Annotated in this window: 51 protein-coding genes, 1 other RNA gene and 1 pseudogene (1 of these 53 running past the window's edge); 27 read left to right on the forward strand and 26 right to left on the reverse strand. The window is 59.5% G+C overall.

The genetic code is table 11. From position 1 onward, the window contains the following. Positions 1-93 precede the first annotated feature (93 nt). From recC to ACI77H_RS27965, 7 genes are all read left to right on the forward strand, one after another. The gene (recC, locus tag ACI77H_RS27935; RefSeq protein ID WP_407015011.1) at positions 94-3,546 is read left to right on the forward strand and encodes an exodeoxyribonuclease V subunit gamma; all 3,453 of its coding nucleotides are present in this window, start codon (positions 94-96) and stop codon (positions 3,544-3,546) included. After that, the gene (recB, locus tag ACI77H_RS27940) at positions 3,543-7,235 is read left to right on the forward strand and encodes an exodeoxyribonuclease V subunit beta (protein ID WP_407015013.1); all 3,693 of its coding nucleotides are present in this window, start codon (positions 3,543-3,545) and stop codon (positions 7,233-7,235) included. Before recC ends, recB begins: the two co-directional genes overlap by 4 nt. Beyond that, a complete protein-coding gene (gene recD / locus ACI77H_RS27945) occupies positions 7,232-9,340 on the forward strand; it encodes an exodeoxyribonuclease V subunit alpha (RefSeq protein ID WP_407015015.1) in 2,109 nt (702 codons plus the stop codon). Before recB ends, recD begins: the two co-directional genes overlap by 4 nt. A 120-nt stretch (positions 9,341-9,460) precedes the next feature. Then, a complete protein-coding gene (locus tag ACI77H_RS27950; RefSeq protein ID WP_407015016.1) occupies positions 9,461-10,036 on the forward strand; it encodes a YfiR family protein in 576 nt (191 codons plus the stop codon). Further along, positions 10,033-11,301: a diguanylate cyclase domain-containing protein gene (locus ACI77H_RS27955; protein WP_407015017.1), complete on the forward strand. Its 1,269-nt coding sequence runs from the start codon at positions 10,033-10,035 to the stop codon at positions 11,299-11,301. Before ACI77H_RS27950 ends, ACI77H_RS27955 begins: the two co-directional genes overlap by 4 nt. Beyond that, on the forward strand, positions 11,301-11,801 hold the full coding sequence (locus ACI77H_RS27960; protein WP_407015019.1) for an OmpA family protein: 501 nt from the start codon (positions 11,301-11,303) through the stop codon (positions 11,799-11,801). The genes ACI77H_RS27955 and ACI77H_RS27960 overlap by 1 nt, the downstream gene beginning before the upstream one ends. A gap of 79 nt (positions 11,802-11,880) precedes the next feature. Next, positions 11,881-12,594 carry a CatB-related O-acetyltransferase gene (locus ACI77H_RS27965; protein WP_407015020.1) on the forward strand — a complete coding sequence of 238 codons (714 nt, stop codon included), beginning with the start codon at positions 11,881-11,883 and terminating at the stop codon, positions 12,592-12,594. 15 nt (positions 12,595-12,609) lie between these two features. On the opposite strand, the gene ACI77H_RS27970 is transcribed toward ACI77H_RS27965, so the two are convergent. After that, positions 12,610-13,557, reverse strand: coding sequence for a LysR family transcriptional regulator (locus tag ACI77H_RS27970; protein ID WP_407015022.1), 948 nt, complete (start codon positions 13,555-13,557; stop codon positions 12,610-12,612). Between the two features lie 150 nt (positions 13,558-13,707). Here ACI77H_RS27970 and ACI77H_RS27975 point away from each other — a divergent pair, with 150 nt between their 5' ends. After that, positions 13,708-15,234 (forward strand): CoA-acylating methylmalonate-semialdehyde dehydrogenase, encoded by a 1,527-nt coding sequence (locus ACI77H_RS27975; protein ID WP_407015024.1) that lies wholly within the window; start codon positions 13,708-13,710, stop codon positions 15,232-15,234. Between the two features lie 10 nt (positions 15,235-15,244). Next, positions 15,245-16,132 carry a 3-hydroxyisobutyrate dehydrogenase gene (gene mmsB, locus ACI77H_RS27980; RefSeq protein WP_008040816.1) on the forward strand — a complete coding sequence of 296 codons (888 nt, stop codon included), beginning with the start codon at positions 15,245-15,247 and terminating at the stop codon, positions 16,130-16,132. A gap of 94 nt (positions 16,133-16,226) precedes the next feature. On the opposite strand, the gene ACI77H_RS27985 is transcribed toward mmsB, so the two are convergent. From ACI77H_RS27985 to ACI77H_RS27995, 3 genes are all read right to left on the reverse strand, one after another. After that, positions 16,227-16,571, reverse strand: a complete 345-nt coding sequence (locus ACI77H_RS27985) for a cupin domain-containing protein (protein ID WP_008024653.1) — start codon at positions 16,569-16,571, stop codon at positions 16,227-16,229. 163 nt (positions 16,572-16,734) lie between these two features. Beyond that, positions 16,735-18,138: an amino acid permease gene (locus ACI77H_RS27990; protein ID WP_150634445.1), complete on the reverse strand. Its 1,404-nt coding sequence runs from the start codon at positions 18,136-18,138 to the stop codon at positions 16,735-16,737. Positions 18,139-18,241: 103 nt separating this feature from the next. Then, on the reverse strand, positions 18,242-19,126 hold the full coding sequence (locus ACI77H_RS27995) for a LysR substrate-binding domain-containing protein (RefSeq protein ID WP_407015026.1): 885 nt from the start codon (positions 19,124-19,126) through the stop codon (positions 18,242-18,244). Positions 19,127-19,357: 231 nt separating this feature from the next. Between ACI77H_RS27995 and ACI77H_RS28000 the strand changes: the two genes are divergently transcribed. Next, positions 19,358-20,122: a sulfite exporter TauE/SafE family protein gene (locus ACI77H_RS28000; protein WP_407015027.1), complete on the forward strand. Its 765-nt coding sequence runs from the start codon at positions 19,358-19,360 to the stop codon at positions 20,120-20,122. On the opposite strand, the gene ACI77H_RS28005 is transcribed toward ACI77H_RS28000, so the two are convergent. Then, positions 20,112-20,426: a putative quinol monooxygenase gene (locus tag ACI77H_RS28005; protein ID WP_407015028.1), complete on the reverse strand. Its 315-nt coding sequence runs from the start codon at positions 20,424-20,426 to the stop codon at positions 20,112-20,114. The genes ACI77H_RS28000 and ACI77H_RS28005 overlap by 11 nt on opposite strands. A gap of 162 nt (positions 20,427-20,588) precedes the next feature. On the opposite strand from ACI77H_RS28005, the gene ACI77H_RS28010 reads away from it, so the two are divergent. From ACI77H_RS28010 to ACI77H_RS28045, 8 genes are all read left to right on the forward strand, one after another. Next, positions 20,589-21,179 carry an NAD(P)H-dependent oxidoreductase gene (locus tag ACI77H_RS28010; RefSeq protein ID WP_407015029.1) on the forward strand — a complete coding sequence of 197 codons (591 nt, stop codon included), beginning with the start codon at positions 20,589-20,591 and terminating at the stop codon, positions 21,177-21,179. 147 nt (positions 21,180-21,326) lie between these two features. Further along, positions 21,327-22,238 carry a LysR family transcriptional regulator gene (locus tag ACI77H_RS28015; RefSeq protein WP_407015030.1) on the forward strand — a complete coding sequence of 304 codons (912 nt, stop codon included), beginning with the start codon at positions 21,327-21,329 and terminating at the stop codon, positions 22,236-22,238. Positions 22,239-22,341: 103 nt separating this feature from the next. Continuing rightward, entirely contained in the window at positions 22,342-23,235 is an 894-nt protein-coding gene (locus tag ACI77H_RS28020) for an NAD-dependent epimerase/dehydratase family protein (RefSeq protein WP_407015031.1), read from the forward strand. Positions 23,236-23,452: 217 nt separating this feature from the next. After that, positions 23,453-24,898: a SulP family inorganic anion transporter gene (locus ACI77H_RS28025; RefSeq protein WP_407015032.1), complete on the forward strand. Its 1,446-nt coding sequence runs from the start codon at positions 23,453-23,455 to the stop codon at positions 24,896-24,898. A 185-nt stretch (positions 24,899-25,083) separates the two neighbouring features. Further along, positions 25,084-26,433, forward strand: a complete 1,350-nt coding sequence (locus ACI77H_RS28030; RefSeq protein WP_407011451.1) for a gluconate:H+ symporter — start codon at positions 25,084-25,086, stop codon at positions 26,431-26,433. 15 nt (positions 26,434-26,448) lie between these two features. Beyond that, complete coding sequence (locus tag ACI77H_RS28035) at positions 26,449-27,309, forward strand: MurR/RpiR family transcriptional regulator (protein ID WP_407015033.1); 861 nt, start codon at positions 26,449-26,451, stop codon at positions 27,307-27,309. Between the two features lies 1 nt (position 27,310). After that, entirely contained in the window at positions 27,311-28,768 is a 1,458-nt protein-coding gene (locus ACI77H_RS28040) for an amidohydrolase family protein (RefSeq protein WP_407015034.1), read from the forward strand. A gap of 119 nt (positions 28,769-28,887) precedes the next feature. Continuing rightward, the gene (locus ACI77H_RS28045) at positions 28,888-29,256 is read left to right on the forward strand and encodes a glyoxalase superfamily protein (protein ID WP_407015035.1); all 369 of its coding nucleotides are present in this window, start codon (positions 28,888-28,890) and stop codon (positions 29,254-29,256) included. A gap of 214 nt (positions 29,257-29,470) precedes the next feature. On the opposite strand, the gene ACI77H_RS28050 is transcribed toward ACI77H_RS28045, so the two are convergent. Together ACI77H_RS28050 and ACI77H_RS28055 are read right to left on the reverse strand one after the other, a co-directional pair. Further along, on the reverse strand, positions 29,471-30,334 hold the full coding sequence (locus tag ACI77H_RS28050) for a methyl-accepting chemotaxis protein (protein ID WP_407015114.1): 864 nt from the start codon (positions 30,332-30,334) through the stop codon (positions 29,471-29,473). A 42-nt stretch (positions 30,335-30,376) separates the two neighbouring features. Continuing rightward, a pseudogene (locus ACI77H_RS28055) lies at positions 30,377-31,708 on the reverse strand (methyl-accepting chemotaxis protein); the annotation flags it as partial. Between ACI77H_RS28055 and ACI77H_RS28060 the strand changes: the two are divergent. Further along, a complete protein-coding gene (locus tag ACI77H_RS28060) occupies positions 31,646-32,317 on the forward strand; it encodes a histidine phosphatase family protein (RefSeq protein ID WP_407015036.1) in 672 nt (223 codons plus the stop codon). The pseudogene ACI77H_RS28055 and the gene ACI77H_RS28060 overlap by 63 nt on opposite strands. Further along, positions 32,314-33,168, forward strand: a complete 855-nt coding sequence (locus ACI77H_RS28065; RefSeq protein ID WP_407015037.1) for a phosphatase PAP2 family protein — start codon at positions 32,314-32,316, stop codon at positions 33,166-33,168. The genes ACI77H_RS28060 and ACI77H_RS28065 overlap by 4 nt, the downstream gene beginning before the upstream one ends. Before the next feature lie 52 nt (positions 33,169-33,220). Here the strand turns inward: ACI77H_RS28065 and ACI77H_RS28070 are convergent, their stop codons facing one another. The 7 genes from ACI77H_RS28070 to ACI77H_RS28100 form a co-directional block, all read right to left on the reverse strand. Next, complete coding sequence (locus tag ACI77H_RS28070; RefSeq protein WP_407015038.1) at positions 33,221-33,481, reverse strand: DUF6124 family protein; 261 nt, start codon at positions 33,479-33,481, stop codon at positions 33,221-33,223. 376 nt (positions 33,482-33,857) lie between these two features. Next, complete coding sequence (locus ACI77H_RS28075) at positions 33,858-35,297, reverse strand: ArnT family glycosyltransferase (protein ID WP_407015039.1); 1,440 nt, start codon at positions 35,295-35,297, stop codon at positions 33,858-33,860. Positions 35,298-35,375: 78 nt separating this feature from the next. Continuing rightward, positions 35,376-36,398, reverse strand: coding sequence for a sensor histidine kinase (locus tag ACI77H_RS28080; protein WP_407015040.1), 1,023 nt, complete (start codon positions 36,396-36,398; stop codon positions 35,376-35,378). Between the two features lie 10 nt (positions 36,399-36,408). Beyond that, positions 36,409-37,869 carry an RAD55 family ATPase gene (locus ACI77H_RS28085; RefSeq protein WP_407015042.1) on the reverse strand — a complete coding sequence of 487 codons (1,461 nt, stop codon included), beginning with the start codon at positions 37,867-37,869 and terminating at the stop codon, positions 36,409-36,411. After that, on the reverse strand, positions 37,866-38,072 hold the full coding sequence (locus ACI77H_RS28090; protein ID WP_407015043.1) for a hypothetical protein: 207 nt from the start codon (positions 38,070-38,072) through the stop codon (positions 37,866-37,868). The genes ACI77H_RS28085 and ACI77H_RS28090 overlap by 4 nt, the downstream gene beginning before the upstream one ends. A 476-nt stretch (positions 38,073-38,548) precedes the next feature. Continuing rightward, positions 38,549-39,136 carry a hypothetical protein gene (locus tag ACI77H_RS28095; RefSeq protein WP_407015122.1) on the reverse strand — a complete coding sequence of 196 codons (588 nt, stop codon included), beginning with the start codon at positions 39,134-39,136 and terminating at the stop codon, positions 38,549-38,551. 81 nt (positions 39,137-39,217) lie between these two features. Continuing rightward, the gene (locus tag ACI77H_RS28100) at positions 39,218-39,763 is read right to left on the reverse strand and encodes a hypothetical protein (RefSeq protein WP_407015044.1); all 546 of its coding nucleotides are present in this window, start codon (positions 39,761-39,763) and stop codon (positions 39,218-39,220) included. A gap of 399 nt (positions 39,764-40,162) precedes the next feature. On the opposite strand from ACI77H_RS28100, the gene ACI77H_RS28105 reads away from it, so the two are divergent. Together ACI77H_RS28105 and ACI77H_RS28110 are read left to right on the forward strand one after the other, a co-directional pair. After that, on the forward strand, positions 40,163-41,101 hold the full coding sequence (locus tag ACI77H_RS28105) for an enoyl-CoA hydratase/isomerase family protein (RefSeq protein ID WP_407015045.1): 939 nt from the start codon (positions 40,163-40,165) through the stop codon (positions 41,099-41,101). Between the two features lie 32 nt (positions 41,102-41,133). Further along, positions 41,134-41,556 carry an organic hydroperoxide resistance protein gene (locus ACI77H_RS28110; protein WP_407015046.1) on the forward strand — a complete coding sequence of 141 codons (423 nt, stop codon included), beginning with the start codon at positions 41,134-41,136 and terminating at the stop codon, positions 41,554-41,556. Between the two features lie 126 nt (positions 41,557-41,682). Here the strand turns inward: ACI77H_RS28110 and ssrA are convergent. The 9 genes from ssrA to ACI77H_RS28155 form a co-directional block, all read right to left on the reverse strand. Beyond that, positions 41,683-42,076, reverse strand: a transfer-messenger RNA (tmRNA) gene (gene ssrA / locus ACI77H_RS28115). Positions 42,077-42,171: 95 nt separating this feature from the next. Further along, positions 42,172-42,450 carry a hypothetical protein gene (locus ACI77H_RS28120; protein WP_407015047.1) on the reverse strand — a complete coding sequence of 93 codons (279 nt, stop codon included), beginning with the start codon at positions 42,448-42,450 and terminating at the stop codon, positions 42,172-42,174. A 92-nt stretch (positions 42,451-42,542) separates the two neighbouring features. Then, positions 42,543-42,716, reverse strand: coding sequence for a hypothetical protein (locus ACI77H_RS28125; protein ID WP_407015048.1), 174 nt, complete (start codon positions 42,714-42,716; stop codon positions 42,543-42,545). 151 nt (positions 42,717-42,867) lie between these two features. Then, the gene (locus ACI77H_RS28130) at positions 42,868-43,140 is read right to left on the reverse strand and encodes a hypothetical protein (protein WP_407015049.1); all 273 of its coding nucleotides are present in this window, start codon (positions 43,138-43,140) and stop codon (positions 42,868-42,870) included. 201 nt (positions 43,141-43,341) lie between these two features. Continuing rightward, positions 43,342-46,152: an FAD-binding and (Fe-S)-binding domain-containing protein gene (locus tag ACI77H_RS28135; protein WP_407015050.1), complete on the reverse strand. Its 2,811-nt coding sequence runs from the start codon at positions 46,150-46,152 to the stop codon at positions 43,342-43,344. Then, on the reverse strand, positions 46,149-46,820 hold the full coding sequence (locus tag ACI77H_RS28140; RefSeq protein ID WP_407015052.1) for a lactate utilization protein C: 672 nt from the start codon (positions 46,818-46,820) through the stop codon (positions 46,149-46,151). Before ACI77H_RS28140 ends, ACI77H_RS28135 begins: the two co-directional genes overlap by 4 nt. Further along, positions 46,820-48,274 carry a LutB/LldF family L-lactate oxidation iron-sulfur protein gene (locus ACI77H_RS28145; protein WP_407015053.1) on the reverse strand — a complete coding sequence of 485 codons (1,455 nt, stop codon included), beginning with the start codon at positions 48,272-48,274 and terminating at the stop codon, positions 46,820-46,822. The genes ACI77H_RS28140 and ACI77H_RS28145 overlap by 1 nt, the downstream gene beginning before the upstream one ends. Further along, positions 48,271-49,095: a (Fe-S)-binding protein gene (locus ACI77H_RS28150; protein WP_407015055.1), complete on the reverse strand. Its 825-nt coding sequence runs from the start codon at positions 49,093-49,095 to the stop codon at positions 48,271-48,273. Before ACI77H_RS28150 ends, ACI77H_RS28145 begins: the two co-directional genes overlap by 4 nt. A 151-nt stretch (positions 49,096-49,246) precedes the next feature. After that, positions 49,247-50,941, reverse strand: a complete 1,695-nt coding sequence (locus tag ACI77H_RS28155) for a lactate permease LctP family transporter (RefSeq protein WP_407015057.1) — start codon at positions 50,939-50,941, stop codon at positions 49,247-49,249. Between the two features lie 262 nt (positions 50,942-51,203). Here ACI77H_RS28155 and ACI77H_RS28160 point away from each other — a divergent pair, with 262 nt between their 5' ends. Then, on the forward strand, positions 51,204-51,971 hold the full coding sequence (locus tag ACI77H_RS28160; RefSeq protein ID WP_407015059.1) for a GntR family transcriptional regulator: 768 nt from the start codon (positions 51,204-51,206) through the stop codon (positions 51,969-51,971). Between the two features lie 125 nt (positions 51,972-52,096). Here ACI77H_RS28160 and smpB read toward each other — a convergent pair whose 3' ends face one another. Next, positions 52,097-52,579 (reverse strand): SsrA-binding protein SmpB, encoded by a 483-nt coding sequence (gene smpB, locus ACI77H_RS28165; RefSeq protein ID WP_131060797.1) that lies wholly within the window; start codon positions 52,577-52,579, stop codon positions 52,097-52,099. Between the two features lie 118 nt (positions 52,580-52,697). Here smpB and ACI77H_RS28170 point away from each other — a divergent pair, with 118 nt between their 5' ends. Genes ACI77H_RS28170 through ACI77H_RS28180 form a run of 3 tightly spaced genes read left to right on the forward strand, consistent with a single transcriptional unit; the run spans position 52,698 to position 54,850 of the window. Then, positions 52,698-54,101, forward strand: coding sequence for a sodium-dependent transporter (locus tag ACI77H_RS28170; protein WP_407015060.1), 1,404 nt, complete (start codon positions 52,698-52,700; stop codon positions 54,099-54,101). Between the two features lie 7 nt (positions 54,102-54,108). Beyond that, entirely contained in the window at positions 54,109-54,543 is a 435-nt protein-coding gene (locus ACI77H_RS28175; RefSeq protein ID WP_407015061.1) for a type II toxin-antitoxin system RatA family toxin, read from the forward strand. Further along, a complete protein-coding gene (locus ACI77H_RS28180) occupies positions 54,536-54,850 on the forward strand; it encodes an RnfH family protein (RefSeq protein ID WP_407015063.1) in 315 nt (104 codons plus the stop codon). Before ACI77H_RS28175 ends, ACI77H_RS28180 begins: the two co-directional genes overlap by 8 nt. A gap of 61 nt (positions 54,851-54,911) precedes the next feature. On the opposite strand, the gene ACI77H_RS28185 is transcribed toward ACI77H_RS28180, so the two are convergent. Next, complete coding sequence (locus tag ACI77H_RS28185) at positions 54,912-55,439, reverse strand: outer membrane protein assembly factor BamE (RefSeq protein ID WP_150633548.1); 528 nt, start codon at positions 55,437-55,439, stop codon at positions 54,912-54,914. A 97-nt stretch (positions 55,440-55,536) separates the two neighbouring features. Here ACI77H_RS28185 and fur point away from each other — a divergent pair, with 97 nt between their 5' ends. After that, positions 55,537-55,941: a ferric iron uptake transcriptional regulator gene (gene fur / locus ACI77H_RS28190; RefSeq protein ID WP_003197684.1), complete on the forward strand. Its 405-nt coding sequence runs from the start codon at positions 55,537-55,539 to the stop codon at positions 55,939-55,941. Between the two features lie 75 nt (positions 55,942-56,016). Here the strand turns inward: fur and recN are convergent, their stop codons facing one another. Next, positions 56,017-56,747, reverse strand: the 3' portion of a protein-coding gene (gene recN, locus ACI77H_RS28195) for a DNA repair protein RecN (protein ID WP_407015065.1). The gene runs 943 nt beyond the window's last position; 731 of the gene's 1,674 nt are visible here — the last part of the coding sequence; the start codon falls outside the window, past its right edge; the stop codon is at positions 56,017-56,019.

Genomic DNA, 56,747 nt, shown 5'->3' on the forward strand with positions numbered 1-56,747 from the left:
CGTACAGCATTACCGGACAGCTCCCGGCTGCCACAGTCTCCCGACAATGCTAAGGTTCGGCCCTAGCTTTTGTATTTTTCCAAGGAAGCCTTTATGCCGGACGCGACGTCCCTCAGTGCTGGTTTTATGGTGGTTCACGGTAACCGCCTGGACGAGTTGCGCAGCTTGGTGGTCAGCTGGATGCGGCGATACCCGCTGGCTCCCTTGGAAAATGAAATTGCTCTGGTGCAGAGTAATGGCATCGCCCAGTGGCTAAAGCTGGCACTGGCGGAAGACCCGGAAGAGGACGATATGGGCGGTTGCGGAATCGCCGCAGCCATCGACGTGCAGTTGCCGGGCAGCTTCATGTGGCAGCTCTATCGCATGGTGCTTGGCCGGGACGAAATTCCCGCCAAGTCTTTACTCGATAAAGCCCCGCTGACCTGGCGTCTCATGCGACTGCTTCCGCAGTTGATAGACAAGCCGCACTTCGAGCCTCTGCAACGCTTTCTCACCAATGACACTGACTTGCGCAAACGCTATCAATTGGCCGAACGACTTGCTGACCTGTTCGACCAATATCAGGTGTACCGAGCCGACTGGCTTGAAGACTGGGCTGAAGGTCGGCATCAGTTGCGCAACGGTCGCGGCGAATCGAAACCCTTGACCCCGGCCAATTGCTGGCAAGCGGAATTGTGGCGTGCGTTGTTGCTGGATGTGGGGGAACAAGGCATGGCGCAAAGTCGTGCCGGCGTCCATCAGCGGTTTATCGAGCGCATCAACAACCTCGATGTGGCGCCCGCTGGATTACCGTCCCGAGTTATCGTTTTCGGGATTTCTTCTCTTCCCGCCCAGGCTCTGGAAGCACTTGCCGGGTTAGCTCGTTTCAGCCAGGTTTTGCTCTGTGTACACAACCCATGTCGTCACCATTGGGCGGACATCGTCGCCGATAAAGACCTGTTACGGCATCAATACAAGCGTCAGGCCCGCAAGAGCGGTATGCCGGTCGTGCTGGATCCGCAAACTCTGCATCAGCATGCCCATCCACTGCTGGCTGCCTGGGGGAAGCAGGGGCGGGACTACATCAACCTGCTCGACAGCTACGACGATCCCAACAGCTATCGCTCGGCGTTTCGTGACGGGCGCATCGACCTGTTCAGTGACAGCCAGCCACAGAGCCTGCTGAACCAACTCCAGGACGACATCCTCGAATTGCGTCCTCTGAATGAAACGCGCGAACGCTGGCCGGCAGTAGATCCAGATGCAGATCAATCGATCCGTTTTCACATTGCCCACAGTGCCCAACGAGAAGTAGAGATACTCCACGATCAGTTGCTCGCACGCTTTAGTGCTGACTCTGACTTAAGACCGCGCGACGTTATCGTGATGGTCCCGGACATCGACAGTTATGCGCCACATATTCGCGCTGTATTCGGCCAGCTTGAACGCCATGACCCACGCTTCATACCGTTCACGCTCGCCGATCAAGGCCAGCGCGGTCGTGACCCACTGCTGATTGCTGTCGAACACCTGCTAAAACTGCCCGACAGTCGTTTCCCCGTTAGCGAGATCCTCGATCTGCTGGACGTTCCTGCGTTGCGTGCTCGCTTTGGTGTAGAAGAGCGAGACCTGCCGACCCTGCATCGCTGGATCGAAGGCGCTGGCATCCGCTGGGGCATGAGCGCCGAGCAACGAGCGGGGCTTGGATTGCCGCAGGAACTGGAGCAAAACAGTTGGCGTTTCGGTTTACGGCGGATGTTGCTGGGGTATGCAGTCGGCAGCGCCAGTGCCTGCCAAGGTATCGAGCCCTACGACGAGATTGGTGGTCTGGATGCCGCGCTGATAGGGCCTTTGGTAGCGCTCCTGGATGCACTTGAAATTGCTCACCAGGAACTCACGCGCCCTGCGCCGCCCAAGCAATGGGGGATACGGCTGCAAGCGTTGGTGCAGTTGTTTTTCCAGGCCAGTAATGAGCATGACGACTACTTGCTCGCTCAACTCGAAGAGTTGCGTGAAACCTGGCTTGAGACCTGTGAGTCGGTCGGTTTGCACGATGAGTTGCCGTTGACCGTGGTTCGTGAAGCCTGGCTTGCCGGTCTCGATCAGGGGCGTTTGTCCCAGCGTTTTCTCGCCGGTGCGGTGAACTTCTGCACCTTGATGCCCATGCGCGCGATCCCGTTCAAGCTGGTCTGTCTGCTGGGCATGAATGATGGTGATTATCCGCGTGCGCAACCGCCACTGGACTTCGACCTGATGGGCAGCGATTACCGACCGGGTGATCGCTCCCGGCGCGAAGACGATCGCTATCTGTTGTTGGAAGCGCTGCTGTCAGCACGTAATCAGCTCTACATCAGTTGGGTTGGCCGCAGCATTCGCGATAACAGCGAACGCCCGGCTTCTGTGCTGATTGGCCAACTCCGCGACCATCTGGCCAGTGGATGGCGACTGCACAATGCCGATGAGAACTTGCTGGAGGCAATGACTCAAGAGCACCCGTTACAGCCTTTCAGTGCCCGCTATTTCCATGAAGGCGATGATTTGTTCAGCTACTCCAGCGAATGGCAGGTGCTTCATCAAGCTATTGAGTCGGTAACCGATAACGGCATTCTCGCCCCCTATGTCCAGGAGGAGCCGCTAAGCCTCGGCCAACTGCAGGATTTTCTGCGCAACCCGGTGCGGCACTTCTTCAGCCAGCGGCTGAAGGTATTCTTTGAAGCGGCTGAAGTGCCCTTGGCCGATGAAGAGCCATTTGTCCTCGACGCACTGCAACGTTACAGCCTCAGCGACAGTTTGCTCGGCGCCGCGCTGGAGCATCTGGATCAGTCCGACCAGGCTCTGGCGGCACAGGCTAAACGTCTGCAAAACAGCGGCCTGTTGCCCATGGCGGGTTTCGGCGAATGCCTGCAGCGGGAATTGATCGAGCCATTGCCGGATCTGCTGCAGCGTTATCAACAGCTTTTGGCCTTATGGCCGACACCGCTCACCAGCGCTTTGCCTGTGAGTCTTGAACTGCAGGGCCTGCGGCTTGAAGGCTGGCTCAGCGGTCTGCATCAGCGAGCTGACGGTGGTTTACTGTCGATTACCACGATTCCCAACAGCATCGGCTCGATCAAGTCTCGCAAATGGCATCGTCTGACGCGGTCATGGATCAATCATTTGGTTGCCTGCGCCAGTGGAATGGCCATGACCACTGCGCTGGTGGCCAGTGACGACAGCCTGCTGCTCGGTCCTATGGAGGAAGACGTCGCATTGCGGACCTTGAGTGACTTGCTGATGGCCTGGCAAACAGGCATGTGCCAACCTCTACCCATTGCAGTCAAAACCGCATTTGCCTGGTTAGCCCAGACTGATCCTGCCAAAGCCGACGCCGCCGCTCGCAAAGCCTATGAAGGCGACGGTCTGACCACCGACGGCGAACGCCGCGAAAGTCCTGCGCTCGCCCGTCAGTTCGCTGACTATGACGCATTGATTGCCGATGAGACCTTCGCCGATTGGTGCAACGCCTTGTACAAGCCGATGCTGGATGCTTCCTGGCGCTCATTGACCAGCGAGGAGGCACGCTCATGACCTCCCAGACACCGTTGGCCCTGGCGTTTCCACTGCGCGGCAGTCAATTGATCGAGGCCAGTGCCGGGACCGGCAAGACCTTCACTATCTCCGCGTTGTACCTGCGGCTGGTCCTGGGCCACGGCGGGGAGTCGAGCGGTTTTGGGCGTGAGCTGTTACCGCCGCAAATCCTCGTTGTGACCTTCACAGACGCCGCGACCAAAGAGCTGCGCGAACGCATTCGAACGCGTCTTGCCGAAGCCGCACGGTTTTTTCGCGATGAAACACCGTCGCCAGATGCCCTGATTGCAGAATTGCGCGAACAGTACCTTCCCGAGCAGTGGCCCGGATGCGCAAACCGTCTGGACATCGCCGCCCAGTGGATGGACGAAGCGGCTGTCTCGACCATCCACAGTTGGTGTCAGCGCATGTTGCGCGAACACGCGTTCGACAGTGGCAGCCTGTTTACCCAGACCCTGGAAACCGATCACAGTGATTTGCTCGGCGAGGTTCTGCGCGACTACTGGCGATTGTTTTGTTACCCGATGCAAGGCGATGCGCTGAATTGGGTGCGCGGTAATTGGGGCGGTCCGGCGGCCCTGTTACCGCGAGTTCGTGGCTTGTTCGCCAGTGAGCGCAACAGCGCTGAAGGTAAAGAGCCTGTTGAACTGATCACTGAGTGTCTGCAGGAGCGACGTGCTGCGTTGCTCGAGCTCAAAATGCCTTGGCGTCAATGGGCGGACGAGTTACTTGCCATCTGTCATGAGGGCGTCGCGAGTAAAAGCGTCGACGGTCGAAAGATGCAGGCACGCTATTTCGAACCCTGGTTCGAAAAGATAAAAACCTGGGCCGCAGATGAATTACTCGAGCAGTTGGATATTGGCACCGGTTTCACTCGCCTGACGCCTGAGGGCATGGCTGAGGCCTGGAAAAAAGGCGAAGTGCCCAATCACCCGGGACTGGATGCAATGCCTGCTCTCAAGGCCAGTCTCGATGGTTTGCCGACCCCTGATGCGGCAGTCCTGCAACACGCTGCTCAGTGGGTGGGCGCGCGGTTCGAGGAAGAAAAGCGTCGCCGCGCGGAAATGGGTTTCGATGACATGCTGCTGCGCCTCGATGCCGCATTGCAAGCCGAGGGCGGTGAACGTTTGGCAACCCTGATCCGCGAGCAATTCCCGGTAGCGTTGATCGACGAATTCCAGGATACCGACCCGGTTCAATACCAGATCTTCGAAAGCATCTATCGTATCGAGGACAATAATCCTGAATGCGGCCTGTTCCTGATCGGCGACCCGAAGCAGGCGATCTATGCCTTCCGTGGCGCCGACATCTATACCTACCTGCGTGCCCGCCAGGCCACCACTGGCCGACTGCATACCTTGGGCACCAACTTCCGTTCCAGCCATGGCATGGTCGATGCGGTGAACCATGTGTTCGAGCGCGCCGAGTCGCGGGAAGTGGGGCGGGGCGCATTTCTGTTCCGTGAAAAAAATGGCGAAAACCCCGTTCCGTTCCTGCCGGTCGCCTCCCAGGGACGCGAAGAAGTGCTTCATGTTGATGGTCAGGTTGTACCGGCTCTGAATATCTGGCATCTGTCCGCCGATCAACCATTGTCTGGCGCCGTTTACCGACAGCAATTAGCCGCCGCTTGCGCCAGCGAAATCACCGCTTTGCTCAATGGCGGACAACTTGGCCGGGCGGGTTTCATCCAGGACGGCAAGGATTTCAAAGGCTTGCTGCCAGCGGATATTGCAATCCTGGTGCGCGACGGCAAAGAGGCCCAGGCCGTGCGCGCCGAACTCACGGCCCGGGGCGTGCGCAGCGTGTATCTGTCGGACAAGGACTCGGTGTTTGCCGCACAGGAAGCCCATGACCTGCTGACCTGGCTCAAGGCCTGCGCCGAGCCGGATGTCGAGCGTCCGCTGCGAGCGGCGTTAGCCTGCATCACGCTGAATTTGTCGCTGGCTGAACTGGAACGCTTGAATCAGGACGAGTTGGCGTGGGAAGCGCGGGTCATGCAGTTCCGCGGTTATCGCGAACTCTGGCGCAAACAGGGCGTGTTGCCGATGCTGCGTCGCTTGCTACATGACTTCCAGCTACCTCAGGCACTGATCGCGCGAAGCGACGGCGAGCGTGTGCTGACCAACTTGCTGCATCTGTCCGAACTGCTGCAACAGGCGGCTGCCGAACTCGATGGCGAGCAAGCGCTGATCCGACATTTATCCGAACACCTGGCGTTGTCCGGTCAGGCTGGGGAAGAACAGATCCTGCGTTTGGAGAGCGACGAGCAACTGGTCAAGGTCGTGACCATTCACAAGTCCAAAGGGCTTGAGTATCCGTTGGTGTTCCTGCCGTTCGTGTGTTCGGCGAAGCCGGTCGACGGCAGCCGTTTGCCACTGCATTACCACGACGCGACAGGCAGGGCTCAAGTGACTTTGAAGCTAACGCCCGAGTTGATCGCACTGGCCGATGATGAGCGACTGGCCGAGGATCTGCGTTTGCTTTATGTGGCCCTGACCCGTGCACAACATGCCTGTTGGCTCGGTGTTACGGACCTAAAGCGCGGCAATCACAACAGCTCGGTACTTCACCTTTCGGCACTGGGTTATTTGCTGGGCGGTGGCGCCCCATTGACCGAATCGGCGGGTTTGAGGCGTTGGCTTGAAGACTTGCAGCAGGACTGTGCGGCGCTGAGCTGCGGCGAAATGCCTGAAGCGATCGTCGAGCATTACCACCCGCCGCAGAACGATGCGACATTGCTTGCTCCGCTGATCCCCAAGCGCAAGGCCAGCGAAAACTGGTGGATTGCCTCCTACAGCGCCCTGCGCATCGGCGACAGCCTGAGCGTGGGCAGTGACGAGGCCCCGGAAAACCCGCAAGCGCAAAAGCTGTTTGACGACGAGCGCCTTGATCCGGAAGCGCCGCGAGAAGTGGTTGCCGGCGGTGCCGATATCCATCGCTTTCCTCGTGGTCCGAATCCCGGCACCTTTCTCCATGGTTTGCTGGAATGGGCTGGCAACGAAGGTTTTGCCGCCACGCCGCAAGTTGTGGAAGACGCCATTGCCCGTCGTTGCAACCGTCGTGGCTGGGAAGGCTGGATCACCACGCTGAGCGATTGGCTGCAGCACCTGCTCAAGTCCCCGTTGTACATCGGTGCTGGACAGGCACCCGTGATATTCGAGCAATTGAGCCAGTACCGCGTCGAGATGGAATTCTGGTTCGCCAGCCATAAAGTCGATGTGCTCAAACTTGATGAACTGGTCCGCCAATACACCCACAACGGCGTTGCCCGTGTTGCCGCCGAACCTGTGCTGCTCAACGGCATGTTCAAAGGCTTCATCGATCTGACGTTCGAGCATGACGGTCGTTACTACGTCGCCGATTACAAATCCAACTGGCTGGGCGTCGATGACATGGCCTATACCGAGCAAGCCATGGAACAGTCGATTCTGGACAATCGTTACGACCTGCAATACGTGCTGTACCTGCTGGCCCTGCATCGCCAGCTCAAGGCACGCCTTGCCGATTACGATTACGACCGGCATGTCGGTGGTGCGCTGTATCTGTTCCTGCGTGGCACCCGCGCATCCAGTCAGGGCGTGTATTTCGCCCGTCCCCCAAGAGCACTGATCGAGCGTCTGGACCGGCTGTTCCAAGGCAAGCCAGAACCCAAGGCCGAACCCGCCTGGGAACAGGGAGTACTGCTATGAGTCGCACCTTCGCCGATTTGTTGCCGACGCCATTGGCCGCGGAAAGTCTGGCAAGTCTGGCGCCGCTGAGTCGTGCCGATGACTTGTTGCTGCTGCTCACGCGCTGGGTCGAACGGGGCTGGTTGCGCGCACTGGACAAGGCCTTCGTAGCGTTCTTGCACGAACTGGCTCCCGACGATGATCCTCTGGTGCTGCTGGCTGCGGCATTGACCAGCCACCAACTGGGTCACGGACACGTCTGTCTGGATCTGTTCGAGACCCTGAAAGAACCGGACTTCGCGTTGTCCTTGCCACCGGAAGGCGATCTGCAAAGTGGCGCGATGCTGCTGCCATCGCAATTGCTTGAAGCGCTGGACGGCGCCCATTGGTGCAAGGTGCTGGCCGCCAGCAATCTGGTCGCGTTGGCAGCCGATAGTAGTGACGCGGCCCAACAACGGCCGATGGTACTTTCAGGAAAACGCCTGTATCTGCGACGCTACTGGACCTATGAGCGGCGTATCGATGACGCGCTGCGCCAACGCCTGGCCGAACATGAAACCACGCCGAATGATCTGTCCCAACGCCTTACCGGTCTGTTCGGTCCGGCCAGGCCTGGCGAGGTGATCGACTGGCAGAAGCTCGCGTGTGCCTTGGCGACCCGCAGTGCCTTCAGCATCGTCACCGGCGGCCCGGGAACGGGCAAGACCACCACGGTCGTGCGCTTGCTGGCATTACTTCAGGCACCGGCGGTGGAGGCTGGCAAACCGCTGCGCATCCGTCTCGCTGCCCCCACCGGGAAAGCTGCGGCACGGTTGACGGAATCGATCAGCCAACAAGTCCGGACGCTGGAAGTCGCCGAAGCCGTACGAGATAAAATTCCATCAGACGTTACCACCGTGCACCGTCTCCTCGGCAGTCGGCCCGGTACGCGACATTTTCGGCATCACGCCGGTAATCGTTTACCGCTGGATGTGCTGGTGGTGGATGAAGCCTCGATGATCGACCTGGAGATGATGGCCAATCTTCTCGACGCGATGCCGGCCCATGCCCGCCTGATTCTGTTGGGTGACAAGGACCAACTGGCTTCGGTGGAAGCCGGTGCCGTGCTGGGGGATCTGTGCCGCGACGCCGAGGCCGGTTGGTACAGCCCGCAGACGCGTCAGTGGCTGGAAACGGTCAGTGGTGAAAACCTTGCAGCCAGTGGGTTGCACGAAGACACACACGGGGCTCATCCACTGGCCCAGCAGGTGGTGATGCTGCGCCACTCGCGTCGGTTCGGCGAGGGCAGCGGCATTGGCCAACTGGCGCGCTGGGTCAACCGGCAACAACCCGAAGAAGCTCGCCAATTGCTGGCGGCTCGAAGCCACGGCGATGTATTTTCCCTGCCCCTCAAGGGTGAACAGGACCGGGCGCTGGAGCGCTTGTTGCTCGAAGGCCATGGTGATGGGCCGCAAGGCTACCGGCATTACCTCAGTCTGCTGCGCGACCTGCGGCCACCGCTCGACAGCTCGCTCGATGATTCACGCTGGACCGATTGGGCGCGTCAGGTGTTGCAAGCCTTCGATGCCTTCCAGCTGCTGTGCGCCGTTCGCAAAGGGCCATGGGGTGTCGAGGGCTTGAATCAGCGCGTGACCGACGCGTTGCTCAAGGCCCGATTGATCGACAGCAATCAGCAGTGGTACGAAGGCCGGCCAGTGCTGATGACCCGCAACGACTATGGCTTGGGTTTGATGAACGGCGACATCGGCATTGCCCTCAAGCTGCCGGAGCGCGATGGCCCCGAGGCGGGTCGTCAGGTCTTGCGCGTGGCTTTCCCGCGCAATGATGGCCAGGGTGGCGTGCGCTTTGTGCTGCCGAGCCGGCTCAATGACGTCGAGACCGTGTACGCCATGACCGTGCACAAATCCCAGGGCTCCGAGTTTGCTCATACGGCATTGATTCTGCCGGACGCCCTGAACCCGGTTCTGACCAAGGAGCTGATCTATACCGGCATTACCCGGGCCAAGGACTGGTTCACGTTGATCGAGCCACGGACCGGGGTGTTTGAAGAGGCGGTGCGGCGCAAGGTCAAGCGGTTGAGCGGGTTGATGCTGGAGTTGGAAGAAGCTGTCGAGCCGAGCCAATAAATGGCGGCGGCGCCGGACGTTGGTAACTGTCCAAAGTGCCGTCGTACGTGGCCTCGCGGGCGTTTCGACGCTGTGCTATCGTTGCGGCACCCTCCCGTTACGATCGAAGAGAATCCCTGCATGAAGGTGGCTGTCTGGACGACAGAGTGCGTCGCTGGCTTCAAGCAAGCCATACTTGCAGGCGTTCTCTGTTTGCTCAGCGGCTTCGTTTTCGCTCAACCACAAACCCCATCAGTCATGGCGGACCAGCGCGCCAAATCGGTCACGCAGGTGGTACTCGGGATACTCAGTTATGCCCGTTGGCCTGTTGAGCCCACACAACTTCGTTTGTGCATCGTCGGTCCCACCGAATACACCGATGACTTGGTCAAGGGCACCACCCAGGCCACTGGCCGACCTGTTACCGTGCGCCGCCTGCTGGCCGACAATCCATCCATTGTCGGAGAGTGCGACGCGGTTTATCTCGGCAAATTGACCGGCGAAGAACGCAGCCGACTGTTCACTTCGCTGACCGGGCATCCGGTGTTGAGCATCAGCGAAAGCGACGATCAATGCACCGTCGGCAGTCTGTTCTGTTTGCGTGTCGGCGATGAACAAGTGTCCTTCGAGGTCAACCTCGATTCCGTCGCCCGCAGCGGCGTGCGAATTCACCCAAATGTGCTGCAACTGTCCCGCCGCAAGCCGGCGGCGCCATGAAGCTATTCAAACCCGGCAGTCGCCCGACCCTGCGTTCGGTCATCGGTCGCGGTCATTTGATCGTCGCGCTGGTCGGCGTGGCCATGGCCAGCATCTCGCTGACATTGCTCGGCGTCCTGGCGTTGCGGGTCTATGCCGACCACAACCTGCACCTGATCGCGCGCTCCATCAACTACACCGTGGAAGCGGCCGTGGTGTTCAACGATAAAGCCGCCGCCACCGAAGCGCTGGCGTGGATCGCTTCCACCGAAGAAGTGGCGGATGCCCAAGTGCTGGACGGACAAGGCAAGTTGTTGGCACGCTGGCAGCGGCCCGAAACCGGATTGTTCTCCGATCTCGAAATGCAGATGGCCAAAGCCTTTCTGGAAAAGCCCATCAGCATGCCGATCATCCACCAAGGTCAGGACATCGGTAGCATCCTGTTGATCGGTCACGGTGGCAGCCTGATGCGCTTCTTGCTCAGCGGTCTGGTGGGCATCGTTCTGTGCACCGCGGTCAGTGCCTGGGTGGCGCTTTATCTGGCTCGCCGACAATTGCGCGGGATCACCGGCCCGCTGCGCAGTCTGGCTTCCGTGGCGCATGCCGCGCGCAGCGAACGAGCCTTCGACCGGCGAGTGCCACCCGCCGACATCGCCGAACTCGATAACCTGGGCAATGACTTCAATGCCCTGCTCGATGAACTCGAATCCTGGCAGACTCACCTGCAAAGCGAGAATGAAACCCTCGCCCACCAGGCCAGTCATGACAGCCTCACCGGGTTGCCGAACCGGGCGTTTTTCGAAGGTCGATTGATTCGTGCACTGCGCAACGCCAACAAGCTCAACGAGCGAGTAGCGGTGCTGTTTCTCGACAGTGACCGGTTCAAGCAAATCAACGACACCTTCGGTCACGCTGCCGGCGACGCAGTGTTGGTCGCCGTCGCCAATCGGGTTCGTGCGCAACTGCGCGATGAGGATCTGGTGGCGCGTCTGGGCGGGGACGAGTTTGCTGTCCTGCTGACACCGTTGCACAAGACCGAAGACGCCGAGCGGATCGCCGATAAAATCATCGCGAGCATGAAAGTGCCGATTCCGTTGCCGGGCCATACTCAGGTTTTGACTTCCCTGAGTATCGGCATTGCCGTGTACCCGGATCATGGTGCTACACCGGGGGCTCTGCTCAATGCCGCCGACGCGGCCATGTACCAGGCCAAACGTTTTTCCAGAGGCGCACAGCACACGTCAGGGTCGGAGCACCCTGTCGCCGATGTTCAAACCAGGAGCTGATGTTCGTGTTCTCATTCAATCTGCGATTTCTCACGATCCCCTTGTTCATCGCCTTGCTGGCACTGAGCGGTTGCCAGACGGCGCCACAAAAAGGTTTGAATCCGGCACAGGTCGCAATGCTTAAACAGCAGGGTTTCGAGTTGACCGACGAAGGGTGGGCGTTTGGCTTGTCCGGCAAAGTGTTGTTTGGCAGTGATGTCGAAAGCCTGAACCCGCAGAGCACCGAGATCGTCGAGCGCATTGGCAAGGCGTTGCAGGGGGTTGGCATTGATCGGGTACGGGTCGATGGTCACACCGACGCGTCGGGCAAAGAGACCTACAACGAACAGCTGTCCCTGCGCCGCGCGAACAGCGTCGGCAAAGTCCTGACCTCGGTCGGCATGAAAGAGCAGAATATTCAGCTACGGGGCCTTGGCAGCAGTGAGCCCGTTGCCTCCAACGACAACGCGACCGGCCGAACCGAGAACCGTCGGGTGTCGATCGTGGTGAGCGCCGATTGATCGGCGGCATGACCTTTTTAATTATTCTTTTTGGGGGGCTTCATACCCCCGTAGATGAACGGAACGCGACGACTGCCACATGGAAAAAATAATAAATTACTGCCGCAACCACTTCTGGAAAAAATGGCTTCGCAGACATAAATGCAAGGTTGCTGGCGGGGTGTCATCGCTTAACGCCAAAACCACGTTGCTGGTCGAAGAAAATGTTTCGCTCGGTAATGTGGTGATTGGAGCCAAACGATTGAGCATTGGTGCTCACACTTATATTCGCAGTGGTTGCGTGCTGTCCGCGGTTTCCTCAATCGGACGGTTTTGTTCGATTGGCAACGACTGCTACATCGGACAAGACAAAAATACCCACCCCTCCGACTGGGTCAGTTCGCATCCCTTCCAATTTACCCATACAAAACTGTCCTTCGAACCGGAGATCGTTGATGTAACCATCGGCGACGATGTCTGGATCGGGCATGGCGCCATGATCATGGAGGGTGTCACCGTGGGCACGGGTGCCATTATCGCCACCCGCGCACTGGTTGCTCACGATGTGCCGCCCTATGCGGTAGTCGCCGGGATTCCGGCCAAAGTCATCAAGTATCGGCACCCGCCAGAGGTTGTGGCGCAGTTACTGGAGAGCAAATGGTGGGAATGTAATGTCGATTTTCTTCTGAGCTTGCGCCTGGACGATCCCCGTACTTCCGTGCCGATGATTATCGAGTCACACAAGGCCAACCAGGTTGTTTACAAGCGGCTGGAAGTCACTCGCAAGGGCTGCCAATTGGCTAGCCCACTTTGACCTTCTGCTCAGCGCTCAGTCCGTAAACCGTAGCTCCCGCGTCTCGCCCAGCAACAACGGGCGATTCAGCTCCGTCACCTCGCGGATGTAATCCCACAACAGGGTAATCCGCTTGAGCTTCCTCAGGTCTTCGCGGCAGTACATCCAGAACTGTCGGGTGATATTGACTTCCTCCGGCAGCACCGGCAGTAACCGTGGGTCCTGAGCCGCGAGGAAGCACGGCAGTATCGCCAGCGAGCGTCCTTGCTGCGCCGCCACGAACTGCGCAATCACGCTGGTGCTGCGCAAATTGGCGCTGGCGCCAGGCAGCACGTTTGCCAGGTACAACAGCTCCGAGCTGAAGGCCAGGTCGTCGACATAACTGATAAATGAATGCTTGCCCAAGTCTGCCGAGCGGCGGATCGGTGGGTGTTTGTCCAGATAGTCCTGGGTCGCGTATAGCTGCAATTTGTAGTCGCAGAGTTTGCAGCAGACGTACGGGCCATGCTCCGGGCGCTCTAGGGCGATGACGATGTCCGCCTCGCGTTTGGACAAGCTGATGAAGTGCGGCAGGGGCAGGATGTCCACCGAGATTGCCGGGTAGGCGTCGACGAAATGGCTCAGCTGCGGGGTAATGAAAAAGCTGCCGAACCCTTCCGTGCAACCCATTCGCACATGACCGGACAACGCCACGCCGGAGCCGGAAACCTGTTCGCACGCCATGTGCAGCGTGCTTTCGATCGACTCGGCGTAACCCAGTAAACGCTGACCTTCCGCCGTCAGGACAAAACCGCTGGTCCGGGACTTCTCGAACAGCAACGTGCCCAATGCCGCTTCCAGCGAACTGATGCGCCGCGACACGGTGGTGTAGTCCACCGCCAGGCGCTTGGCCGCGGTGCTGGCCTTGCGGGTGCGGGCGACCTCGAGGAAAAACTTGAGGTCATCCCAGTTCAGCGAACCTAAAGACGTGATGTTTTTTTGCATAATGGACCGGCTTTTATGTGCGTTCTTATTAGAAGTTTGCACATCTATACTCGAAAAACAGTCCGATCACCAATTCGCGACACACGCCTCATCTCAAGGCGATTCTTGCGCCTTGGCTCCCTGCATAAAAATAAGTATTCGGAGACCCACATGAACGTATCGCTCACGCCTGACAAAACCACCGTCCAGACGGCCAAGCTGCTGATCAACGGCGAGTGGGTCGAGTCCCAGACCACCGAATGGCACGACATCGTCAACCCGGCGACCCAACAGGTGTTGGCCAGGGTCCCGTTTGCCACCGCACAAGAAGTCGACGCCGCGATCAGCGCCGCCCACCGCGCCTTCCAGACCTGGAAGCTGACGCCGATCGGCGCGCGGATGCGCATCATGCTCAAGCTCCAGGCGTTGATTCGCGAACACTCCAAGCGCATCGCCGTGGTCCTGAGTGCCGAGCAAGGCAAAACCATCGCCGACGCTGAAGGCGATATTTTCCGAGGCCTGGAAGTCGTCGAGCACGCGTGCTCCATCGGCACGCTGCAAATGGGCGAGTTCGCCGAGAACGTCGCGGGCGGCGTCGATACCTACACCCTGCGCCAGCCAATCGGCGTGTGCGCCGGCATCACCCCGTTCAACTTCCCGGCGATGATTCCGCTGTGGATGTTCCCGATGGCCATCGCTTGCGGCAACACCTTCGTGCTCAAGCCGTCTGAACAGGACCCGCTGTCGACGCTGCTGCTGGTGGAGCTGGCGATTGAAGCCGGTGTTCCGGCGGGCGTGCTCAACGTGGTTCACGGCGGCAAGGACGTGGTGGACGCCCTCTGCACTCATAAAGACATCAAGGCTGTGTCCTTCGTCGGTTCGACCGCCGTCGGCACCCACGTCTACGACCTGGCCGGCAAACACGGCAAGCGCGTGCAATCGATGATGGGCGCCAAGAACCACGCCGTGGTGCTGCCGGATGCCAACCGCGAGCAAACCCTGAATGCTTTGGTCGGTGCCGGTTTCGGTGCGGCCGGTCAGCGTTGCATGGCCACCTCGGTGGTGGTGTTGGTGGGCGCGGCCAAGCAATGGCTGCCGGACCTCAAGGCGCTGGCGCAGAAACTCAAAGTGAACGCGGGCAGTGAGGCGGGCACCGATGTTGGCCCAGTGATTTCGAAAAAGGCCAAGGCGCGGATTCTCGATCTGATCGAAAGCGGCATCAAGGAAGGCGCCAAGCTTGAACTGGATGGTCGCGAGATCACGGTTCCTGGCTACGAGCAGGGCAACTTTGTCGGCCCGACCCTGTTCTCCGGCGTGACCACCGAGATGCAGATCTACACCCAGGAAATCTTCGGCCCGGTGCTGGTGGTGCTGGAAGTGAATACGCTCGACGAGGCGATTGCCCTGGTCAACGCCAACCCGTTCGGTAACGGCACCGGCCTGTTCACCCAGAGCGGTGCGGCGGCACGCAAATTCCAGAGCGAAATCGATGTCGGCCAGGTCGGCATCAACATTCCGATTCCAGTGCCGGTCCCGTTCTTCAGCTTCACCGGTTCGCGCGGTTCCAAACTCGGCGACCTCGGCCCGTATGGCAAGCAAGTGGTGCAGTTCTACACTCAGACCAAGACCGTCACCAGTCGCTGGTTCGATGACGACAGCGTCAACGACGGTGTGAACACCACCATCAACTTGCGTTAAGGAGCCGGACATGAAAATCGCTTTTATCGGTCTCGGCAACATGGGCGCGCCGATGGCGCGCAACCTGATCAAGGCGGGTCACGCGCTGCGACTGGTTGATTTGAACAAAACCGTTCTGGCCGAGCTGGAGCAATTGGGCGGCAGCATCAGCGCCACGGCCCGTGAAGCCGCTCAAGGCGCAGAACTGGTGATCACCATGCTGCCCGCCGCTGTGCACGTGCGCAGTGTGTGGCTGGGTGAAGACGGCGTACTGGCGGGGATCGCCAAAGGCGTGCCGGCCGTGGATTGCAGCACCATCGATCCGCAAACGGCGCGTGATGTGGCGGCTGCGGCAGCCAAACAAGGCGTGGCCATGGCCGATGCGCCGGTGTCTGGCGGGACAGGCGGCGCAGCGGCCGGGACGCTGACCTTCATGGTCGGCGCCACCCCCGAACTGTTTGCCACCCTGCAACCGGTGCTCGCGCAGATGGGGCGCAACATCGTCCATTGCGGCGAAGTCGGCACCGGACAAATCGCCAAGATCTGCAACAACCTGCTGCTGGCGATTTCCATGGTCGGCGTCAGCGAAGCCATGGCGCTGGGTGATGCGCTGGGGATCGACACTGGTGTGCTGGCCGGGATCATCAACAGTTCCACCGGGCGTTGCTGGAGTTCGGAGATGTACAACCCGTGGCCGGGCATCGTCGAAACGGCGCCGGCATCACGCGGATACACCGGTGGGTTTGGTGCCGAGCTGATGCTCAAGGATCTGGGACTTGCCACGGAAGCGGCACGTCAGGCGCACCAACCGGTGGTGCTTGGTGCGGTGGCCCAGCAGTTGTATCAGGCGATGAGCCAGCGCGGGGAAGGAGGCAAGGACTTCTCGGCGATCATCAACAGCTATCGCAAACCGCAATAAAACCTGTGGGAGCGAGCCGGCTCCCACAGACACTGCATGTAGGCATCGACATTGACCGGGACATCACGTCGGGTGATCTCCCGGTTTTTTTGCATCAGGCAAACACGAAATACTTGCGCACGGTTTCAACCACTTCCCATGTGCCTTTCATCCCCGGTTCGATGACGAAAATATCGCCCGCGCGCAGATGGATCGGCTCTTTGCCTTCCGGGGTGATGATGCAGTAGCCCTCGCGGAAATCGCAGTATTCCCACTTCACGTATTCCACATACCACTTGCCCGGCGTGCAGATCCAGGTGCCCATGATCTTGCTGCCGTCTTCGCTGGTGTAGGCGTTGAGGTTGACGGTGTGCGGGTCGCCTTCGAGTTTTTCCCATTTGCAGGCATCAAGGACCGGCAGGGGGTGAGTGTCGCGAAGAACGGTAATCGGTGCGGACATGATGACTCCGAGCGTGAGGGATAACTGAAGTCGCACCGTATAGGGCTTGGTGGGGCATCAGTTGTCTGTGCTCGACATCGAGGTATCCAGAAACGCTGGTTCCACTGCGCGCTCAATAAAACGCCCCGGTATTCATCGAATGCCGGGGCGTTTTTTTACGCGGTTACTGAGTCACTGACAGCTTTCGATGCCTGGCCATGCGCAACCGGTAGCACCCGTAGATGACCAATACCCACACCGGCATGGCGTACACCGAGGCGCGCACGGGTGGAATCATCCAGATGACGCAGATGATCACGGCCATGAACGCCAGGCACAGATAATTGGTGTACGGCGACCAGAACGCCTTGAAGCCAGGCACGACGCCGCGCTGAACCATGGCCTTGCGAAACTTCAGGTGCGTCAGGCTGATCAGCGCCCAGTTGATCATCAGCGAGGCAACCACCAGCGCAAACAACAGCTCAAGCGCTTCGTGCGGCGCGACGTAGTTGACCAGCACCGCCAGCATGGTGATCAGCGCCGACACGCCCAGTGCCAGCAACGGAACGCCTTGCTTGTTCAATTTCATCAGCACTTTTGGGGCGTCGCCTTGTTCCGCCAGGCCGTAGAGCATGCGGCTGTTGCAGTAGACGCCGCTGTTGTAGACCGAGAGCGCGGCGGTGAGTACCACGAAGTTGAGGATCTGCGCGGCGGTGTCGCTGCCGATCAGGGCGAAAATCTGCACGAACGGGCTGCCGCTGTAGGCATCGCCCGAAGCGCCCAGTGTTTGCAGCAGTTGGTCCCACGGGTACAGCGACAGCAACACGGTGAGTGCGCCGACGTAGAAGATCAGCACCCGATAAACCACTTGGTTGATGGCTTTGGGAATGACCTTGCGCGGCTCGCTGGCTTCTGCGGCGGTGATGCCGACCAGTTCCAGGCCGCCAAAGGAGAACATGATGAACGCCATCGCCATCAGCAGACCGCTGTAACCATTGGGAAAGAATCCGCCGTGGCTCCACAGGTTGCTCACCGATGCTTGCGGGCCGCCAGTGCCACTGAACAGCATGTAGCAGCCGAGGAGGATCATGCCGATGATGGCCACGACCTTGATGATCGCGAACCAGAACTCCATCTCGCCGAAGACTTTGACGTTCAGCGTGTTGATCAAGTTGACCAGCACAAAGAACACCGCCGCGCTGACCCAGGTCGGCACCTCCGGCCACCAGAACTGCACGTACTTGCCTACGGCGGTCAGCTCGGCCATGCCCACCAGCACATACAGGACCCAGTAGTTCCAGCCGGACAAGAAACCGGCAAAACCGCCCCAATAGTTGTGAGCGAAGTGGCTGAAAGAGCCGGCCACGGGTTCCTCGACAATCATCTCGCCCAGTTGGCGCATGATCAGGAATGCGATGAAACCGGCAATCGCATAGCCGAGGATCATCGACGGTCCGGCGGATTTGAGCACTCCGGCAGAGCCCAGGAACAGCCCCGTACCAATGGCTCCACCCAACGCGATCAGTTGAATGTGCCGATTTTTCAACCCCCGCTTGAGCGTTGCCTGTTGCAAGATTTCATCCGCCATCTGGTTCCCTTTTGGTTGTTGTGGTCAGGCCTGATTGGAAAGGGCAGATATTACTCTGCACGGTCCTCGTCATACAGGTGCCAGTTGGGCCAAACACTGGTTTTCAAGGCGCGCGCAACGCGTCGAGCAAGGCTCTGGCATAACCGGGCAGGCCAGTGAATGAGCAGGCGCACAACAACAGTTTGCGCTGTGCCCAGTCTTCCTTCAGGGCGAAGCGCTTGAACGATTGATCGACAGCCCGGCGCTGGATCGCCGCCAGCGGCACAATCGCCAGCCCGGCGCCGCGAGCGACCATGCGCATCACGCCGTCGAAGCCTTCTGCACGGATGCGGATTTGCAAGCGCATCCCCGCGTGCAGCGCCTGTTCTTCGAGGTACACCGCCAGCGCGCTATTGGCGTTCAGGCCCACGTAATCGTGATGCAGGGTGTCGCTGAAGTTGGGTGTCGCGCCGTTCGCCAGGGGATGGTCGGGCGGCATGATCAGCACAAGCGGATCATCGCGAAAGGGCAGGGTTTCGAGGGCGTGGGTGTCCACGGCGTCGGAGACGATGCCAAGGTCGGCCGCGCCCTGGCGCAGGGCGTGAGTGATACGGGCGCTGGGCAATTCCTGCAGGTCAATGTCGAGGTTGGGATAACGGCAGAGGAAGTCCGCCAGCACTTCCGGCAGGTACTCGGTGATTGCCGTGGTGTTGCACAGTAAACGCACTTGACCTTTGACGCCCTTGGCGTATTCAGCCAGGTCCTGTTGCAGGCGGTCGGCGTGTTGCAGCAGCAGTCGGGCGTGTTGCGCCAGGGCATTTCCGGCAGGGGTTGGGGTGACGCCGCGACGACCGCGCTCCAGAAAGTCGATGCCGAGCGAAGCCTCCATCGCACGGATTCGTGCGCTTGCCGCCGCCAGGGATAAATGACTGCGCACGGCACCGGCGGTGATGTTGCCGGTGTCGAGGATGTTCAGGTAGAGGCGCAGGTCGGTCAGGTCGAAGTGCATCGGTACAGCCTCGGCAGGTGTGTTGTCGGGGCGGACGCCATCGCGGGCAAGCCCGCTCCCACAGTTATCGTGCTGGCCACAAAATGGGCGAACGACTCAAAACCTGTAGGAGCTGGCTTGCCAGCGATGGCGTCAGGCGGCGCAACAGATTTTTTAGCCTCTATAAAAACAAGAGGCACCCTCAGTATATGGCAGATTTCCAATCGACCCGTCCGGGCTCACCATAGCCCCATGAATACACTCGCCGCGTTCTACCAAAACCTTGGCCTGGCCCTTTCCCTCATGGTCATCGCCACCTTCCTCCTGGCCGGCATGATCAAAGGCGTCATCGGCCTCGGCCTGCCAACCATCGCCATGGGCCTGCTCGGTCTGGCTATGGCGCCGTCGCAGGCTGCGGCGCTGCTGATCATTCCAGCGACCCTGACCAACGTCTGGCAATTGGCCTTCGGCGGGCATTTGCGCGGGCTGGTCAAACGCCTGTGGCCGATGCTGCTGGCGATCTTCATCGGCACCGGTGCCGGTACGGTGTGGATCGGCATGGCCGGTGGTCATTGGGTGGTGCGAGGGTTGGGCGCGGCGTTGCTGCTCTACGCGCTGAGCGGGTTGTTCCTGCCGACCTTGCGTGTCGGCGCTCAGACTGAGCGCTGGCTCGGGCCGCTGTGCGGCGTGCTGACCGGCGTCATCACCTCGGCCACCGGCGTCTTTGTGATTCCGGCGGTGCCGTACCTGCAAGCACTGGGTTTGAACAAGGATGAACTGGTGCAGGCGCTGGGCCTATCGTTCACCGTGTCGACCCTCGCCCTCGCCGCCGGCCTGTTGTGGCGCGGGGCGCTGGGCGGTGGCGAGTTGAGCGCGTCATTGCTGGCGCTGATCCCGGCAGTGCTCGGCATGTTGCTCGGGCAATGGCTGCGTCAGCGGATCAGCGCCGTGCTGTTCAAACGCGTGTTCTTCATCGGCCTCGGTGTGCTCGGCGGCCACCTGCTGATCAGCGGGTAGCGGACGACGGGCTGAGCATCTCGACGGCGCGGATATCGAAATCACCTTCCAGGTATTCCTCGCGTTGTTTGAGGAACTGCTGCATGTGCGGCAGGTTCGAGTGCACGTCGAGGTGCGCCTGGGATTGCCAGATCTCGAAGAAGATAAACAGCGTCGGGTCCTGTTTGTCGCGGAGCATGTGGTACTCGATGCAGCCGGGTTCGGCGCGGCTCGCTTCCACATAGCCACGGAAAAACGCTTCGAAGGCGTCGGATTTTTCCGGGCGGGTCTTGGCGTGCAGGATGAAGCCTTGTATTTCACTCATCAGAAGTCTCCTCAAGTTCAGAATCGGCGCAAGTTTATGGCAACAATCGCCTGTTGATTCGTGCGTATGAGTCAAATGAATTTTGCGAATTCAGGGCTTATTCCACGCGAGGTCGGTCGCTAACCTGCCGCCATCAATTTTCTGACCTTTCCGAGATTTCTCATGAAAAAAGTCCTGTTGCTCAATGGCGGCAAAAAGTTTGCGCACTCCGATGGCCGCTACAACACCACCCTGCACGAAGCCGCGTTGAGCGTGCTGGACCGTGGCGGCGTTGACGTGAAAACCACCTTCATCGACGAGGGGTACGACGTTGCTGAAGAGGTCGCCAAATTCCTTTGGGCCGACGTGATCATTTACCAGATGCCGGGCTGGTGGATGGGCGCGCCGTGGACCGTGAAGAAGTACATCGACGAAGTCTTCACCGAAGGCCACGGCAGCCTCTACGCCAGTGACGGCCGCACCCGTTCCGATGCCTCGCAAAAGTACGGCAGCGGTGGTCTGGTCCAGGGCAAGCAATACCTGTTGTCGCTGACCTGGAACGCGCCGCAACAAGCCTTCGACGACCCGACCGATTTCTTCGAAGGCAAGGGCGTGGACGCGGTGTACTTCCCGTTCCACAAGGCCAACGAGTTCCTCGGCATGACCGGGTTGCCGACGTTCCTGGCCGTTGACGTGATGAAGCGCCCGAACATCGAAGTCGACGTGGCGCGTTATGAGCAGCATTTGACCGAGGTGTTTGGCCTCAAGGCTTGAGGCTCGGCTACTATCGATACTTCCCGCAAGAACCTGTAGGAGCCCGGCTTGCCGGCGATGGCGATCTTGAGTACGCCATCGCCGGCAAGCCGGGCTCCTGCGACAAGCGATTTAAGCGCGGCAATGAATTATCGAGAAGGGGCATTCGTGAAAGCCAGATCCGATGAGTTGCAGATTTTCGTCTGCGTGATTGAGTGCGGGTCGATTTCCGCTGCGGCCGAGCAGGTCGGGCAGACGCCTTCGGCAGTCAGCCGCACACTGTCGCGGCTGGAGGCCAAGCTCGACACCACACTGATCAACCGCACCACGCGGCGCATGGACCTGACCGAGGAGGGCAAGTATTTCTTCGAGCACGCCAAACTGATTCTCGATCAAATGGCGGAGCTTGAAGAGCGTCTCAGTTCACGTCAGCAAACCCCGTCCGGGCGTCTGCGGATCAACGCCGCGTCACCGTTCATGCTGCACGCCATCGTGCCGTACATCGACGAATTCCGCCGGCTCTACCCGGACATCCAGCTCGAACTCAACAGCAACGACCTGATCATCGACCTGCTCGAACAAAGCACCGACATCGCCATTCGCATCGGCGCCCTGGCCGACTCGACCCTGCACGCCCGTTCACTGGGTTGCAGCCCGCTGCACATCGTCGCCAGCCCGGCTTACCTCGAGCAACACGGCACACCGCGGGTGGTCGAGGAACTGACCGGGCACGCGCTGCTGGGCTTCACGAATAACGAAGGCCTCAACCAATGGCCGCTGCGTTATGTGCATGGCGACCGTTGGCCGATTCAGGCGTCGATCAGCGCATCCAGCGGCGAGACGGTCAGGCAGCTGGCGCTGGAAGGGCAGGGCATTGCCAGTCTGTCGCATTTCATGACCATCGAAGACATCCGCGCCGGGCGCCTGAAGGTGCTGCTGGCGGATTTCAACAGCGGTTATCGCCAGCCGATCAACGCGGTCTATTACCGCAACTCGCAACTGGCCCTGCGGATTCAGTGCTTCCTGGACTTTATCCAGGGCAAATTGGCGGCGTACGCGAATGCGGATTTCGAGGGTTGATTCGTGACTCGTGCGCAAGAGTGAATTGGGTCAACGGGGATTTTTCAGCGCTGATGACTGCTTGATACTCGTTGCATCACTTATTCACGCAGGGAGTTTCTCCATGAACGTATTCGTTACCGGCGCTGCTGGTTTCATCGGCGGCTCCATCGCCACCGGCCTGATTCGCGCAGGCCACAAGGTCACCGGCCTGGTGCGCAGCAGTGAACAAGCCAATGAACTGAACGCGTTGGGCACCACTGCGGTGATCGGCACTCTTGACGACAGCGCACTACTGGCCGAACAGGCCCGCGCTGCCGACGCCGTGATCAACGCCGCCAGCAGCGACCATCGCGGCGCGGTGGAAGCCTTGCTCAATGCCTTGCGCGGCTCCAACAAAGTATTCCTGCACACCAGCGGTTCGAGCATCGTCGGCGATGCGTCGGGCGGCAAGTTCAGCGATGTCATCTATCACGAAGACACGCTGCCGGAACCTACTGTCGACAAAGCGGCCCGCGTGGCCATTGACAACCTGATCCTCGCGGCGGCGAACGACGGGGTGAACTCGGCGGTCATCTGCAACACGCTGATCTACGGCCACAGCCTGGGCGTCAAGCGCGACAGCGTGCAGTTGCCGCGCCTGCTGAAACAGGCACGCAAAAGTGGCGTGGTGCGCCATGTCGGCACCGGCCAGAACATCTGGTCCAACGTGCACATCGAAGACGTGGTGTCTTTGTACCTGCTGGCGCTGAGCAAAAACGCACCGGGTACGTTCTACTTCGTTGAAAGCGGGGAAGCGTCGTTCATCGACATGACCACGGCGATTGCCCAGGCGTTGAATCTCGGTGAGCCGCAAGACTGGCCGCTGAAAGAGGCCGAAGCCGAGTGGGGCTATGAAATGGCCAACTATGGTTTGGGTTCCAACAGCCGGGTGCGCGGCAAGCATGCGCGGGAATTGCTGGGCTGGGCGCCGAAGCGGACGTCGGTGGTTGAGTGGATTCGGGACGAGATGGTTTGAGTTCGCTTTAGACCGGGTCATCGTTCATCGTCGGAATGCCGCCCAGACCAAGCCCGCTCCCACAGGTTTTATGTCGTTCAAATAATTGGCGGACGACACAATCCCTGTGGGAGCGGGCTTGCCCGCGAAGGCGTTTCTGGAGTCTCGACAACTGGCCGGGCCGCCCTCAATTCCGTACCATCTGCCCCCTCTTTCCCAGTTGTGTCCAGTCCTCCCCATGAAAGCCAAACGTCTGCGCGCCGATATCCTGGCCGGACTCACCACTTCCTTCGCCCTGCTTCCCGAATGCATCGCCTTCGCGCTGGTCGCCCACCTCAACCCGTTGATGGGCCTGTACGGCGCGTTCATCATTTGCACCCTGACCGCGCTGTTCGGCGGGCGGCCGGGCATGGTCTCGGGCGCGGCCGGCTCAATGGCCGTGGTGATCGTCGCGCTGGTGGTGCAGCACGGTGTGCAGTACTTGCTCGCGACGGTGTTGCTGGGTGGGTTGATCATGCTGGCGTTCGGGTTGCTGAAGCTCGGCAAACTGGTGCGGATGGTGCCGCATCCGGTGATGCTTGGCTTCGTCAACGGTTTGGCAATCATCATCGCGCTGGCGCAACTGGAACACTTCAAGAGCGGTGACAACTGGCTCAGCGGCACGCCGTTGTATGTGATGAGCGGGTTGGTGGCGCTGACGATGGCGATTGTCTATCTGCTGCCGCGCCTGACCCGCACCGTGCCGCCCGCGCTGGTGGCGATTCTGGGCGTCGGGCTGGCGGTGTATCTGCTCGGCTTGCCGACTCGCACGCTGGGTGACATGGCGCACATCGCCGGTGGCTTGCCGACGTTTGCCTTGCCGAACCTTCCCTGGACGCTGGACACCCTGCGGATCATCGCTCCCTACGCGATATTGATGGCGCTGGTCGGCTTGCTGGAAACCCTGCTGACCCTGAACCTCACCGACGAAATCACCGAGAGCCGTGGCTTCCCGGATCGCGAATGCGTGGCGCTGGGCGCGGCCAACATGGTCTCCGGTGTATTTGGCGGCATGGGCGGTTGCGCGATGATCGGCCAGACCGTGATCAACCTCAGCTCCGGTGGTCGTGGTCGGCTGTCGGGCGTGGTGGCCGGCGTGCTGATTCTGCTGTTCATTTTGTTTTTGTCGCCGCTGATCGAGCGCATTCCGCTGGCCGCATTGGTTGGCGTGATGTTTGTGGTGTCGCAACAGACGTTTGCCTGGGCTTCGTTGCGGGTGGTTAACAAGGTGCCGCTGAACGACGTGTTGGTGATCGTCGCCGTAACGGTCATCACGGTGTTCACCGATCTGGCCACTGCGGTGCTCTGCGGGATCATCATTGCCGCGCTGAACTTCGCCTGGCAGCAGGCCCGCGAGTTGTATGCCGACAGTCACCTCGAAGCCGACGGCAGCAAGCTTTACCTGCTGCATGGCACGTTGTTCTTTGCCTCGACGACACCGTTTCTCAACCAGTTCGACCCGGCCAATGACCCGTCCGTGGTGACGATTGATTGCCGTCACCTGAGCTTCGTCGACTACTCGGCCATCGCCGCGCTCAAGACCCTGCGCGAACGCTACGCCAAGTCAGGCAAGCACCTGCGTGTGTTGCATTTGTCCGAGCGTTGCAAGAAGTTGCTCAAGCGTGCGCGGGTGAGTCACGACTGAGTGACACCGGGCAGGCGCGATGAAAATCCGCTTGCCCGATTTTCATATTCACCGACCTCGCATACCTCTGCGCGACAACCCTTACCCCTGTACGAAAATTACTTTCACCTCGTTTGAGTTTCACGCTTCGAAATGTTTTAAGAGTTTCACAAAACTTTCGACGTGACCCTTTCGAGGAGTACCGCATGACCCTGTCCTTCGGCTATTGGCTGCTGGTGTATGCCGCCATCGCCATCATTGCGCTGATCGTTCTGATCGCCCGTTACCGACTCAATCCCTTCATCGTCATCACGTTGGTGTCCATCGGCCTGGCGCTGCTGGCCGGCATGCCGCCGTCCGGGGTGGTCGGCGCCTACGAGGCTGGCGTCGGCAAGACCCTGGGGCATATCGCGCTGGTGGTGGCGCTGGGGACGATGCTCGGCAAGATGATGGCCGAGTCCGGCGGCGCCGAGCAGGTGGCGCGGACCTTGATCGACCGGTTCGGCGAGAAGAACGCGCACTGGGCGATGGTCTGCATTGCCTTTCTGGTCGGGCTGCCGCTGTTCTTCGAAGTCGGTTTCGTGTTGCTGGTGCCGATCGCGTTTACCGTGGCGCGCCGGGTCGGCGTGTCGATCCTGATGGTCGGTTTGCCGATGGTCGCCGGGCTCTCGGTGGTGCACGCCCTGGTGCCGCCGCACCCGGCGGCGATGCTGGCGGTGCAGGTGTATGGGGCGTCGGTCGGGCAGACGTTGATGTACGCGATTCTGATCGGCATTCCGACCGCGATCATCGCCGGCCCGCTGTACGCCAAATTCATCGTGCCGCGCATTCAACTGCCGGCGGAAAATCCGCTGGAACGGCAGTTCCTCGACCGCGAACCGCGCGACAGCCTGCCGGGTTTCGGCATCACCATGGCGACCATTCTGTTGCCGGTGGTGTTGATGCTGATCGGCGGCTGGGCCAACCTGATTGCCACGCCGGGCAGCGGTTTCAACCAGTTTTTGCTGTTCATCGGCAACTCGGTGATCGCGCTGTTGCTGGCGACCTTGCTGAGCTTCTGGACCCTCGGCATCGCCCAGGGCTTCAACCGCGAATCGATCCTCAAATTCACCAACGAATGCCTGGCGCCGACCGCCAGCATCACCTTGCTGGTGGGCGCCGGCGGCGGCTTGAACCGGATTCTGGTGGACGCCGGGGTCACCGACCAGATCGTCAGCCTGGCCCATGAATTTCACTTGTCGCCGCTGATCATGGGCTGGCTGTTCGCCGCGTTGATGCGCATCGCCACCGGGTCGGCCACCGTGGCCATGACCACCGCCTCCGGCATCGTCGCGCCGGTGGCCATTGGTCTGGGGTATCCGCATCCGGAGTTGCTGGTGCTGGCGACCGGCGCGGGGTCGGTTATCTTTTCCCACGTCAACGACGGCGGCTTCTGGTTGATCAAGGAATACTTCAACATGACCGTCGCCCAGACGTTCAAGACCTGGACCGTGCTGGAGACCATTATTTCGCTGGTCGCCTTCGCGTTGACCGTGGGTCTTTCTTACCTGATTTAACCGGAGCCGCCTGCCATGGACATCCTCTACCAGATCCGCGCCCGTCAGGATTCCTTCAGCGCCGGCGAAGGACGCATCGCACGGCTGATGCTCGACGACGTAGGATTTGCCTCTGCCGCCAGCCTCGATGAGCTGGCGCTGAGAGCGGAAGTCAGTACCGCCACGCTGTCGCGTTTCGCCCGCACGGTGGGTTGCCGCGACTTGCGCGATTTGCGTCTGCAACTGGCCCAGGCCAGCGGCGTCGGCAGTCGTTTTCTCGACCCGGCGGGCACGCCCGATCAGTCGGCGTTCTACGGGCAGATTGTCGGTGATATCGAGTCGACGTTGCGTCAGCACCTGTCGGCGTTCGACGAGTCGCGCTTCGCCGACGCGGTGAAACTGTTGGGCAAGGCGCGGATGATTCACGCCTTCGGCATGGGCGGTTGCTCGACCTTGTGCAGCGATGAACTGCAAGTGCGCCTGGTGCGCTTCGGCTACCCGATTTCGGTGTGTCATGACCCGGTGATGATGCGGGTCACCGCGGCCAGTCTCGGCGCCGAAAACGCAGTTATCGTGTGTTCGTTGACCGGCATCACTCCCGAATTGCTCGAAGCCGTCGAACTGGCGCGCAACTACGGCGCACGGATTGTCGCCATCACCCGGGCCGACTCGCCGTTGGCGCAATTGGCTGACGTGCTGCTGCCGCTGCAAGGCGTCGAAACCTCGTTCATCTACAAACCTACAGCGGCGCGCTACGGCATGTTGCTGGCCATCGACGTGCTCGCTACCGAGCTGGCGCTGGCCAATCCTGAAGACAATCAAGAACGTTTGCGGCGGATCAAACTCGCCCTCGACGATTACCGCGGCGGCGACGATCACTTGCCGCTGGGAGACTGACATGCTGTACGACACGCTGATTCGCAACGCCCTGATCATCGACGGCAGCAACGCCCCCGGTTACCCCGCTGACGTGGCGATTCTGCACGGCCGCATCGAGCGCATCGGCGACCTGCACGACGCCACCGCCAACGAAGAAATCGACGCCGCGGGCCGAGTGCTGGCACCGGGTTTCATCGACGTGCACACCCACGACGACACGGTGGTGATCCGCCAGCCGCAGATGCTGCCCAAGCTCAGCCAGGGCGTGACCACGGTGATTGTCGGCAATTGCGGGATCAGCGCTTCGCCGGTGAGTTTGAAGGGCGATCCGCCAGACCCGATGAACCTGCTCGGCACCTCGGCGGCCTTCGTTTATCCGACCTTCCGCGATTACCGTGCGGCGGTCGAAGCGGCGAACACCACGCTGAACGTCGCCGCTCTGGTCGGCCACACCGCGTTGCGCAGCAACCACCTCGACGACCTGTTCCGCACCGCCACCGCCTATGAAATCAGCGCGATGCGTGAGCAACTGCGCGAAAGCCTTGAGGCCGGCGCGTTGGGTTTGTCCACCGGCCTGGCATACGCCAGCGCTTACTCGGCGTCCACCGATGAAGTGATGCAACTGACCGAAGAACTGACCGCGTTCGGTGCGGTGTACACCACCCATTTGCGCAGCGAATTCGAGCCTGTGCTGGAGGCCATGGACGAGGCGTTCCTGATCGGCCGCCACGCGAACTCCCCGGTGATCATTTCCCACCTCAAATGTGCCGGCGCCGGTAACTGGGGCCGTAGTCCGCAACTGCTGGCGTCGCTTGAAGAGGCCGCGAAAACCCATCCGGTGGGCTGCGATTGCTATCCCTACGCGGCGAGCTCTTCGACCTTGGACCTCAAGCAAGTCACCGACGCCCATCGCATCACCATCACTTGGTCCACGCCACACCCGGAACTCGGTGGCCGCGACCTGATGGACATCGCCGCTGAATGGGGCGTGCCGTTACTCGAAGCCGCTCGCCGCCTGCAACCGGCGGGCGCGGTGTACTACGGAATGGACGAGGCGGACGTAAGAAGAATCCTCGCGCATCCGTTGTCGATGGTCGGCTCCGACGGCTTGCCGGAAGACCCGTTTCCACACCCACGCTTGTGGGGCGCTTTCCCACGCGTGCTCGGCCATTTCAGTCGTGATGTCGGGCTGTTTCCGCTGCACACCGCGGTACACAAAATGACCGGGTTGTCCGCGGCGCGATTCGGCTTGAAGCAGCGCGGCGAAATCCGTGAAGGGCACTGGGCGGACCTGGTGTTGTTCGATCCTGCGACCATTCGCGATGTCGCCGATTTCAATGACCCGCAACGCGCGGCGGAAGGCATCGACGGGGTGTGGGTCAACGGTGTGTTGAGTTACAGCGAAGGGCAGGCGAACGGCAGAAGGGAAGGGCGGTTTCTGGCGCGGGAAGGGGATTTGCGTGGCGGGTTTCAGTAACGATTCCGAGTGCTGCGTCACAGTGATAGCACATCGCAACTAAAGAAAGCCATCGCCAAGCCGAAGCGCTGACACTAGCCCGGCTACACTCTGGGCCTTTCCAGTCTGGGAGCAACTTCATGAGCTTCGGCAAAACCACCCCGATACTGCGGATTTTCGACGAACAGAAGGCCGTGGAGTTCTACGTTGACTTCCTCGGTTTCAAGATCGACTGGCAGCACCGTTTCGAGCCGAATTTTCCGCTGTACCTGCAAGTCTCCCGTGGCGAATGCGTGCTGCATTTGTCAGAGCATCACGGCGACAGCACGCCGGGCTCGGCATTGCGCATCGAGACGGATGAGCTGGAGGCGTTTCAGCAGCAATTGCTGGCCAAGGAATACAAATTCTCGCACCCGCAGATTCAGGCCATGCCGTGGGGCAGCCAGGACATGACCATTGCCGACCCGTTCGGCAATCGGTTGGTGTATACCAATGCGATCAGTGTGTAAGGCGGCGGGGTCGAGTTAGATCTGCCTTGGCGCCACGTAGAGCGGTGAATACCAGGACAGGCGGATCCGAATTATCTGTTGCTTGTTCGAAAGCCATCGCGGGCAAGCCCGCTCCCACAGAGTTTCATGTGTGCCGCAGAATGTGGCATCGACACAAAACCTGTGGGAGCGGGCTTGCCCGCGATGGGGTCAGAGATTCAACGCTGACCGAACGTCAAACCCGGAAATGGCTCACCATCATCTGCAACTGATTGCCCAACCGCGCCAGTTCAACACTGGATTTAGCGGTTTCGTCGCTGGCGGCGGCGGTCTGTTCGGACACGTCGCGCACGTTGATGATGCTGCGGCTGATCTCTTCGGCCACGGCGCTTTGCTGTTCGGCGGCGGCAGCGATCTGCTGGTTCATCGACTGGATGTTGGACACCGTGCGGGTGATGTTTTCCAGCGACACGCCAGCCTTGCGGGTCAGGGCGACGCTGCTGTCGGTGAGGACGCGGCTGTTGTTCATCACGGCGGACACTTGTTGCGTGCCGTTCTGCAAACCGGCCACCAGGCCTTCGATTTCCTCGGTGGATTTTTGTGTGCGCTGGGCCAGGCCGCGGACTTCGTCGGCGACCACGGCAAAACCACGACCGGCTTCACCGGCACGCGCTGCTTCGATCGCGGCGTTGAGCGCCAGCAGGTTGGTCTGTTCGGCCACGGCTTTGATCACGTCCATGACGCTGCCGATCTTGTCGCTTTCCTGTTGCAGTACGCTCATGGCTTCGGTGGAGCGCACCACTTCGCTGGCCAGACGTTCGATCTGGGCGATGGCTTCGGTGACCACTTTGTCGCCTTCGCGGGCTTCGCCGTCGGCGGCGGCTGCGGCTTGCGAGGCTTCTTCGGCGTTGCGCGCGACTTCCTGCACCGTGGCGGTCATTTCGTGCATGGCGGTGGCGACTTGATCGGTCTCGATCTTCTGGCTGTTAACGCCGGCGCTGGTCTGCCCGGTCACGGCGGACAATTCTTCGGCGGCGCTGGCGATCTGAGTGACGCCGTCGCGGATACCGCTGATCAAGTCACGCAGGGTCAAGCCCATGCGTGCGATGCCTTGCTGCAACACACCGAGTTCATCGCGGCGAGTGACTTTGACGTCCTGGGACAGGTCGCCGCTGGCGATGCGTTCGACCACGGCCAGCGTGTCGCGCAGCGGGCCGGTGATCTGACGGGTGATGATGACGGCGGCAATGATCCCGACCAACAACGCCAGCAAGGTGCTGATCAGTTGCAGGGTGCGCGCCTGGTCGCTTTCGGCGTCGCGGCGGTCGAGCTGGATCTGATACAGCTGATCACTCAGGGTCACGATGGCGGCGCCCTGATCGGTCATTTCCTTGCGTGCCTGCACGGCATCGTTGCTCGCGACTTTATAGGCCTGCAAGGCGCTGCGGTAGTTGCCCAAAGCGGTTTCCAACTGGCGCAACTCGTCTAGCTGAGTGTCGGCGAATTGCGCATTGAGTTGTTTCAGGCTGGCGATGGCGGCATCGAGTTGGCCGATGGCTTTCTGCTCGGTATCGGCGTTGGTGGTCGCGGTGTAGCCGCGCACTTCGTAGCGGGCCAGCATGAACGCTTCCTTGGCGGTGGTGATGGCCTGGAATTGTTCGAAGCGCTGATCGCTCAACGGCATTTGCTGTACGCGGGTGCTGATGGCGTTGATCAGCGAGTACGCGTTTTCCGCATTGGCGCCCATGGCGTCGCGCGCGCTGTTGCCGGCGCGGTAGGCGCTGCGCATTTTGTTCAGGGATGCTTTGTACGCCTCGATCTGCGTGCCTTGCTCCTGGAGCAGCTTGAGGTTTTCCGGGCTCTTGAATTTCACCAGCAACGCTTGTTGCTGAGCGGCAAACGCATCCAGGGTGGTCTGGACGTTCTGCGCGGCGGTTTCATCGCCGTTGGTCAGCATGTATTGCAGGCGAACCACACGCAGCTTGGTCAGGCCGGCATTGAGCTGGGTGATGTCGCTCATCCAGTTGCTGCGGTCAATCAGGCTGCCCAGGCTGGTCCAGCCGGTCAGGGCGAGGACACAGGTCAGAGCCAGGACCAGGCCAAACCCGAGGCCCAGTTTCATGTTCACGCTGATGTTGCCGAACCAGCTATTCATCAAATTCCTCCAGGAACGTTGCGCTTTTGGTCGTCGGTTGGCTGGAAGATTGTTGTTTTTGGTAGCCAAGGGTGTGTAGCAGGTCTGTATCGGCAGCAATTGCGAGAGCTGAAAGGATTTTGTCAGGCCGTTCTGTAACAAGATTTTTGCGGGGTTTAAGCTTTTTTTCACATGGGTTTCACCGACCGCCGACGCGAGGCTCTCTACCCTCGCCGCATCGAATGTCAGTGATGCATGCCGGTGAGGCGGCTTGATGTGGAATTGAGACTGAGTCTGTTCGGGTTCAAACGCTCGATTGATCTGAGCCGCTGGTCCCATTATCGAAATACCGCAGTGGTGCTGGCCTCGGTACTGCTGGTGATTCCGCTGACCGTCTGGCTGTTGCGGCCGGCTGCCGTGCCGGACCTGGCCCATGGCAATGTGGCCGGTGCGCAGGCGTTGCTATCCGGCTGGGCGAAGGGCGAGATGATTGTTTTGGTGCGTCATGTCGAGCGCTGCGATCATTCCAGCTCCGCGTGCCTGACCGGCAATGACGGCATCACGGATCGTTCGCGCAGCGTCGCGGTGAGTGTCGGCGCGCAGTTTGAACAACTCGGGCTGGAGCGGGCGGACATCTACAACAGCCCGATGATACGAACCGCACAGACTGCCAGTTTTATGTTCAACAAAGTGGGCTTCGATCAGGACTGGTTGATCGAATGCCGGGGTACGATGCTGCGTGATGCCTTGGCGCACAAAGTAGCGGGGCGCAATCTGATTCTGGTAACTCACAGCGAATGCATGGCGCAGATGGAGAAAGACCTCAAGCTACCGACGGCCGCCCTCGGTTACGGTGCCTCTTTGTTTATCTCCGCCGCCACACCACAAACACCGAAAATGCTCGGTTTCATTGAAGCTTCCGACTGGCACACGGTGACCACCCGATGAGTAACGCTATGCGCTTTTACGGCTTTAATTTTGGTATCCCGCTGGTTTGCGCGGCGTTGGTGTTCCTGCTGTTCGACATGACCACCATCGATATTGCGTTCAGCAATCTTTTTTTCGATCCGGTCACGCAGAGCTTTCCGCTCGACCAGGTGCACTTCTTTGAAAAGCTCACGCACAAATGGGCGCGGATCATTCCGAACTGGACCGGTGAAGTCGCCTTGATCGGCGCGATATTGTCGTTTGTCTGGCCGCTGATCAACACGTCAAAGCATCCGCGTCTCGGGCGCTTCCTTGAGCGCAGCAAAGCTGCACCTGTGCTGCGGTTTGCCAATAACCATCGGCGGGATTTTCTGTTTGTGGTGGTTGCGTTTGCCATTTCCACGGGCGTGATCCATTTCCTCAAGGCGCACACCAGCGTGTATTGCCCGATTGAAACGACCCTGTACGGTGGGAAAATTGCCCACATGGAGTGGTACAACAATTTCCAGTTGTTCAGGGAAGCCGGCGATGGCCGCTGCTGGCCGGGCGGGCATGCATCGGGCGGGTTCACCATGCTCGCGCTGTACTTCGTCGCGCGCCGTTACCGCTGGCGCTATTCGAAAGCGCTGATGTACGGCTCGCTGCTGCTCGGTTTTGTCTACGGCACGACGCGGGTTTTGCAAGGCTGGCACTACATGTCCCACACGTTCTGGGCCGGGATCTTCGTGTGGCTGGCGTGTTTGCTGACAGCGTTGGCGTTTTATGGGCGAGCGCGGCTTGAAAAACCGCTATCGACTGACCTGCCGTCATCAAGAGCAGGCTCGCTCCTACAGGAGACTGCGGTCGTAAGCGCAATCCGTGAGCAACAATGAAGCTATGCAGGAGCAAGCTTGCTAGCGATGAACGATAACGCGGTATGCCTGCCTACTCCTGCGGATCAACGTTATCCAGTGCCTGGTTCACCGCCAGCTCCGCGAGCATGATGATCTGCGCAATGGCCAGCGCGGTGTTGCGCTGCGAACCGTTGAGGTAGGTGGCTAAATCGCTGGTCATGACGCTGGCGGATGCCAGTGACTCGCAGGCATGGGCGAGGAGGTTTTCAGTGCCGATGTCGGGGAGGATCGTGAAAAAGGGGCTGGGGCGGTAGGGTTTGTTGGTGGGGGGATCAGGGATTAGCTTATCCATCTGAAGGTTCCTTTCGTATTCGGAGCCATCAATTCCCGATCTCACTCGGCGAAGAGGTGGCAGCTATGTGCGGAGTGAGATCACCGGCAAAAGGAACCCGGCCAGACCAAGGTCTGCCCGCACACAGCCGCCATAAAGTATTGCGGACAGCGAATAGCTGGCGGCAATTATGGGGGGACTGGCGCTCGTTTCCAATTGCTGAGCCGGGGATCTCACACCCGATCACTGAGTTTTCAGTGACAAGCAAAGACTAAAGAGCGCGCTTCCGAGCAACAACCCTAAAAATCTGTGGGCGTTTTCTTCGTTTTTGGTAGGACATGTCCTGAAATGAAGACGACATCGTTGTCGACAGTGAAGCCGCCATCGCGAGCAGGTATCACTGCCCGACAAAGTAGTAATCCTGACGACCCACCCGCATCACTTTCAGCACTTTCAAGGGCGCCACCGGTTCAGTTTCGCCCGCCATGATCGCCACGTTGGACGCAGAAGTGCTCAGAAACTCATGCAACTGCGCTTCGGTATCCAGTCCCTTGAGCACGCTTTGCGTATAGAACACGCTCGCACCGCCCACGCGTTCATTGGCCTGGAACAACGCAACGTGCTGCCCGTTGGCCTGCATCGTCTGAATCTGCTCGGTCAGCGGCAGGAAGGACAGTTTGCGATCCGCATGGGGCAGCGCCCATTGCGCGGCCGCGAGGTAGCTGCCGATCACCACGGCCAATACGCTCATGGCCAGCCCCTGACGATGGCGAGCCAGGCGACCCAACAGATTAGAGGCGCCTTCGTAAGCCTTGGCGCGTTCGAACAGAACACTCGCATACTCCGCCGCAATCACCGCCGCCGCTGGCGTCATGGACATCAGGTAAACCGTGCGCTTGCTCGACGCCAACGTCAGCATGACGAATTGCGCCAGCACCCACAGGCTGAAGAACAACAAGTAACGATTGGCCATCAGGCTTTTGCGGAAATGCCACAGCCCCAGATACACCAGAATGTTCCACGGCAAAAAGGCTTGCGGCAGTTTGGCGAGGTAGTAGTAGAACGGTTCGTAATGCCCCGCTTCGACAAACGAACCGCTGAACCGCCCGACACTGTTGGTCAGCAGCACTTCCGCCAGTGCCGGTGCGCCGCCGCGCTGATACAGCACCGCCAGCCAGATCATCAATGGCACCAGCCCCAGCAGCGTCAGCAGCCCGGGGCGTAGCCAGGCCGAAACTTTCAGCTGCCGGTCGAGCACGCTCTCGGCCAACAAGTACGCGAAGATCACCACGCCCGGCATCGCCAGGCCCAACACGCCTTTGCTCAACGTAGCAATGGCAATCCCCGCAGCAAACAGCAAGGCGTTGCCGATGTTTGCCTGGCGATGGCCCTGAAAAAATGCGAGCAGTGCCATGCTCACGCCGAGGGCGAGCAACGCGTCTTCGCCAACGCCGCGCACGTTGCTCCAGTAACTGGCCATGGTTGCCAGCAGGATGCCTGCCGTCCAGGCAATCGCGTTGGGCCGCCCGAACCGGCGCAGCATCGCGAACAGCAGCATGACACTGAACAATCCGGCCACCGCTGACGCCAGCCGCACGGCCCACGGTGTACTGCCGAATGCGCGGATGGCCCCGGCGTCGAGCCACAGGCTCAGGGGCGGCTTCTCCAGAAACGGCTCGCCGAACAACCGTGGCGTCACCCAGTCGTTATCCAGGTGCATTTGCATGGCAATCCCGGCGACCCGCGCCTCGGTGGAACCTTGCAGTTGGTGATTACCCAAGGCAAAGAAAAACAGCAGGGCCGCCAGCAGAAACAATGAAAGGGTGGGACGCGACATGGTGTCTGACTGCCGAGAAGGGATCCGGCGAGCATACGGCGCGAATGCTTAACGAATTGTGAATGCCTTGCGAAAAATTCAAATCACCAGCGGTAAGGTCACGATGAAGGTACTGCCCTGGCCGGTGCCGTCGCTCATGCCGATCACTTTGCCGCCATGCGCTTCGACCAGCTCACGAACCACCGTCAGGCCAATGCCCAGACCTGCGCCATAGAAGCCCACCGCATGAACATCCTGCACAAAGGGCTCGAAGATAAACGGCAATGTCTCAGGGGAAATACCGATGCCGTTATCGCCAATGCTTATTTTCAGCCGATCGGCTTCGGTGGTGACCGACAGCGTGACCGTGCCACCCGCCGGCGTGTATTTGGCGGCATTGCCCAGCAGATTGCCGAGAATCTGCGTGAGCCGCGAAGGGTCGCCGTTCACCGCCAACGCGCACTCGGGCAGTTCTGCACTGAATTGCAAATGGTGAGCGGTCATGACCGGATCACAGATGTCTATCGCCTCATGGATGATCTGCACCATATCGACCAGGCGGCAATCGAGGCGAAACTTGCCAGTGTCGGCGCGGGCGACATCAAGCAAGTCTTCCACCAACCGAGACATGTGCTGCACCTGACCTTCGATCAGCTGCTGCATGCGTGGCAATTCCTCACTGGGCACTCGTACCAGTCGACCGGCAATCATGCTGATGGGCGTCAGCGGATTTCGCAATTCGTGGGCCACCAGCGTGAGCACCTTGCGTTGCTGTTCCAGCGCGCGTTCAGCCGCGACCTGCAGGTGTTTTGCGCTCAGTGCGGCAATCACCAATTGCTCGTTGGCTTCGCGTATCTCCAGGTACAGTCGCTGTTCTGCCTGCGCGAGTTTCGGCCTGTCAGCCTCCGATTGCGCCGACAAAATCGCCAGCACCAATTGCTGATTGGCCTCGATCAGTTGCTCGACCTGTTGGCTATCGACGAGCTGGGTGTTGGCGTCGCTCAGTTCTTTGTTCAACGCCGCCAGCACCGCGCGCGCTTCGACGGTTTTCTGGCCGAGCAGCAACAGTTCGCGAGCGGCCGTCGCCAGCGCTTGCTCGTTCCCACCTTTGGCCTCGTTCATGATGTTTGACTCATCCTTGGTCGTTGCCCAGTCGGTGTCGGGTAGGCCGGCCGCCCAGCAGGCCTTCCTGATCCGGCAGCATTTCGCCGATCTGCAAGCCTTTATCATCGATGCGGTACACGCGCAGTTCATCGGAGTGGGCGCTGGCCCGCACTTTGACCACGGCCATGATGCGCAACAGGCGACTCTGCACTTCAATGTAGCGCTGAACGATGATCGCGTCGGTGAGAAACGCAGTGCCATAGGGGCTGAAGCGCAAATCGGTGTAGCGGTCTTCCAGCTCCGAGGTCATCAACACGCTGACCCCGGCGCTGGTGAGGGCGGTGACCATGCGCGACAGCGACTCGCGAAAGTCTTCGCGGAAGGTCGGGGCCAGCGCCAGTTCGAAACCCGATAAAGAGTCGATCACCAAGCGGGTAGCCTTCAGTCGGGCGATTTCACTCAACAGCAACTGCACGATCTCGTCGATGGACAAGTCCGGTGCGCGGCTGTCCACCAGGCCGATCTGTCCCTTTTGAATCAGATCTGAGAGCGTGGCGTTCTGCGAGTGATTGGGCCGTTGCTCGAACACCGCAATCACGCCGGTTTCGCCATTGCGCGCGCCTTCAGCGAGGAAGGTCGCGGCGAGTATGCTTTTGCCCGAGCCCGAGGGACCGGCCACCAGCAGCGAATACCCACGCGGCAGGCCACCGCCGAGCATCTCGTCGAGCTGGGGCACACCCATTTTCAGGCGCTTGATCGGGAACGCCAGCGGCGCTTCAACCTGGTTGAGTGCCGCTGGCGCGAAGACTTTGATCCCCGACGTGGCGATGCGGAACGTGTGCAGCCCCGGCAGCGTCGGCTGGCCGCGCATCTTCATGATTTCCATCTTGCGCACCATGGAGTTGCGCTGAACGCTCTGGCGCAGCCAGATCAGGCCGTCGGCCACGGTGAAAATCGGGTTGGTGTCGGTTTCGGTGAAATATTCGCCAATCAGGAAGGTGGTCGCCTGCCAAGTGGTCATCAACATGCCCAGTTGTTGAACGAACTGCGGCAGGTTGTTGTTCGGGTTGTCCTGAGTCTGGCTCGCCAGCACTACGGAGCGGAAGGAGTCGACGAACACCAGCGCCGGGGCGTGCGCCTCCACCGCGCTGACAATGCGCCGCAGCACTTCATCCAGATTCCCGGCGAGGGTGTCGTCGGCCAGGTTGATGTAGCGGATCGACTGATTGATCGCTTCGCTGTCGAAAAAGTCGAATTGCTGCTGATAACGCAGCATCTTCAGCGGCGGCTCGCCAAGCACTGTAAAGAACAGCGCCGGACGCTCGGGCGTCGCCAGGGCAAACATCATCTGATGCGCGAGGGTGGTTTTGCCGCAGCCTGGGGGGCCGGCGATCAGGTTGAACGAAAACTCCGGCAAACCTCCGCCCAGCACCTCGTCCAGTCCTGGCACACCGGTGGCCAGGCGGTTGATAGTCACTTTGGTGCTCATGGCGAATTTTCCTGCGAAGGGGTGTCGCTCAAAGAAGGTTCCCACACGCCACGAAGCAAACGCGCGGTGAGCGAGGGCCCGATCAGCGTGGTCAGTAACTCGTAAAAGGTTGTCAGCAACACTTCACCGAAAAACAACGCATCGGCTTCGCTTTGCTCAATGAGTACAGACTTGAGGGCGGACAGGTCCGGGAAGGCCTGCACACTGTCATAAGTGCCGGCCAGATGGGGATGGTTGGCAACGCACAGATGAAGGCTGCGGCGATAAAGCGCAATAACCCCATGCTGGCCGATGATGGGCTAGAGAGCCGCATCCATGGCCTGCAATATTGTAGCGATCGCTTCTGCGACGGTTGCAACGTCAGCGTTGGGGCCAACGCGGTGCGTCAGAGAAGCTACGATCTGACGGCTCTCTTCGCTAAGCGTGGACATGGCTAACTGATATCCGAAGGACTGGCTTTGATGGTACACCCTATGGGAGTCGGGGGAGTGATTTGTGTCAGATGGACGGATTTGCCGGAAAACGGGCAAAAAAAAGCCCGCGGGAGGGCGGGCAAACCGTAGTTTCTTGAATGAGCGAGCGCAATGTACCGGTTGCCGGGGCGCGAGGGGGTGAAGAAAAATTCATCTGTGCCGCGCGTCGTCCTCCCGGTGCGCGCTGAAAATTATCCAGTGCGGCTCTATCTTGGTGGCGGTGTTCGTGTTGAGCGGCTGTGCGGTGCAAAGGCACCTGTAGCAAGACGGTCGCCGTTATCAAGGACGCTGAAGGACGTGTGATTCAAACCGTTGAAAGCGAAACTGTGGTGCAGCCAGCCTCGGGTTGCCCACTGCGGCGGGAAACAATAAAAGATGTTCAACCTTGATCGTTCGTTGAACAAACATCTCTTAGAAACAGGCTCTTGTTGATTGCCGCCCACCAGCTCGCTTTTTACCTCAAAGTGAATGCCCATGACCGAGCTGTTGAACAGCGCAAAGTCGGCACCTTTGGCGGTGATGTTGAAGTCAGCGCAAGTGTTGGACGGTTCGAGGTCGACGGTCAGGATCTGGCCCGCTTTTGCGCTCAGACGGTATTGCGTGGTGAGCTGGCCTTTGATCGAGTCGGAGCGCTTGACGGTATTAGAGTCGTTCTTGAAATCGATCTGTTCGACACGCGCCGCGACCTCGGTGGCGGCGCGGCGACTCGGTAAAACGTCAATTACCGCTAGACACGTCGGTGGACGCCGAAGTGGGTTTAAGCAAAACCGCTGGTGGGGATTTTCAGCGGGCAATCAAAAAAGCCGTGAAGCTTCGATTTCTCGACGCTTTACGGCTTTGTTCAGTCTGCGCAGCAAGAACCTTTACGAGCCAGATTACTTGGCTTTCGCACTCTTGATGTCGCTGATGATTTGCTGCGCAATCGCCTGAACCTGCTTTTTGGTCATGGCCGACATCACACCTTCCCATGCTGTCGATGACGTGTCATAGGTTCGAGTGCCAATCAGGCTCCCCGATTTCAAGTCAGAAAAATCGGCACTGGAATTGACCCAGGCGTTACCCACCATAATGCCAGCGGCAACACGTGACCCGGTCGTCAGGTAGCGGAAGTTGCTCACGTTGATGGTGATGCCGACGCCATCCTTGGTGTTTGAACTCGAAGTCTGAGCCTCTGTGAGGCCGTAGCCGGCACGAGTGGCTTCTGTTTGCAGAGCCTCATTCCAGTCACGCTGCAAAAGGGGCCAGTCTTCATTTTGCTGGACCTTGCTGTTCCCTTTGAAATTGACCACCAGGTTTTGTTTCGCAGACTCCTGGATCGCCAGTGCTCCAGTGCCGCCACTCTTTACCGATGCTGCGCAACCGCTCAGAAGAGACGCGGCCAGGAGGCATGAAAGGGAGAGCAAGAACTTTGGATTTTTCATTGAATTTCCATATCCAGAACGATTGGGTGGGCGTTAAAGGTGAGTGGTGGCGATTTGATATTTAGCGGCGCGATCCTGAGGCGAAGCGAGTGATTTCGTCAAGCGGCGCGGGAGCAATCAAGTGAACCGATATCAATCATTCAGGCAAAAAAAGGCACTGGCGATCATCGCCAAGTGCCTTTTTTTCGCCCTGATGGCTTCCGACTGACGTCACTTGAAAGGTCAAGGTGCGCTGCTAACCTTGTTCATTCGGAGCTGCCGACGACAGACGATCTGTTCCGGGCCACCTCTTGATGCGAGTGTCACTCGATCGATCAAGCCGTCCCCCGCCCCTACCTCCCATCGACTCCTGGCGATATCTCCGACACCTGTCTTTCGATAGCGCTCTGGAGATACCCCATGAAACTTCAGTTGCTCAGTGTTGCGCTCATGTTCGCTGGTATGGCGACGGCCAGCATGACCTTCGCCAGCGAGACGGCCCCAGCCACCCCCTCGAAATCAGCCACGCCCGCCGTCAAACAGGAGATCAAACTCACGCGCGTCACGCCCGAGTACTGGCGCGTTACGTTCCATAATCCGCCGTACAACATCTATGGCCCGGAAACCATGCCGCAATTGGACGAGGTCATTACCGCGCTCGAGACCGACCCGAAGGTCAAAGTGGTGGTGTTCGACAGCGATGTTCCGGATTTTTTCCTCACCCACTATGACTTCGTGCCGCCACTGACGGACACGACGAGTCTGCCCAACGGCCCTACCGGGCTTCCGCCGCTGCCCGACATGCTGGTGCGATTGAGCAAGGCACCCGTTGTCTCGATCGTATCTATTCGCGGTCGCGCCACCGGCGTTGGCAGTGAGTTGTCGCTGGCCAGCGACATGCGCTTTGCCAGTCGCGAAAAGGCCATTCTCTCGCAATGGGAGATCGGCGCCGCGCTGGTGCCAGGTGGTGGCCCCATGGCTCGATTGCCGCGGTTGATGGGGCGTGGGCGAGCATTGGAAGTGTTGCTCACCGGTAACGATATCGATGGCGGCCTGGCTGAACGCTATGGCTACGTCAATCGTGCGCTACCCGATGCCGAACTCGACGCGTTCGTCGACACCATGGCCCGCCGTATTGCCCGGTTCGACAAACAGTCGATCACCGAGATCAAACGTCTGGTCGATGCCTCGAGTTTGCCACCCAACGAGGCCATCGCAGCGGAATGGGACGGGTTCATCGGCTCGGTGAAACGCCCGGCGGCGCAGCGACGGATCAAACAATTGATGGAGCTTGGCTTGCAGAATAATGCGGATATTGAAAAACGCCTGGCGCATCACACCGGCACCCTCGGCGACTGATCAACAACCCCCACCTATCAGGAGTTACTGTCATGAGCACTGCATTGGAAACCGTTCTGTACACCGCAAAAACCCACACCGTCGGCGGCCGAACCGGCACCGGCAAATCAAGCGATGGCGAGCTCGACGTGAAATTCAGCTCCCCCGGCTCGGGCAAACCGGGGACTAACCCGGAGCAACTGTTTGCACTCGGTTATTCAGCCTGCTTTATCGGCGCGATCCAGGTGGCGGCCGGTAAATTGAACGTCAAATTACCGGAGGATACGTCGGTGGATGCCGAGGTTGATCTGGGCAAAACCAATGGCGGGGATTTTCAGTTGGCGGTCAGATTGCACGTCAATATTCCTGGCCTGGAGGAGGGCGTTAAAAGAGAACTGGCGGAGGCGGCGCATCAGATCTGCCCATATTCGCGCATGACGCGGGGGCATGTGGCGGTGGAGTTGAAAGTCGTTTGACCGGGCATCTGTAGGAACGAGCGGTGTTTCTGTCGACTCGTTTTATCGAGTGCCGGGGGCCCTCTCAATACCAACCTCCAGATGCAACAAAACCCGCTTTTGGCGGGTTTTGTCTTGCTTCGTATTTGGTGGAGCCGGGGGGATTTGAACCCCCGTCCGCCAGTACTCCGCTGTCGGTACTACATGCGTAGCCGTGTCTATTAAGTTAACCCTCAGCGACCCGACGGGCAGGGTGCTTTGGGCGAGTTGTGTAAGTTTTAGCCGCTTCGTCCACAACGTACTGCACGGCGATTCTGTTCTATATGACAATCACTTTGGGTTTACAGACATCCCCTGATGATTGCTGGACCCGAAGGTACCAGGAGGGAAGGGCTAAGGCTGCTTACGCAGCGAGAGCGTATTCCCCGTAGGTTTCGTCATTGGCAACTATAAGAAGTTGCAACAGTGGATTTACGAGTTCTGTTACCAACTCGGCATGCACCTAAAGTTTCGCAACCGGCGTCGAATCCTAAACGGCCCCGAGCCTGTTGCTCTGTGAATCCAAGTGAGCAACAAGCCTGCGCAGTGTACGCCAACGCAGCTCAGAAGGCCAACCCGAAGGTTGCCCACCACAGATTATGGGTTGGGTTCGTTGCGCTGTTTGTCAGCGAGTGCCGATGCCTGGGTGGCCTCGGTGACGCATTTTTTGTCATCCCCGGACGCTTGGGACGCTTCGGCGCTGGACATCAGTCTTTTGATCTCCATTGCGGTGTTGCTGGAGCTCGCCGGCAGTGAATTCACTTTGCTTTTGAGCTCTTGCAGCTTGCTCGTACAGAGGTTGTTATCCGCAGCAAATACGGGGGCGGCCAACATTGCAGCAGAAATGAACAGACCGGCGAGTGCGGTACGTTTCATGGATATCTCCTTGAACTGATGGTCTCGGTGCTGCCGTATGAGCGTGTGGCTCGGCCGAGGTCGGAAATTAAGCCGCGATTGATGAGGCCTACTTAAAAGACTACGACGCTGCGCAGGAATTCGGTTTCTGCAAAAAAGGCGGTGGAAAAATTTTTTAACAGAAACGATGGCATTAAAAGCGGACGAGATTGCCCCTTTTCGCGGACGGCCTTTTCAAGGGCAAGGCTGATCGCCGTAGCGCTCGCGCCTTCCGCGGTTTTGGGCATGGTGTCGAGCTTATTACTCAGTGACGCAGGCGGCTCACACATGACCAAACTGCAGATGCACCAAAACCCGCACCTGGCGGGTTTTGGTTTGCTTCATATTGGGTGGCGCCGGGGGGCGGAAGGCCAACCCGAAGGTTGGCCCTGAACTGAGTTACTTCCCGCCTTTGTTCGCGTTCTTGATGTCTTGGATCGTTCGGGTGGTCTCGGATATGCAATCATCAGTCCCTTCCTTGGTGCCTTTTGCCTGATCGGCTTTGGCTTGCTTGACGCTGTCCATTACCTGGTCAGTCATCTCCGAAGGGATTTGTGCTTTGGCATTTTCGATGGTTTTCAAGTTGAGCGCACAGAGGTCTTCGGCGGCAAACGAGGTGGATGCCATCAGTGAGGCAGTAACGAACAAACCAAACAGTACAGAACGTTTCATGTGTATCTCCTTGAACTGAAGGTCCAGGTATCGCTGACCATCAGGACGGGCTGCCGAGTATGGGGAAAGTCCCACGCTTGCGGGACTTGATCAGTGGACTGCGGCAACATGGCAGGGTTCTATTTTTCTACGATAGCGCTGTCGATTCCGGCAAGAAGCATTAAAAAGGCGCACAAATTTGCCTTCTTTGAGGTCTTGCTTTCAGGTCACCCTGGCCTTGGTAACGCGGTCCACCAGATAGACTAGCCCGTGGTAGTCAATTCCGCCGTGTTGCGTCAGACCTATCTCACACGTGCGGCTGGTAGAAATCCCCTCGCTGCATTGCCGAACCGCGTCCTTGAGCGTTCTTAACGAATGAGCGTTCAATTCCGGCGTAGTGAATCCCTTGTCCCCGGCAAATCCGCAACAGTGAATGCCTTCGGGAATCACCACGTTTTTGCTGCACTTGCGCGCCAGATCGATCAGCGCCTGGCTTTCCCCAAGGTGCTGAGTGCTGCACGTGACGTGCACCGCGATGGGCGCTTCCTGCGGCGTGAAATCGAGACGATCCATCAAATGCGTACGGATGAAACGCACCGGGTCGTACAGGTCCAGTCGAACATCTCCCAGGTCCTGAACCAGGCGCAAGGTGCAGGGGCTGGTGTCGCAGTAAATCGGATCGAGCCCGCCACGGCTGGCGTGCAGCAATGCGCCAATCAGTTCCTGGCGTTTGTGTTCGGCTTGTTCGGCGTAGCCCTTGGAGGCGAACGGCTGGCCGCAGCAGAGGCTGTCCTGATTGTCTGGACAGACGACCTGGTAGCCGGCTTTTTCCAGCAGCCCACGGGTTTTGTCGTACAGCGACATTTGCTCGTTATCACCGGCCGCCGGCCCCATGACCCGCGAGACGCACGCCGCCAGATACACCACGCGAGGGCGCTCATCCGACACGCTCGGGCTGAAGCGAATGGCTTTTTCCGGCTGCGGCATGGCGTTGGTCCATTGTGGGACCTGGCCCTTGGACAACTTCGTCAGCGTTGCCGAAAGCTTCGCCAGACGTGGCGCCCCCAGCAGCATCCGCGCGCCGTTGGCCACGTGCAGGGTGAAACGGGCGCCTTGCAGCGCGGTGGCGAAGTTGCCTTCCAGCCAGTTGGCGGTTTTCGTATGCGTCGCGTTACGGCTGCGAAGCTTTTTCACCAGCTCGCCAGTGTTGATTCCTACAGGGCAACGTTGTGCGCATAACCCGGTCGCGGCGCAGGTGTCGATGCCTTGGTATTCGTAAGCGGCTTCGAGTTCAGTGGTGTCCACGCCGGCGCGTTTTTTTGCCTGAATATCTCGCCAGATCACGATGCGCTGGCGCGGGCTCAGGGTCAGGCCTTTCGACGGGCAGACCGGCTCACAAAAACCGCACTCGATGCACTTATCCACAATCTCGTCGGCGGCCGGCAACGGCTTCAGGTGTTTGAGGTGAATCTGCGGATCGTCGCTGAGCACCACGTCCGGATTGAGAATGCCGTTGGGGTCGAGCAGGCGTTTGAGCTGCCACATCAACTGGTAGGCATCGCTGCCCCATTCGAGCTCAACGAACGGCGCCATGTTGCGGCCGGTGCCGTGCTCGGCTTTCAGCGAACCGCCGAACTCCACCGCGACCAACTGCGCCACGTCGTCCATGAACGCCTGATAGCGTGCGACTTCTTCCGGGTTGTTGAAGCCTTGGGTGAAGACGAAGTGCAGATTACCTTCCAGCGCGTGTCCGAAAAGGATCGCTTCGTCGTAGTGATGCCTGTCGAACAACTCGATCAGACGATTCACACCGATGGCCAGTTGTTCCACCGGGAAGGTCACGTCTTCGATGATCACCGTAGTGCCGGTTTTACGCACCGCGCCGACCGCAGGGAAGGTGTCCTTGCGAATGGCCCAGAGGCGGGCGTTTTCGATGGGGTCTTCGGTGAAGTCGACCTGTTTTTCCACTGGGAACGACGTCAGCGACGCCATGATGCGCGCCAGTTGCTCGTGCAACAAAGTCGAGGACGCGGCGCGGGATTCGATCAGCAGGGCGCAGGCATTGTTCGACAGATGCTGCACGAAATCTGGCATGCCGGGTTTGTTCTGCACTGAACGCAGACTGCGGCGGTCGAGCAGTTCCACGGCGGACACCGGTTGGCTTTTCAGCACGGTGACGGCGTTGCAGCAGGTTTCCACATCCGGGAACACGATTAGCGCCGAGGCCTTGTTCGGGTGGTCGATCACCGTGTCGTAGGTCACCGCGCTGATGAATCCGAGCGTGCCTTCCGAACCTACGAGCAAGTGGCTCAAGATATCCACAGGCTCGTCGTAATCCACCAAGGCGTTGAGTGACAGGCCGGTGGTATTTTTCAGACGGTATTTGTGGCGGATTTTTGCGGCCAATTCGGAATTGGCGCGGGTCTCGCGGCCCAGTGTCGCTAAGCGCTCAAGCAATGCGGCGTGGCTCTCACGAAACGCCGCGACACTCGCCGCATCCTCGGTGTCGAGACGGCTGCCGTCGGCGAGCACCAGGCGAATACCAGCCAGCGTGTGATAAGTGTTTTGCGCCGTGCCGCAGCACATGCCGCTGGCGTTGTTGGCGACGATACCGCCGATTTTACAGGCGTTGATCGAGGCTGGGTCAGGACCGATCTTGCGTCCGAATGGCGCCAGCCATGCGTTGGCCTGTGCGCCGATGACGCCCGGTTGCAGACGGATTTGCGTGCCTTGCCCGCGGATCTCGCGCCCGTTCCAGTTATCCCCAAGTACGATCAGCACCGAATCGCTGATGGCCTGGCCGGACAGGCTGGTGCCGGCGGCACGGAAGGTCACCGGAACCTGATCCCGTTGTGCCAGTTTCAGCAGCGCCGCCACTTCATCTTCAGACTCGACACGAATGACCAGCTGCGGAATCAATCGATAGAAACTGGCATCGGTGCCGAACGCCAATGTCGACAGCGGGTCGTCGAAGCGTCGTTCTTGGGGGATCAGTTGCTGTGCATCTCGCAGGAAAGCCGCCGGTAGAGTCATTGGTCCTCCAGAATCAAAACCACCAGGTCTTTCGGGCCATGGGCACCGTAAGCCAGGACTTGCTCGATGTCGGCCGTTTTCGATGGGCCGGACACCAACAGCGCGTTGGTCGGCATGCCTTGCGCCCACTCGAACTCCTGCTGCACCTGATAGAAGTTGTCGCGGATTTCACTGGCCTTGAGCAGGGCGAAATGCACTGGCGGCACAAGGCTCATCAGGCGGGGTTCTTCCCGCGTCGGCCAGAGAATCAAACTACCTGTGGCGGCGATTGCGCCGAGGGTGGTGGTGAGGCTGGCCGGGGTGTCGTTGAACAGCTCGGCTTTCCACTCTTCCACCGGACGGTCGTAGGACTTAAGCGTCGGCAAACCAGGATTTTTCGCCCAGTGCTGAGAGACTCGTTGACCGTGCGGCGTCGTCGGCGCGATCAACAGGCTCGGCAACTGACGATCCCGCAGCAACTGCGCTAACAACGAAGGCCAGGCTTCGGCGGACGTCAGGTGGATTTCCGTGTGCACCGCTTCCATCAGTTTGCGCAGCTGCGGAATGCGTTGCTCGGGCGCGTAGGTGTAGGGCGCGGTCACCAATTCGACGTTGAACTCGTCAGGCACGGGCGTGGTGCCGGTCAGACTTTTCCGTAGTTTGGCGAGAATATTTTGCTTGGCGCTCATCAGCGGTCTTCCTGTTTGGCCAGATGCTCGCGGGCCATGTCGTGCAGTGAGCGAGCGGCGGGTTTCGGCGCGCTGTGGTTTTGTGTCCAGGGGCCGACGTTGCTCGGCGCGAGGGCGCGCAAACGCGTGGCGACAAAGCCGAACAGCCGATACAGCGTTGGCGAGCTGTGGAGTTTCGCCCAGGCATTCCAGATAAAACGCTCCTTGCGCGAATACTTGCTGCCCTGGCCGCGCATCACTTGATGCGGACTGTCCGGGGCTTTGACGTTCTCTTCCCGCAGGCGACGCAGCAATGCGGGGATAGGAATTTTTACCGGGCAGACTTCGCCGCAAGCCCCACACAGCGATGACGCACTCGGGTGGTCCGGGACATTCGCCAGGCCGACCATGTGCGGGGTGATGATTTTTCCGATAGGCCCAGGGTAAACCTCCCCATAGGCGTGACCGCCAATTCGAGTGTAGACCGGGCAATGATTCATACAGGCGCCGCAGCGGATGCAGTTCAGGGTCTGGCGCAATTCACTGTCGGCGAAGGCCTGGCTGCGACCGTTGTCCAGCAGCACCAGATGCACTTCCTGCGGACCGTCGAGTTCATGGGCCTGACGCGGGCCGGAGATCATGTTGACGTAGGTGGTGATCGGCTGGCCGAGGGCTGAGCGGGTCAGCAGCGACAACAGCGGTACTACGTCACGCAGGTTTTCCACGACTTTTTCGATGCCGGTGACGGCGATGTGCACGGGCGGCACCGTGGTGGTCATGCGCCCGTTGCCTTCGTTTTCCACCAGCAGCAGGGTGCCGGTTTCGGCCACGGCGAAGTTGACGCCGGAAACGCCGATGTCCGCTTCGAAGAATTTCTGCCGCAAGACTTTGCGACCGATCTGAATGAGTTGGTCAACGTCCTTGGTGTACTCCACGCCAAGTTTGTCGTGGAACAAGGACGCGACCTGACCGGCATTCTTGTGGATCGCCGGCATAATAATGTGTGAAGGCTTCTCGTGGTCGAGCTGGACGATGTACTCGCCCATGTCCGATTCCAGGCATTCAATGCCCCGATCAGCGAGGAAATGGTTCATCTCCATTTCTTCACTGACCATCGATTTGCCCTTGATCACTTGCCGCCCCTCGTGAGCGCGGATGATCGAGAGGACGATGCCATTGGCTTCGTCCACCGTTTCCGCCCAGTGCACTGTCACACCGTTGCGGGTCAGGTTCTGTTCAAGTTGCTCGAGCAGGTCGGGCAACTTCGATAACGCACGGGCGCGGACGGCATTGCCCAGCACTCGCAAATGTTCTCTTTCGTGGGCATCGCTGAAGGACGCTGCCCGTTTTGTCATCAGTGAGTCCATCGCAGTGCGAAAGTTGTTTCGCAGTTGCTTGTCACCCAACGCGTTGTGCGCACGGGTGCGGAAATCTTCTTCTACGGCAACCGTAGGAATAATCGCGGAAGCGTTCATTGAACACCTCCGGTTCGCTGCCAAAGGAAACTGGCCAGGTGCTGGCCGCGCAACGCTTCCTTCTGTTTTTCCAGCGAGCCGTTGATGTTCATCAGGCAACCGCAGTCGGCACTGAGTACCTTGTGCGCACCGGATTCCTTCAACGCCCGGGTCTTGTCAGCCACCATCGCGCCAGAAATGTCTGGCATACGGACGCTGAAAGTCCCACCGAAGCCACAGCATTCACTTTCATGGCTGTGGTCGACTCGCTCCACATTCCCCAGCTGCGCCAACAACTCGCGGCCGTGCAAGTGGGTGTTCATTTCACGACGTGCCGAGCACGAAGTGTGCAACGCCACTTTGACCGGTTCGCCGCTGTCCTTGAGCTGCACTTTGCAGACGAACAACAGGAATTCGGCCAACTCATAAGTCCGGGCTGCCAGCGCCTGAACCTGTTTCAGTGTTTGCGGCTCGTCCTTGAACAAGTCGGCGTAGTGCTCGCGCAGCATGCCGGCACACGATCCCGATGGCACCACCACCGGATAGTCTCCGGCGAACAGCGCCAGTTGCGCCCGCGCCACGGTCCGGGCCTGTTCGGTGTAACCGGAGGTGTAGGCCGGTTGCCCGCAGCAGCTTTGCCCTTGCGGGTACTCGACACGAATGCCTTCGCGTTCCAGCAGGTGAATCGCATCCATCCCGGCTTCCGGGTAGAACAGATCAACCACGCAGGTGCCGAACAGGTAGACCCGTTTCGGTTTTTCGCTGGGATATTGCCGAGGCTCAGGCAGTGGCGGGGCGACGCGGGTCGCGTTCGGCACGGCGTTGTAAAAAAGCTCGCTCATCAGGCGTGTCTCCGGGTGGGCCCGGTTATCCGTCCGCTGAGGCTGCTGAATATAGAGAGTGATGCTTTCAGCAGCCTTACAGACCGGGTTGTGAATAACTGACGCCGGAATCGTGGTCCGGCGTCGGTTTTTGCGTTTTTTCTTGTAGTACTTAGTGCACCAGCATGCCGGTGAACCAGTAGGCCTGAGCCAACGTGATCAGGCCGACGATGGTTGCGAAGAACAGGCTGTGCTTGAGGGTGAAGCGGAACAAGTCCGATTCCTTGCCGACCAGACCGGTCGCGGCGCAGGCCACGGCGATCGATTGTGGCGAGATCATCTTGCCGGTCACGCCACCGCTGGTGTTCGCCGCCACCAGCAACACATCGTTCACACCAATCTGGTGCGCGGTGGTCGCTTGCAACGAGCTGAACAGTGCGTTGGACGAGGTATCGGAACCGGTCAGGAATACACCCAGCCAGCCGAGGAACGGCGAGAAGAACGGGAACGCCGCGCCGGTGCCTGCCAATACCAGAGCCATGGTCGACGACATGCCCGAGTAGTTGGTGACGAAGGCAAACGCCAACACCATACCGATGGAAAGAATCGGCCAGCGCAGCTCGTAGAACGTCTCTCTCAAAGTGGTCAGACCAGTTTTTATATTGATCTTCAGCACCAGCATCGAGATCAGTGCGGAGAAGAAAATCGCCGTGCCGGTCGCGGAAATCGGATCGAGTTTGAACACCGCCGGGATGGCGGTCGGGGCGGTCACGATCGGTGCGACTTTGATCACCATCTGGTCCAGGTGCGGAATGGCGAAGTTGAACACCCAGCTGTACATCGAACCGCCGGCGGCAAACATCGCCTTGAACGGTTTCAGGGTCCAAATGGTGACCAATACAGTGAGGACCAGGAACGGCGACCAGGCTTTGAATATTTCACCGAGGCTGTAAGGCGAAGCCACGGTTGTGCGCGGCTGGCCGAAACCACCGGCGCTGGCAGTCACAACGGAAGCCGAGACCGCGCCAGCGATGTGTTGGCCGGCAGCGCGTTTCGGCTGCCAGACTTTCAGGAACAGTGTCAGAGAAATCAGGCTGGCCAGGGCCGAGGTGATGTCTGGCAGTTCCGGGCCAATGAAGTTCGAGGTGAAGTATTGGGTGACGGCGAAGCTCAATCCTGCGACCAGCGCAGCCGGCCAGGTTTCCCGCACGCCGCGCAGGCCGTCCATCATGAACACTAGCCAGAACGGCACGAATAGCGACAGCAGTGGCAATTGGCGACCGGTCATGGCGCCGATCTTAAACGCGTCGATACCGGTTACTTGCCCGGCCACGATGATCGGGATCCCCAGTGCACCGAATGCCACTGGCGCGGTGTTGGCGATCAGGCACAGGCCTGCGGCGTAAAGCGGGTTGAAGCCAAGCCCTACGAGGAGAGCGGCGGTAATCGCTACCGGCGCACCGAAACCGGCTGCGCCTTCAAGGAACGCACCGAAGCAGAAGCCGATCAGCAGCACCTGCAAACGCTGGTCGTCGGTGATCGACAGGACGGAGCTGCGAATCACTTCGAACTGACCGCTCTTGACCGTCAGTTTGTACAGGAACACGGCGGCGACGATGATCCATGCGATCGGCCACAAGCCGTAAGCGAAGCCATACCCGGCGGCGGCAAATGCCATGTCGACCGGCATCTGGAAGGCGAAGATGGCCACGGCGATGGACAGCACCAGCGTAATGCTGCCGGCCACGTGCCCTTTGAGCCGGAACACGGCCAACGCCAGGAAGAAAAACACGATGGGAATAACGGCTGCGAGCGCGGAAAGGCCGAGGCTGCCGAGCGGGGTATAGAGCTGTTGCCAGGTTTGCATATGGGGTGGCCCCTAATTGTTGTTGGTCAGGCACTGGTCAGCGTTCTTGGATAATTGGTAATACCAATTTACAATCGCTGTTCGCTAGGGTAAAAGCCTTGTAGGCGGCGTGTCAATTTGCCGCCCTAAAACTTTTGTCGAACATGCGCCGTGGCGCTTGCTTGATCCGCTCGAACAAATGCCGTCTGGTAGGTGCTGGCACAGCGCTGATAGGCCAGAATAGAGAGCCCGGCGAGCCGTCGGGATCGTGGAGAATTGAGTTATGGGGTTTGATCAAATTCGTCAGCGCCGTTTGTCTGACGATATTGTCGAGCAGCTCGAGGGGATGATCCTCGAAGGCACGCTGAAGGCGGGCGAGCGCTTGCCGGCCGAGCGTGCGTTGGCTGAGCAGTTCGGCGTGTCACGCCCTTCGTTGCGCGAAGCGATTCAAAAACTGGCGGCCAAGGGCTTGCTGGTCAGTCGCCAGGGAGGCGGCAACTATGTGGTGGAGTCGCTGGGCACGACCTTCAGTGATCCGCTGCTTCATCTGCTTGAAAGCAACCCCGAGGCTCAGCGCGATCTTCTGGAATTTCGCCATACCCTGGAGGCCTCCTGCGCCTATTACGCGGCATTGCGGGCGACAGATGTCGATCGCGAGCGGCTGACCGCGGCCTTCAATGAATTGCAGGACTGCTACACCCGTCACGATGAAGTGGGTCGGGCGGAAGAGGGTGCGGCGGATGCGAAGTTTCACCTGGCAATCGCCGAAGCCAGTCACAACGCGGTGTTGCTGCACACCATTCGCGGGTTGTTCGATCTGCTCAAACGCAACGTGGTGACCAACATCGGCGGGATGTACAAACAGCGCACGGAAACCCGCGACATGCTGATTACACAGCACCGGGAGTTGTACATGGCGATTATTGAGGGGAGGGCGGAACAGGCGCGGGAGGTTTCCAGTCGACACATTCTGTATGTGCAGGAAGTGCTGGAAGAGGTGCGTCAGGAAGTGCAGCGCATGGCTCGGGCAGAGCGGCGCAAAGGGATGTAGTCAGTGAGGTTTTTTGGTGTTTGTTTGATCGCAATCGCCAGCAAGCTGGCTCCTACAGATTCAGTGGTGGGGCACAGACCCTGTAGGAGCCGGCTTTTCGGCGATTGCGCGCTCAAAGAAAGGAATTACTCTTCCTTGCCCTTGTTGCGCACCGCTCGCTGCAGCTCGCGACCGGCATCGCGTTCGCGTTCGGTATCACGCTTGTCGTATTCCTTCTTGCCCTTGCCCAGAGCGATCTCGCACTTGACCATGTGCTTGCTCCAGTACCAGGACAGGCACACGCAGGCATAGCCCTTTTGCTGCACGGCGGCGGCGAGCTTTTCCAGCTCGCGGCGGTTGAGCAGCAATTTTCGGGTGCGGGTCGGATCTGCGATGACGTGCGTGCTCGCGGTCATCAGCGGCGTAATGTGGCTGCCGAGCAGCCAGGCTTCGCCATCCTTGAGCAGCACGTAACTGTCAACCAGTTGCAGCTTGCTTGCCCGCAGACTTTTTACTTCCCAGCCGGCCAGGACCAGACCAGCCTCGAACCGATGTTCGATGAAGTAATCGTGTCGCGCCTTTTTATTCTGCGCGATGGTCCCTGTTGGGTGTTTCTTCTGTTTAGCCATAGGGGCGGCATTATAGGGAGTTGCACGCGAGTCGGCTACGGTGATGCTGCGTGCTTGAGCAGGTTGATTGAATCCCGGACAATGCGCGCTCTTTTTGCAATGCTTGGACGTGGTAACGATGTCGACAGACAAGGTTTCTGTCCACGGCAGTTGGGCTAGCCGCTGGGTCTTCATACTCGCCGCGACCGGCTCGGCCGTGGGCCTGGGTAGCATCTGGAAGTTCCCGTACATGGTCGGCGTCTATGGCGGCGGTGCGTTTGTGTTGATGTTCCTGGCCTGTATCGCACTGATTGGTGTGCCGGTCATGCTGGCGGAAACCCTGATCGGTCGTCGCGCCCGGCAAAGCCCGGCCAACGCCTTGAAGGTGCTGGCGCTGGAGGCCGGGCATTCGGGCAAGTGGTCCTGGGGCGCATTCGCCGGGATGATCACGGCGTTGCTGATCTTGTCTTTCTATAGTGTTGTCGGTGGTTGGTCGCTGGATTACATCATCGACATGGGTCGCGGCGACTTTCAGGGGGTAACGCCTGATCAGGTCGGTGCGTACTTTGGCAAGGTGATTACCGATCCATGGCGCCTGACACTTTGGCATACGATTTTTATGCTGCTGTCTGCCGTCGTCATCGCCAGGGGCGTGGTCGCCGGCCTTGAACGCAGCCTGCGCATCATGATGCCGCTGCTGTTTGTGATGATTCTGGTGCTGTTGGGCTACAGCATGACCACCGGGTATTTCATGGCGGGCGTGCATTTCATGTTCGACTTCCATCCGGAAAAGGTCCTCGACGGCTTGCTGCCGGCCATGGGGCACGCGTTCTTTTCCCTGAGCGTTGGCGTCGGTTCGATCATGATTTACGGTGCCTACATGCCGAAACACTCGTCGATCTCCGGCACCGTCGTCGGTGTCGCGCTGCTCGATACCTTCGTTTCACTGGTAGCGGGTCTGGCATTGTTTCCGATTGTGTTCGCCGCCGGCCTGAACCCAAGTGAAGGCCCGGGCCTGATGTTCGTCAGCCTGCCATTTGCCTTTGGTAACGTAGCGTTCGGCCAGTTGATGGGGGTAGTGTTCTTCGTCCTGGTCGCGATTGCCGCCTGGAGTTCGGCGATTTCACTGCTCGAACCAATGGTGGCTTACCTGGTTGAACGCACTAAAGTCAGCCGTGCGTGGGTGACTTTCTGGCTGGCGTTCACCTGCTGGTTCGTCGGTCTGGGCACGGTGTTTTCCTTCAATATCTGGAAGGAAGCCAAATTTTTCGTGAACGAAGGCGGGATGTTCCATCTCTATCAATGGGGCGCGGCCGGCGGTCTGGATTTCTTTGGCGTGATCGATTTCTTTACTTCACGGATCATGTTGCCAGTTGGTGGTTTGTGTTTCGTGGTGTTTGCAGGCTGGGTGATGGGGCGTGAAGCGGTGCGCGACGAATTGTCGATCCGCAGCCCCATGCTGTTCAATCTGTCCCTGTTTTTGATGCGCTATGTGGCGCCCATCGGCATTCTTGTAGTGTTTGCCGCCCAGCTGTGGAAGTGACGCTGACATGACGACACACATTCAACGTTCGGCTCTGCTGCCGTATCCGGCGCAAGCGCTGTATGACCTGGTCAATGACGTGGCGCGCTACCCGGAGTTTTTGCCGTGGTGCTCGTCGGCCGAAGTCCTGGAAAGCTCTCCCGAGCACATGCGCGCGAGCGTCGGCGTGGCCAAGGGAGGGCTCAGTCAGCATTTCGTGACGCGTAACTCCTTGGTCCCAGGGCAATCGATCGAGATGAACCTCGAGGAGGGGCCATTCACGCAGTTGCATGGTATTTGGGTGTTCAAGGCGTTGACCGACAAGGCCTGCAAAATCAGCCTCGACCTGTCGTTCGACTATGCCGGGCCGATCGTTCGCGCGACCCTCGGGCCGCTCTTCAATCAGGCGGCCAATACGCTGGTGGATGCGTTCTGCCAGCGCGCCAAGCAAATGCATGGTTAAGGCTGTGATCGAAGTCGAGGTGGTGTATGCCGCCGTTGATCGTCAGGTGCTTCGCTGTGCGACAGTGCCCGCAGGCACAACAGTGCGCGCAGCCCTGCTTGATTCGGGAATAGGCGAAGCGTTTCCAGAGCTGGATCTGGGCGAGTGCCCCGTTGGGATATTCGGCAAGGTGATTGCCGATCCGGACACGCACCAGGTTCGGGCAGGGGACCGTATTGAAATTTATCGACCTCTGCTGGCTGATCCGAAAGAGGTTCGCCGGTTACGCGCGGCCAAAGCTGCCGAGGCTAAAGCCCGAAATCAGTGACCTGATTAAATGCCAGACAATAAAAAACCCGGATATTCCGGGTTTTTTATTGCGTCGCAAATTATTGCGGCGAAGTTTCCAGCGGTTCTGGTGTCGGGACTGGAACAGTTTCTACGCCGTCCACGTCTTTCTGGATCTGATCCAGCAACGAACCTGGCTTGACCGGTTTTTCCGGTTTCGGCTTCTCGGCGTTTTCAGCAGGTGCGGTCACGTTAGTGCCACTGTCCTTGCCGAGAATGGCTTCGTCCCGGCTCACGCCTGGCATGAAATCACCAGAGAGGCTGACAAGCTGGTCATTTGGATTGAAGATAACGCTAATGCGTTCCTGTTGGCGTTCACCGCCACCCGGTTGCAGGCTGTACAGGTAATCCCAGCGATCGGCATGGAACGTGTCGGTCAGCAGAGGGTTGCCCATGATAAACCGTACTTGCCGGCGGGTCATTCCCGGGCGTAACTGGTCTATCATGTCCTGCGTGACGACATTGCCCTGCTGGATGTCGATTTTGTAAACCCCGGGGAATGAACAACCGGCGAGTGCGAGCAGTCCCACAAAGGTGAAACTGGTTAGCAAGAGCTTGGTGTTTTGCATCGGTGGGCGACTTCCACTATCTTGGCTGGGACAACGTAAACGCCGATCATACCCGCATTAAGAGAAGCTGCGAAGCAGCATCGCGAGAAAGCTGACCATGGTTGAAAATAGCGAACTACGCAAAGCCGGCCTCAAAGTGACCCTTCCACGGGTCAAGATTCTGCAAATGCTCGATTCCGCCGAGCAACGCCACATGAGTGCCGAGGATGTTTACAAGGCGCTGATGGAGGCTGGTGAGGACGTCGGTCTGGCCACGGTTTACCGTGTACTGACTCAGTTCGAGGCAGCTGGCCTTGTGGTGCGGCACAACTTCGACGGAGGCCATGCGGTCTTCGAGTTGGACGACGGGAAGCATCACGACCATATGGTCAACGTCGAGACCAGTGAAGTGATCGAATTCTTCGACGAAGAAATCGAGCGTCTGCAGAAAGCCATCGTCGACAAGTATGGTTTCGAGATGGTTGATCACAATCTTGTGCTGTACGTACGCAAGAAAAAGTAAGCATGTCGCGCGAACTTCTGGTTCGCGAAACGAGCGAAGGCGACCCCAGGGTCGCCTTCGTGCTGTCTGCCGTACTTAAATTTTTGCGGTAACGACCATTTTTTTCGCGTGAGCCAGGGATTCCTTGGTGAGGTCGATACCGCCCAGCATCCGCGCGACCTCTTCAATGCGATCATTTTTGCTCAACTTGGAGACAGCCGTGCGGGTCGCCTCTTCGCCTCGCACCTTATGCACAAATAGATGCTGATGTCCTTGCGCTGCCACTTGCGGCAGGTGAGTCACCGTCAGCACCTGTCCACGCTCCCCGAGGCGACGCAGCAATTGGCCGACAATTTCTGCGGTCGGACCGCCGATGCCGACGTCCACTTCGTCGAACACCAGGGTGGGGACGCGCGAGGTCTGTGCCGTGATCACCTGAATCGCAAGGCTGATCCGCGAGAGTTCACCACCCGAGGCTACTTTGGCCAAAGCTTTCAACGGCTGACCGGGGTTGGCGCTGACCAGCAGTTCTACCTGTTCGAGTCCGTTTGGCAGCAGCTCATCGCTGCTGTTGGGGCGTAGTTCGATGGTGAAGCGACCGCCGGGCATGCCCAGTCGCTGGATTTCCTGCTCCACGGCACTGGCCAGGCTGCTGGAAGCTTGATGTCGCAGGTCGCTCAACTCCCGCGCCTTCTCCTGATAGTGGCGGGCATAAGAGGCCAGTTCATCGCTCAGGCGCTCGATGGATTCATCGTTGGCATTCAAGGTTTCGATTTCATCCAGCAAGCGCTGCTGCATCTCCGCGACCGCGGTCGGCTGGATGCGGT

Origin of the sequence: Pseudomonas sp. O230 (assembly GCF_045447035.1) — a bacterium.
Taxonomy (GTDB): domain Bacteria; phylum Pseudomonadota; class Gammaproteobacteria; order Pseudomonadales; family Pseudomonadaceae; genus Aquipseudomonas.

What these genes read in the sequence shown, in the direction of transcription:
- ACI77H_RS28135 (WP_407015050.1), bottom strand. Translation starts at nt 46,152, where the DNA reads ATGACTCTACCGGCGGCTTTCCTGCGAGATGCACAGCAACTGATCCCC.
- ACI77H_RS28050 (WP_407015114.1), bottom strand. Translation starts at nt 30,334, where the DNA reads ATGGGCTTGACCCTGCGTGACTTGATCAGCGGTATCCGCGACGGCGTC.
- ACI77H_RS28010 (WP_407015029.1), top strand. Translation starts at nt 20,589, where the DNA reads ATGAAAAAAGTCCTGTTGCTCAATGGCGGCAAAAAGTTTGCGCACTCC.
- ACI77H_RS28180 (WP_407015063.1), top strand. Translation starts at nt 54,536, where the DNA reads ATGGTTAAGGCTGTGATCGAAGTCGAGGTGGTGTATGCCGCCGTTGAT.
- recD (WP_407015015.1), top strand. Translation starts at nt 7,232, where the DNA reads ATGAGTCGCACCTTCGCCGATTTGTTGCCGACGCCATTGGCCGCGGAA.
- ACI77H_RS27950 (WP_407015016.1), top strand. Translation starts at nt 9,461, where the DNA reads ATGAAGGTGGCTGTCTGGACGACAGAGTGCGTCGCTGGCTTCAAGCAA.
- fur (WP_003197684.1), top strand. Translation starts at nt 55,537, where the DNA reads ATGGTTGAAAATAGCGAACTACGCAAAGCCGGCCTCAAAGTGACCCTT.
- ACI77H_RS28080 (WP_407015040.1), bottom strand. Translation starts at nt 36,398, where the DNA reads ATGAACGAGGCCAAAGGTGGGAACGAGCAAGCGCTGGCGACGGCCGCT.
- ACI77H_RS28005 (WP_407015028.1), bottom strand. Translation starts at nt 20,426, where the DNA reads ATGAGTGAAATACAAGGCTTCATCCTGCACGCCAAGACCCGCCCGGAA.
- ACI77H_RS28170 (WP_407015060.1), top strand. Translation starts at nt 52,698, where the DNA reads ATGTCGACAGACAAGGTTTCTGTCCACGGCAGTTGGGCTAGCCGCTGG.
- ACI77H_RS28035 (WP_407015033.1), top strand. Translation starts at nt 26,449, where the DNA reads ATGGACATCCTCTACCAGATCCGCGCCCGTCAGGATTCCTTCAGCGCC.
- ACI77H_RS28025 (WP_407015032.1), top strand. Translation starts at nt 23,453, where the DNA reads ATGAAAGCCAAACGTCTGCGCGCCGATATCCTGGCCGGACTCACCACT.
- ACI77H_RS28140 (WP_407015052.1), bottom strand. Translation starts at nt 46,820, where the DNA reads ATGAGCGCCAAGCAAAATATTCTCGCCAAACTACGGAAAAGTCTGACC.
- ACI77H_RS28065 (WP_407015037.1), top strand. Translation starts at nt 32,314, where the DNA reads ATGAGTAACGCTATGCGCTTTTACGGCTTTAATTTTGGTATCCCGCTG.
- ACI77H_RS28130 (WP_407015049.1), bottom strand. Translation starts at nt 43,140, where the DNA reads ATGAAACGTTCTGTACTGTTTGGTTTGTTCGTTACTGCCTCACTGATG.
- recC (WP_407015011.1), top strand. Translation starts at nt 94, where the DNA reads ATGCCGGACGCGACGTCCCTCAGTGCTGGTTTTATGGTGGTTCACGGT.
- ACI77H_RS27985 (WP_008024653.1), bottom strand. Translation starts at nt 16,571, where the DNA reads ATGTCCGCACCGATTACCGTTCTTCGCGACACTCACCCCCTGCCGGTC.
- ACI77H_RS28110 (WP_407015046.1), top strand. Translation starts at nt 41,134, where the DNA reads ATGAGCACTGCATTGGAAACCGTTCTGTACACCGCAAAAACCCACACC.
- ACI77H_RS28100 (WP_407015044.1), bottom strand. Translation starts at nt 39,763, where the DNA reads ATGAAAAATCCAAAGTTCTTGCTCTCCCTTTCATGCCTCCTGGCCGCG.
- ACI77H_RS27955 (WP_407015017.1), top strand. Translation starts at nt 10,033, where the DNA reads ATGAAGCTATTCAAACCCGGCAGTCGCCCGACCCTGCGTTCGGTCATC.
- ACI77H_RS27970 (WP_407015022.1), bottom strand. Translation starts at nt 13,557, where the DNA reads ATGCAAAAAAACATCACGTCTTTAGGTTCGCTGAACTGGGATGACCTC.
- ACI77H_RS28150 (WP_407015055.1), bottom strand. Translation starts at nt 49,095, where the DNA reads ATGAGCGAGCTTTTTTACAACGCCGTGCCGAACGCGACCCGCGTCGCC.
- ACI77H_RS28125 (WP_407015048.1), bottom strand. Translation starts at nt 42,716, where the DNA reads ATGCCCAAAACCGCGGAAGGCGCGAGCGCTACGGCGATCAGCCTTGCC.
- ACI77H_RS28155 (WP_407015057.1), bottom strand. Translation starts at nt 50,941, where the DNA reads ATGCAAACCTGGCAACAGCTCTATACCCCGCTCGGCAGCCTCGGCCTT.
- mmsB (WP_008040816.1), top strand. Translation starts at nt 15,245, where the DNA reads ATGAAAATCGCTTTTATCGGTCTCGGCAACATGGGCGCGCCGATGGCG.
- ACI77H_RS28160 (WP_407015059.1), top strand. Translation starts at nt 51,204, where the DNA reads ATGGGGTTTGATCAAATTCGTCAGCGCCGTTTGTCTGACGATATTGTC.
- ACI77H_RS28145 (WP_407015053.1), bottom strand. Translation starts at nt 48,274, where the DNA reads ATGAACGCTTCCGCGATTATTCCTACGGTTGCCGTAGAAGAAGATTTC.
- ACI77H_RS28040 (WP_407015034.1), top strand. Translation starts at nt 27,311, where the DNA reads ATGCTGTACGACACGCTGATTCGCAACGCCCTGATCATCGACGGCAGC.
- ACI77H_RS28000 (WP_407015027.1), top strand. Translation starts at nt 19,358, where the DNA reads ATGAATACACTCGCCGCGTTCTACCAAAACCTTGGCCTGGCCCTTTCC.
- ACI77H_RS27965 (WP_407015020.1), top strand. Translation starts at nt 11,881, where the DNA reads ATGGAAAAAATAATAAATTACTGCCGCAACCACTTCTGGAAAAAATGG.
- ACI77H_RS27960 (WP_407015019.1), top strand. Translation starts at nt 11,301, where the DNA reads ATGTTCGTGTTCTCATTCAATCTGCGATTTCTCACGATCCCCTTGTTC.
- ACI77H_RS28030 (WP_407011451.1), top strand. Translation starts at nt 25,084, where the DNA reads ATGACCCTGTCCTTCGGCTATTGGCTGCTGGTGTATGCCGCCATCGCC.
- ACI77H_RS28085 (WP_407015042.1), bottom strand. Translation starts at nt 37,869, where the DNA reads ATGAGCACCAAAGTGACTATCAACCGCCTGGCCACCGGTGTGCCAGGA.
- ACI77H_RS28105 (WP_407015045.1), top strand. Translation starts at nt 40,163, where the DNA reads ATGAAACTTCAGTTGCTCAGTGTTGCGCTCATGTTCGCTGGTATGGCG.
- ACI77H_RS27990 (WP_150634445.1), bottom strand. Translation starts at nt 18,138, where the DNA reads ATGGCGGATGAAATCTTGCAACAGGCAACGCTCAAGCGGGGGTTGAAA.
- ACI77H_RS28175 (WP_407015061.1), top strand. Translation starts at nt 54,109, where the DNA reads ATGACGACACACATTCAACGTTCGGCTCTGCTGCCGTATCCGGCGCAA.
- smpB (WP_131060797.1), bottom strand. Translation starts at nt 52,579, where the DNA reads ATGGCTAAACAGAAGAAACACCCAACAGGGACCATCGCGCAGAATAAA.
- ACI77H_RS27995 (WP_407015026.1), bottom strand. Translation starts at nt 19,126, where the DNA reads ATGCACTTCGACCTGACCGACCTGCGCCTCTACCTGAACATCCTCGAC.
- ACI77H_RS28045 (WP_407015035.1), top strand. Translation starts at nt 28,888, where the DNA reads ATGAGCTTCGGCAAAACCACCCCGATACTGCGGATTTTCGACGAACAG.
- ACI77H_RS27975 (WP_407015024.1), top strand. Translation starts at nt 13,708, where the DNA reads ATGAACGTATCGCTCACGCCTGACAAAACCACCGTCCAGACGGCCAAG.
- recB (WP_407015013.1), top strand. Translation starts at nt 3,543, where the DNA reads ATGACCTCCCAGACACCGTTGGCCCTGGCGTTTCCACTGCGCGGCAGT.
- ACI77H_RS28075 (WP_407015039.1), bottom strand. Translation starts at nt 35,297, where the DNA reads ATGTCGCGTCCCACCCTTTCATTGTTTCTGCTGGCGGCCCTGCTGTTT.
- ACI77H_RS28070 (WP_407015038.1), bottom strand. Translation starts at nt 33,481, where the DNA reads ATGGATAAGCTAATCCCTGATCCCCCCACCAACAAACCCTACCGCCCC.
- ACI77H_RS28120 (WP_407015047.1), bottom strand. Translation starts at nt 42,450, where the DNA reads ATGAAACGTACCGCACTCGCCGGTCTGTTCATTTCTGCTGCAATGTTG.
- ACI77H_RS28020 (WP_407015031.1), top strand. Translation starts at nt 22,342, where the DNA reads ATGAACGTATTCGTTACCGGCGCTGCTGGTTTCATCGGCGGCTCCATC.
- ACI77H_RS28185 (WP_150633548.1), bottom strand. Translation starts at nt 55,439, where the DNA reads ATGCAAAACACCAAGCTCTTGCTAACCAGTTTCACCTTTGTGGGACTG.